53 protein-coding genes (1 of these 53 running past the window's edge) are annotated in these 55,805 nt (G+C 69.1%); 18 read left to right on the top strand and 35 right to left on the bottom strand.

Annotated features, from left to right (window positions below; translation table 11 throughout):
* Window positions 1-466, bottom strand: partial view of an acetyl-CoA C-acetyltransferase gene (locus IEY36_RS27015; RefSeq protein WP_188972827.1) — the start only. Its footprint begins 707 nt before the window's first position; the window shows 466 of its 1,173 coding nt (coding positions 1-466); its start codon is at window positions 464-466; the stop codon falls past the left edge of the window.
* A gap of 119 nt (window positions 467-585) precedes the next feature.
* On the bottom strand, window positions 586-1,821 hold the full coding sequence (locus IEY36_RS27010) for an alpha/beta fold hydrolase (protein ID WP_188972825.1): 1,236 nt from the start codon (window positions 1,819-1,821) through the stop codon (window positions 586-588).
* 326 nt (window positions 1,822-2,147) lie between these two features.
* Here IEY36_RS27010 and phaR point away from each other — a divergent pair, with 326 nt between their 5' ends.
* The 3 genes from phaR to IEY36_RS26995 all read left to right on the top strand — a co-directional run bounded on the left by phaR (window position 2,148) and on the right by IEY36_RS26995 (window position 5,035).
* Window positions 2,148-2,738 carry a polyhydroxyalkanoate synthesis repressor PhaR gene (gene phaR, locus IEY36_RS27005; RefSeq protein WP_188972822.1) on the top strand — a complete coding sequence of 197 codons (591 nt, stop codon included), beginning with the start codon at window positions 2,148-2,150 and terminating at the stop codon, window positions 2,736-2,738.
* Between the two features lie 91 nt (window positions 2,739-2,829).
* On the top strand, window positions 2,830-3,270 hold the full coding sequence (locus tag IEY36_RS27000; protein ID WP_188972820.1) for a helix-turn-helix domain-containing protein: 441 nt from the start codon (window positions 2,830-2,832) through the stop codon (window positions 3,268-3,270).
* Window positions 3,271-3,409: 139 nt separating this feature from the next.
* On the top strand, window positions 3,410-5,035 hold the full coding sequence (locus IEY36_RS26995; protein ID WP_188972818.1) for an ABC transporter substrate-binding protein: 1,626 nt from the start codon (window positions 3,410-3,412) through the stop codon (window positions 5,033-5,035).
* A 53-nt stretch (window positions 5,036-5,088) separates the two neighbouring features.
* On the opposite strand, the gene IEY36_RS26990 is transcribed toward IEY36_RS26995, so the two are convergent.
* From IEY36_RS26990 to phnC, 5 genes are all read right to left on the bottom strand, one after another.
* Window positions 5,089-5,484 (bottom strand): rhodanese-like domain-containing protein, encoded by a 396-nt coding sequence (locus IEY36_RS26990; RefSeq protein WP_188972816.1) that lies wholly within the window; start codon window positions 5,482-5,484, stop codon window positions 5,089-5,091.
* A 61-nt stretch (window positions 5,485-5,545) separates the two neighbouring features.
* Complete coding sequence (phnE, locus tag IEY36_RS26985; RefSeq protein ID WP_229681606.1) at window positions 5,546-6,382, bottom strand: phosphonate ABC transporter, permease protein PhnE; 837 nt, start codon at window positions 6,380-6,382, stop codon at window positions 5,546-5,548.
* Entirely contained in the window at window positions 6,379-7,281 is a 903-nt protein-coding gene (phnE, locus tag IEY36_RS26980) for a phosphonate ABC transporter, permease protein PhnE (protein WP_188972813.1), read from the bottom strand. The genes phnE (IEY36_RS26985) and phnE (IEY36_RS26980) overlap by 4 nt, the downstream gene beginning before the upstream one ends.
* On the bottom strand, window positions 7,278-8,279 hold the full coding sequence (phnD, locus tag IEY36_RS26975; RefSeq protein WP_188972811.1) for a phosphate/phosphite/phosphonate ABC transporter substrate-binding protein: 1,002 nt from the start codon (window positions 8,277-8,279) through the stop codon (window positions 7,278-7,280). The genes phnE (IEY36_RS26980) and phnD overlap by 4 nt, the downstream gene beginning before the upstream one ends.
* 22 nt (window positions 8,280-8,301) lie before the next feature.
* The gene (gene phnC, locus IEY36_RS26970) at window positions 8,302-9,102 is read right to left on the bottom strand and encodes a phosphonate ABC transporter ATP-binding protein (RefSeq protein ID WP_188972809.1); all 801 of its coding nucleotides are present in this window, start codon (window positions 9,100-9,102) and stop codon (window positions 8,302-8,304) included.
* Between the two features lie 145 nt (window positions 9,103-9,247).
* Between phnC and IEY36_RS26965 the strand changes: the two genes are divergently transcribed.
* From IEY36_RS26965 to IEY36_RS26955, 3 genes are all read left to right on the top strand, one after another.
* Window positions 9,248-10,219, top strand: a complete 972-nt coding sequence (locus IEY36_RS26965; RefSeq protein ID WP_188972807.1) for a Bug family tripartite tricarboxylate transporter substrate binding protein — start codon at window positions 9,248-9,250, stop codon at window positions 10,217-10,219.
* Between the two features lie 86 nt (window positions 10,220-10,305).
* Window positions 10,306-11,919, top strand: coding sequence for an ABC transporter substrate-binding protein (locus IEY36_RS26960; RefSeq protein WP_229681605.1), 1,614 nt, complete (start codon window positions 10,306-10,308; stop codon window positions 11,917-11,919).
* Window positions 11,920-12,052: 133 nt separating this feature from the next.
* Window positions 12,053-12,379 carry an NIPSNAP family protein gene (locus IEY36_RS26955; RefSeq protein ID WP_188972804.1) on the top strand — a complete coding sequence of 109 codons (327 nt, stop codon included), beginning with the start codon at window positions 12,053-12,055 and terminating at the stop codon, window positions 12,377-12,379.
* Between the two features lie 357 nt (window positions 12,380-12,736).
* On the opposite strand, the gene IEY36_RS26950 is transcribed toward IEY36_RS26955, so the two are convergent.
* Genes IEY36_RS26950 through IEY36_RS26935 form a run of 4 tightly spaced genes read right to left on the bottom strand, consistent with a single transcriptional unit; the run spans window position 12,737 to window position 14,774 of the window.
* A complete protein-coding gene (locus tag IEY36_RS26950; RefSeq protein WP_188972803.1) occupies window positions 12,737-13,195 on the bottom strand; it encodes a rhodanese-like domain-containing protein in 459 nt (152 codons plus the stop codon).
* The gene (locus tag IEY36_RS26945; RefSeq protein ID WP_188972801.1) at window positions 13,192-13,425 is read right to left on the bottom strand and encodes a thioredoxin family protein; all 234 of its coding nucleotides are present in this window, start codon (window positions 13,423-13,425) and stop codon (window positions 13,192-13,194) included. Before IEY36_RS26945 ends, IEY36_RS26950 begins: the two co-directional genes overlap by 4 nt.
* Before the next feature lie 12 nt (window positions 13,426-13,437).
* Window positions 13,438-14,481 (bottom strand): permease, encoded by a 1,044-nt coding sequence (locus IEY36_RS26940; RefSeq protein ID WP_188972799.1) that lies wholly within the window; start codon window positions 14,479-14,481, stop codon window positions 13,438-13,440.
* Entirely contained in the window at window positions 14,478-14,774 is a 297-nt protein-coding gene (locus IEY36_RS26935; protein WP_188972797.1) for an ArsR/SmtB family transcription factor, read from the bottom strand. The genes IEY36_RS26940 and IEY36_RS26935 overlap by 4 nt, the downstream gene beginning before the upstream one ends.
* A gap of 299 nt (window positions 14,775-15,073) precedes the next feature.
* Between IEY36_RS26935 and IEY36_RS26930 the strand changes: the two genes are divergently transcribed.
* The 3 genes from IEY36_RS26930 (at window position 15,074) to IEY36_RS26920 (ending at window position 18,170) form a co-directional block, all read left to right on the top strand.
* A complete protein-coding gene (locus IEY36_RS26930; RefSeq protein ID WP_229681604.1) occupies window positions 15,074-15,490 on the top strand; it encodes a PadR family transcriptional regulator in 417 nt (138 codons plus the stop codon).
* A 65-nt stretch (window positions 15,491-15,555) separates the two neighbouring features.
* Entirely contained in the window at window positions 15,556-16,953 is a 1,398-nt protein-coding gene (locus tag IEY36_RS26925; RefSeq protein WP_229681603.1) for an NAD(P)-binding domain-containing protein, read from the top strand.
* A gap of 68 nt (window positions 16,954-17,021) precedes the next feature.
* Entirely contained in the window at window positions 17,022-18,170 is a 1,149-nt protein-coding gene (locus IEY36_RS26920) for an MFS transporter (protein ID WP_229681602.1), read from the top strand.
* Window positions 18,171-18,341: 171 nt separating this feature from the next.
* Here IEY36_RS26920 and IEY36_RS26915 read toward each other — a convergent pair whose 3' ends face one another.
* From IEY36_RS26915 to IEY36_RS26870, 10 genes are all read right to left on the bottom strand, one after another.
* Window positions 18,342-19,247: an EamA family transporter gene (locus tag IEY36_RS26915; protein WP_188972791.1), complete on the bottom strand. Its 906-nt coding sequence runs from the start codon at window positions 19,245-19,247 to the stop codon at window positions 18,342-18,344.
* Complete coding sequence (locus IEY36_RS26910; RefSeq protein ID WP_188972789.1) at window positions 19,247-20,398, bottom strand: mandelate racemase/muconate lactonizing enzyme family protein; 1,152 nt, start codon at window positions 20,396-20,398, stop codon at window positions 19,247-19,249. Before IEY36_RS26910 ends, IEY36_RS26915 begins: the two co-directional genes overlap by 1 nt.
* Window position 20,399: 1 nt before the next feature.
* Window positions 20,400-21,371 (bottom strand): Bug family tripartite tricarboxylate transporter substrate binding protein, encoded by a 972-nt coding sequence (locus tag IEY36_RS26905; protein ID WP_188972787.1) that lies wholly within the window; start codon window positions 21,369-21,371, stop codon window positions 20,400-20,402.
* 121 nt (window positions 21,372-21,492) lie between these two features.
* Window positions 21,493-22,911 (bottom strand): amidohydrolase family protein, encoded by a 1,419-nt coding sequence (locus tag IEY36_RS26900; protein ID WP_188972785.1) that lies wholly within the window; start codon window positions 22,909-22,911, stop codon window positions 21,493-21,495.
* The gene (locus tag IEY36_RS26895; RefSeq protein WP_188972783.1) at window positions 22,912-24,483 is read right to left on the bottom strand and encodes an ABC transporter substrate-binding protein; all 1,572 of its coding nucleotides are present in this window, start codon (window positions 24,481-24,483) and stop codon (window positions 22,912-22,914) included.
* Between the two features lie 64 nt (window positions 24,484-24,547).
* Window positions 24,548-25,531, bottom strand: a complete 984-nt coding sequence (locus IEY36_RS26890) for a Bug family tripartite tricarboxylate transporter substrate binding protein (RefSeq protein WP_188972781.1) — start codon at window positions 25,529-25,531, stop codon at window positions 24,548-24,550.
* 160 nt (window positions 25,532-25,691) lie between these two features.
* Window positions 25,692-26,672 carry a Bug family tripartite tricarboxylate transporter substrate binding protein gene (locus tag IEY36_RS26885; RefSeq protein ID WP_188972779.1) on the bottom strand — a complete coding sequence of 327 codons (981 nt, stop codon included), beginning with the start codon at window positions 26,670-26,672 and terminating at the stop codon, window positions 25,692-25,694.
* Between the two features lie 50 nt (window positions 26,673-26,722).
* The gene (locus IEY36_RS26880) at window positions 26,723-27,520 is read right to left on the bottom strand and encodes a class I SAM-dependent methyltransferase (RefSeq protein ID WP_188972777.1); all 798 of its coding nucleotides are present in this window, start codon (window positions 27,518-27,520) and stop codon (window positions 26,723-26,725) included.
* Between the two features lie 4 nt (window positions 27,521-27,524).
* A complete protein-coding gene (locus IEY36_RS26875; protein ID WP_188972775.1) occupies window positions 27,525-27,998 on the bottom strand; it encodes an L-2-amino-thiazoline-4-carboxylic acid hydrolase in 474 nt (157 codons plus the stop codon).
* A 326-nt stretch (window positions 27,999-28,324) separates the two neighbouring features.
* The gene (locus IEY36_RS26870) at window positions 28,325-28,723 is read right to left on the bottom strand and encodes a hypothetical protein (RefSeq protein WP_188972773.1); all 399 of its coding nucleotides are present in this window, start codon (window positions 28,721-28,723) and stop codon (window positions 28,325-28,327) included.
* Between the two features lie 158 nt (window positions 28,724-28,881).
* On the opposite strand from IEY36_RS26870, the gene IEY36_RS26865 reads away from it, so the two are divergent.
* A complete protein-coding gene (locus tag IEY36_RS26865) occupies window positions 28,882-29,655 on the top strand; it encodes a DUF805 domain-containing protein (protein ID WP_188972771.1) in 774 nt (257 codons plus the stop codon).
* A gap of 137 nt (window positions 29,656-29,792) precedes the next feature.
* Here IEY36_RS26865 and IEY36_RS26860 read toward each other — a convergent pair whose 3' ends face one another.
* From IEY36_RS26860 to IEY36_RS26805, 12 genes are all read right to left on the bottom strand, one after another.
* Window positions 29,793-31,187, bottom strand: coding sequence for an amidase family protein (locus IEY36_RS26860; RefSeq protein WP_188972769.1), 1,395 nt, complete (start codon window positions 31,185-31,187; stop codon window positions 29,793-29,795).
* Between the two features lie 87 nt (window positions 31,188-31,274).
* Window positions 31,275-33,131 (bottom strand): ABC transporter ATP-binding protein, encoded by a 1,857-nt coding sequence (locus tag IEY36_RS26855; RefSeq protein ID WP_188972768.1) that lies wholly within the window; start codon window positions 33,129-33,131, stop codon window positions 31,275-31,277.
* 60 nt (window positions 33,132-33,191) lie between these two features.
* Window positions 33,192-34,361: an acyl-CoA dehydrogenase family protein gene (locus tag IEY36_RS26850; protein ID WP_188972765.1), complete on the bottom strand. Its 1,170-nt coding sequence runs from the start codon at window positions 34,359-34,361 to the stop codon at window positions 33,192-33,194.
* Between the two features lie 4 nt (window positions 34,362-34,365).
* Window positions 34,366-35,133: an enoyl-CoA hydratase/isomerase family protein gene (locus tag IEY36_RS26845; RefSeq protein ID WP_188972763.1), complete on the bottom strand. Its 768-nt coding sequence runs from the start codon at window positions 35,131-35,133 to the stop codon at window positions 34,366-34,368.
* Entirely contained in the window at window positions 35,130-36,161 is a 1,032-nt protein-coding gene (locus tag IEY36_RS31180) for an acyl-CoA dehydrogenase family protein (protein ID WP_268238200.1), read from the bottom strand. Before IEY36_RS31180 ends, IEY36_RS26845 begins: the two co-directional genes overlap by 4 nt.
* Before the next feature lie 130 nt (window positions 36,162-36,291).
* The gene (locus tag IEY36_RS26835; protein WP_188972759.1) at window positions 36,292-36,933 is read right to left on the bottom strand and encodes a 3-oxoacid CoA-transferase subunit B; all 642 of its coding nucleotides are present in this window, start codon (window positions 36,931-36,933) and stop codon (window positions 36,292-36,294) included.
* A gap of 12 nt (window positions 36,934-36,945) precedes the next feature.
* Window positions 36,946-37,626, bottom strand: coding sequence for a 3-oxoacid CoA-transferase subunit A (locus tag IEY36_RS26830; protein WP_188972758.1), 681 nt, complete (start codon window positions 37,624-37,626; stop codon window positions 36,946-36,948).
* Window positions 37,623-38,465 (bottom strand): isocitrate lyase/PEP mutase family protein, encoded by an 843-nt coding sequence (locus tag IEY36_RS26825; RefSeq protein WP_188972756.1) that lies wholly within the window; start codon window positions 38,463-38,465, stop codon window positions 37,623-37,625. Before IEY36_RS26825 ends, IEY36_RS26830 begins: the two co-directional genes overlap by 4 nt.
* Window positions 38,465-39,331: a MaoC family dehydratase gene (locus IEY36_RS26820; protein ID WP_188972754.1), complete on the bottom strand. Its 867-nt coding sequence runs from the start codon at window positions 39,329-39,331 to the stop codon at window positions 38,465-38,467. The genes IEY36_RS26825 and IEY36_RS26820 overlap by 1 nt, the downstream gene beginning before the upstream one ends.
* The gene (locus IEY36_RS26815) at window positions 39,331-41,469 is read right to left on the bottom strand and encodes an acetate--CoA ligase family protein (RefSeq protein WP_229681601.1); all 2,139 of its coding nucleotides are present in this window, start codon (window positions 41,467-41,469) and stop codon (window positions 39,331-39,333) included. The genes IEY36_RS26820 and IEY36_RS26815 overlap by 1 nt, the downstream gene beginning before the upstream one ends.
* Before the next feature lie 134 nt (window positions 41,470-41,603).
* Window positions 41,604-41,846 carry a hypothetical protein gene (locus IEY36_RS26810; protein WP_188972752.1) on the bottom strand — a complete coding sequence of 81 codons (243 nt, stop codon included), beginning with the start codon at window positions 41,844-41,846 and terminating at the stop codon, window positions 41,604-41,606.
* Between the two features lie 134 nt (window positions 41,847-41,980).
* Entirely contained in the window at window positions 41,981-43,327 is a 1,347-nt protein-coding gene (locus IEY36_RS26805; protein ID WP_229681600.1) for a lytic transglycosylase domain-containing protein, read from the bottom strand.
* Between the two features lie 307 nt (window positions 43,328-43,634).
* Between IEY36_RS26805 and IEY36_RS26800 the strand changes: the two genes are divergently transcribed.
* From IEY36_RS26800 to IEY36_RS26790, 3 genes are all read left to right on the top strand, one after another.
* Window positions 43,635-44,180 (top strand): glycine zipper 2TM domain-containing protein, encoded by a 546-nt coding sequence (locus IEY36_RS26800; RefSeq protein WP_188972748.1) that lies wholly within the window; start codon window positions 43,635-43,637, stop codon window positions 44,178-44,180.
* 81 nt (window positions 44,181-44,261) lie between these two features.
* Window positions 44,262-45,095: an ABC transporter permease gene (locus IEY36_RS26795; protein ID WP_188972746.1), complete on the top strand. Its 834-nt coding sequence runs from the start codon at window positions 44,262-44,264 to the stop codon at window positions 45,093-45,095.
* 5 nt (window positions 45,096-45,100) lie between these two features.
* Window positions 45,101-45,838 (top strand): ABC transporter ATP-binding protein, encoded by a 738-nt coding sequence (locus IEY36_RS26790; RefSeq protein WP_188972744.1) that lies wholly within the window; start codon window positions 45,101-45,103, stop codon window positions 45,836-45,838.
* 154 nt (window positions 45,839-45,992) lie between these two features.
* On the opposite strand, the gene IEY36_RS26785 is transcribed toward IEY36_RS26790, so the two are convergent.
* A complete protein-coding gene (locus tag IEY36_RS26785; RefSeq protein ID WP_188972742.1) occupies window positions 45,993-47,093 on the bottom strand; it encodes a glycosyltransferase family 4 protein in 1,101 nt (366 codons plus the stop codon).
* A 74-nt stretch (window positions 47,094-47,167) separates the two neighbouring features.
* Window positions 47,168-49,534, bottom strand: a complete 2,367-nt coding sequence (locus tag IEY36_RS26780; RefSeq protein WP_188972740.1) for a glycosyltransferase family 4 protein — start codon at window positions 49,532-49,534, stop codon at window positions 47,168-47,170.
* Window positions 49,535-49,926: 392 nt separating this feature from the next.
* On the opposite strand from IEY36_RS26780, the gene IEY36_RS26775 reads away from it, so the two are divergent.
* The 5 genes from IEY36_RS26775 (at window position 49,927) to IEY36_RS26755 (ending at window position 55,661) form a co-directional block, all read left to right on the top strand.
* The gene (locus IEY36_RS26775; protein WP_188972738.1) at window positions 49,927-50,874 is read left to right on the top strand and encodes a glycosyltransferase family 2 protein; all 948 of its coding nucleotides are present in this window, start codon (window positions 49,927-49,929) and stop codon (window positions 50,872-50,874) included.
* A gap of 219 nt (window positions 50,875-51,093) precedes the next feature.
* On the top strand, window positions 51,094-52,152 hold the full coding sequence (gmd, locus tag IEY36_RS26770; protein ID WP_456307063.1) for a GDP-mannose 4,6-dehydratase: 1,059 nt from the start codon (window positions 51,094-51,096) through the stop codon (window positions 52,150-52,152).
* Complete coding sequence (locus IEY36_RS26765; protein WP_272873144.1) at window positions 52,145-53,119, top strand: GDP-L-fucose synthase family protein; 975 nt, start codon at window positions 52,145-52,147, stop codon at window positions 53,117-53,119. Before gmd ends, IEY36_RS26765 begins: the two co-directional genes overlap by 8 nt.
* Window positions 53,120-53,142: 23 nt before the next feature.
* Entirely contained in the window at window positions 53,143-54,753 is a 1,611-nt protein-coding gene (locus IEY36_RS26760; protein WP_188972737.1) for a glycosyltransferase family 4 protein, read from the top strand.
* Complete coding sequence (locus tag IEY36_RS26755) at window positions 54,750-55,661, top strand: glycosyltransferase (RefSeq protein ID WP_188972735.1); 912 nt, start codon at window positions 54,750-54,752, stop codon at window positions 55,659-55,661. The genes IEY36_RS26760 and IEY36_RS26755 overlap by 4 nt, the downstream gene beginning before the upstream one ends.
* Window positions 55,662-55,805: the final 144 nt, after the last annotated feature.

The following is a 55,805-nucleotide window of genomic DNA, read 5'->3' as shown; positions in this document are numbered from 1 at the left end:
TGTGATAGCCGTGGAAGGCGTCCATCAGCCCGTCGCGCAGCATGGTGTCGATCAGCGCGAGGTCGCCCATCTTCTGCCCGCCGCGCAGCTGCTGGGCGTGCGGCGCCTGGGTCATGCTCTCCTGCCCGCCGGCGATCATGATCTTCGCGTCGCCCGAGGCGATCTGCTGCGCGGCCAGCGCAACCGCGCGGAGCCCCGACCCGCACAGCTGATTGATCCCGAAGGCCGTGTGCTCGACCGGGATGCCGGCGTTGACGGAGGCCTGGCGGGCCGGGTTCTGGCCCGAGCCGGCGGCGAGGATCTGGCCGAGGATCACCTCGTCCACATCGCCGCCCTCGATCCCGGCGCGTTCCATCGCCGCCTTGATCGCGGCGGTGCCGAGGACATGGGCGGGCAGCGAGGCGAAGGCCCCATTGAAGGAACCGACCGGCGTGCGGGCGGCCGAGGCGATGACGATTTCAGTCATGACTGGATAATCTCCCTTGGGGCGTTGCCGCGAAGATGCTCCTCGGCGCGCGGTGCTTCAAGCGGCGTCGCGGCGCCGCATCGCCGCCCGCCGGCAACCGCGCCCTGCCCGCCGCCGCGTCACGGCAGGCCGCCCAGCCAGGCGGCGAACGGCTGCCACAGCGCCCGCTCCGCGCCGGCGCCGGCGACCATGCCGATATGCCCGCCCGCGGCGATGTGCACGCTGCCCTGCCGCAACCGCGCCGCGGCCGCCATGGCCGAAGCCGGCGGCACGATGCGGTCGCGTTCTGGGATGCCGGCGAAGGCCGGCCCCTCCCAGGCGGCGGGGTCGATTACTTGGCCGGCGATGCGCCAGGCCAGCCGGCCCGGCTCATTGCGCCCATACCAGCCGGCCATGCATTGCCGCGCCACCGGGGCCGGCAGCGGCACGCCGTCATTGAGCCAATCCTCCAGCGCGACGAACAGCGCGGCGCGCTCGCTCTCCGGGGTGAGCCGGGCAAAGGCGCGGAATTTCTGCGCGATACCAAAGGGGTCGAGCATGGCGAACAGCGACTGGATGGCATCGACCGGCAACGCGCCGGTGGGTTCCATCAGCACCTCGAGCCCCGGCACCAGCCCCGCGGCGGTCCTCGCCCGGCGCGGCCCGTCCGGCCCGGCATGGAAGTCCCAGGGCGTGGCCAGCAACGCCAGCGCCCGCACCCGATCCGGCCGACGCAGCGCGGCGGCGAGTGCCAGCAGCCCGCCCATGCAATAGCCCGCCAGCACCACCGGCCCCGGCGCCGCCATCAGCGCGCGTTCGAGCCGCCCGGCAACATAGTCGGTCAGAGTAAAGAGCCGCTCCGCCTCGCCCGGCCAGCCCCAGTCGAGCAACAGAATGCGGAACCCCTGCCCTGGCAGCCAGCGCATCAACGACCGCTCCGGCGTGAGATCCAGCACATAGGCGCGATTGACCAGGGAGGGCACGAACAGCACCGCCGGCCCGTCCCCGCCGAAATCGAGCAGGCGGGACCCGCCCTCGCTCCAGATCGCCGGGGGGTCGGCCATCTCGCGCGTCCAGGGGTGGCGGCGATAGGCGGCGAGGCCGGCAATCATCGCCCGGTCGGCCCGGGCGAGGCGCATCAGCACAGCGGCCGAGAAGGCCTCAGGCGGGTGGCCGCTTGCCGCGAGGGCGCCGAGGATCCGGTCCTTTTCCTGGCGTCCCGCCTTCGAGATCGGCCAGGCGGCGTTCGAGTTCGGCCAGGCGTTTGGCCATGGCATCGTCGGCAGGTTGGTCGCCGCCGCCATGGCGCGCATGCCCGCGAGGCTCAGATGCAGCGGCAGCGGGCGCGGTCCACGGCGGCGCAACGGGCCGGTCATGGATGCCGTCCGGCCGGTGGCGCGGCGCCATGGCGGCGGCCGCGCGCATCCATGCCGCCCCGAGCGCTGCCCAGGCGGCCCATTGCTCGGCCAGTTCCGGATCGGCCGCCAGTCCGGCAATCTCGCTTTGCCACAGGGCGATCCAGTCCTCCGCGAGGCCGTCGATATCCTCAGGGGGTTCCATGGGGTGGTGGTCTTCCTCGCGCGGCGGACCATAGCCGCACCGGGGCGGAGAAGGAACGCACGGAATTTGCTGCTTTCGCTGCACCGCAATCCGCGTGCTAGGCTCGCGCCTGAACGAAGCAATAGAGTGAGGCGGGATGTCCATGTCCGGTAGTGCAGCCTCGGGCAGCGCGCAAGCGAGCGACACGGCGGCCCCGCCCGTCGTGGTGAAGAAGTATGCCAATCGGCGGCTCTACAACACCGAGGCTTCGACCTACGTCACGCTCGACGACCTGGCCAAGATGGTGCGCAACGGGCGCGACTTCGTGGTCTATGACGCGAAATCGGGCGATGACATCACCCGCTCGGTGCTCACCCAGATCATCGTCGAGGAAGAAAGCAAGGGCGGGCAGAACTTGCTGCCGACCGCCTTCCTGCGACAGCTCATTGGCTATTATGGCGACAACCTGCAGGGGCTGGTGCCGCGCTACCTTGAATTCGCCATGGCATCCTTCGGGCGGCAGCAGGACCAGATGCGCCGCACCATGGAGCATTCCATCGGCGGCTTCATGCCCTTTCCGAACATCGATGAACTGGGCAAGCAGAACATGGCGATGATGGAACGCGCCATGAGCCTGTTCGTCCCCTTCGGCCGGCGCGAGGAAACCCCCGCCGAGGTCGATACGCTGAAGGCGGAAGTCGAGGCACTTCGTCGCGAACTCGCGAGCCTGAAGGGCCCCAAGCCGGGCGGGTGAGGTTCGCATCACGACAGCGCGATGCGCCTGTAGGTAGATAAGTTACCTTGCTGCCACGCCAGTTTCGCGCTAAAGTATTAATGTGGCCAAGATGACGAACCCTTCCCCCTCAGCCGAAATCGAAATTGGCATCGACGATGCCTCGACGCAGCGCGCGGGCATCGTCGATCATCACGTTGGCGCACGAATTCGTGAGCGACGGACGATGCTCGGGCTGTCTCAGCAGCAGCTCGCGAAGATGATCGGGGTGACGTACCAGCAGGCGCACAAGTACGAGCGCGGCCTGAACAGGATCTCCGCTGGGCGCCTGTTCGAGATCGCCCAGGTGCTCAACGTGCCGGTTTCCTACTTCTTCGAAGGGCTGCAGCCCGGAACCGAGGCGCAGCCCGTCTCGTCCCGCCAGCGCATGTTCCTCGAACTGGCCCGCAATTTCGCCCTGATCGACAACGACAAGCACCAGGAAGCGCTGAGCCAGATGGCCCGCGCGCTGGCCGCGCAGTCCCAGTCCCATCAGCGCGACCGCGAAGACTGACGGCAGCACGATCCGCACAAATTTGGTGCAGATCGCAGAATCTTCGCATATCCAGGCGCCTTTTAACGCCTGACTGCCCACAACATCATCAGCCCTGTCTAGGGTGCGCCGCAGCAACCTGTTTGCAGCGGAGACCTTGATGCATTCCTCACTCAGCCGCCGGCATCTCTTTGGCGGCGGCGCGGCCCTCGGCTTGGCCGCCGTATTGCCCTACGACCTCGCCCAGGCGCAGACCCCAAGCGGCAACCTGCGGGTCGGCATGACCGCCTCCGCCGTCCCGCTGCCCAATGGCATGCCCGACCAGGGCGCCGAGGGGCACCGCTTCATGGGCATCACCATCTACGACCATCTGGTGACCTGGGATCTGTCGATCTCCGATCGGCCGGCCCCGTTGCGCCCGGGCCTCGCCACCGCCTGGCGCGTCGACCCAGCCAACCCGAAGCGCTGGATCTTCACCATCCGCGAAGGCGTGAAGTTCCATGACGGCAAGATCCTCACCGCCGAGGACGTCGTCTTCTCCTACAACCGGGCTTTCAAGAACGACGCGCCGGAATTCGACCCGCGCGGCTCCGCCCAGGTGCGCGGCCGCATGCCGACCCTGGTGAACTGGTACGCCGAAGGCCCCAACACCTTCATCGTCGAGACCCGCACGGTCGACAGCTTGGTCCCCTACGGCGCGACCTGGACCGGCATCACCCACCGCGCCGCCTGGGAAGCCGCCGGGCGCGACAACGACAAGTTCCTCCAGCAGCCGGTCGGCACCGGCCCCTTCAAGCTGGAATCCTTCAACATCCGCGAACGCGCCATCCTCACCCGCAACGCCGACTATTGGGATGCCCCACGCGTGCCGAAGGTCGCGCGCGTCACCCTGCTGCCGCTGCCCGAGGCCAATACCCGCGTCGCCGCGCTGCGCTCGAACCAGGTCGATTTCATCGAGGCACCGCCGCCCGACGCCATCCCGTCGCTGCGCCAGGCCGGCTTCAACATCGTGATGAACCAGTACGGCCATAACTGGACCTGGCACTTCAACAGGAAGGAAGGCTCCCCCTGGAATGACGTGCGGGTGCGCCGCGGCGCGAACCTCGCCATCGACCGTGCCGGCATGAAGGAAATGCTGGGCGGCACCATGGCGGAAGGTGGCGGACTCGTGCCCGTGGGCGGCCCGTGGAACCCGGTGCGCAGCCCGCGCCTGACCTATGACCAGGCCGCGGCCAAACGGCTGCTGACAGAAGCCGGCATCACGCCGCGCACACCGCTGCGCACCAAGGTCGCCATCTCCTCCTCCGGCTCCGGCCAGATGCAGGTGCTGGCGATGAACGAAGCGCTGCAGCAGCAGCTCAAGGAAGTCGGCATCGAGGTCACCTTCGAGGTGTTCGACTGGAACTCGCTGCTCGGCACCTGGCGCGAGGGGGCCGGCGCGGCATCCGCGCGCGGCTGTGACGCGATCAACGTGTCCTACACGGCGCTCGACCCCTATACGGCGATCGTCCGCCTGGTGAAGTCGGACCTCGCACCGCCGGTCGCGAACAACTGGGGCTTCTTCAACGACCCGGCCTATGATGCGCTGATCACCCGCATCTACGAGACCTTCGACATTACCGCGCAGGACGCGCTGGTGAAGGAACTCCATGACAAGGTGCTGGACGACGCGCTGTTCCTGTTCGTCGCACACGACATGAATCCGCGCGCGATGAGCAGCAAGGTGCATGGGTTCGTGCAGGCGCAGTCCTGGTTCCAGGATCTGACGCCGATCTCGCTGAGCTGATGGCTCCCGGAGAGGGGCAGAGCCCCTCTCCATGCCGCCCGTAATCCCCAACCTCACTTCCGCGGTTCGGGCATCTCCACCGCGCCGCCGGCATTCCGCCAGGCGGTGAACCCGCCCCCGACATGCGCGACCTTCTCCAGCCCCATCTCCTGCGCCGTTCGCGCCGCCAGCGCCGATCGCCAGCCGCTCGCGCAGTAGAACAGAAACCGCTTGTCCTCGGCGAAGACCGGCTTGGCGTAGGGGCTTTCCGGATCGATCCAGAACTCCAGCATTCCGCGCGGACAGGAGAAGGCACCGGGGATGCGCCCCTCGCGCTGGATCTCGCGCGGGTCGCGCAGATCGACGAAGAGCACGCCATCATCGCCGTGAAGGGACAGTGCCTGCTCGGCCGGCATCGTCTCGACCACGGCCTCGGCCTCGGCGAGCAAGGCCTTGTAGCCCTTCTTCATGCACATCCTCCGCTTGCTATCGGCGCGAAGGATGCCGCCAGGGCGGCACCGGCGGCAACCGTCAGTGGCGCAACCCGATCAGACGGCGCCGAATGCGACCGGAGATGAAGTCGATCGCCGCCACTGTCGCGATCATCAGCAGGATGATGAAAGCCACCTCGTCCCAATGACGGACGCGGATGCGCTCGACGATCTGCAACCCGATGCCCCCGGCGCCAACGACGCCGAGGATGGTCGCCGAGCGCGTGTTGCTCTCGAAGAAATACAACGCCTGCGCCAGCATCACCGGGGCGACCTGCGGCAGGATGCCGAAGCGGATGGCAGACAGCCGACCGCCGCCGGCGGCGATGACGCCTTCGGCCTGCTTCTTCTCGGCATTCTCGATGGCCTCGGCATAGAGCTTGCCGAGCACGGCGACATCCGCGGTGAAGATCGCGAGCACGCCGGCCAGCGGCCCGAGCCCCACCGCGCGCACATAGGCCAGCGCCCAGATCAGTTGATCGACGCCACGAAACCCATCGAGCACGCGGCGCACCGAGAAGCGCAGCAGCACGTTGCTGACAACATTGCGCGCGCCGAGGAAGCCGAGCGGTATCGCCACCATCGCCGACATGAAGGTGCCGAGGAAGGCCATGGCGACGCTCTCCGCCATGCCTTTCAGGATCTCGACCCATTGCTCGCCCGGCGAGGGCGGCACCATCAGCCGCACGATGGTGAACAGCCCCGACAGCCCGTTCCACAGTCGCTGCGGCGTGAAGCCGAACCACCACAGCGAGCCGATGAACCAGGTGATGAACACCGCCCAGCCGAGACCGCGTAGCAGGCGCCGCGCGAGGCTGTCGCCGAAGGCGGAAGGCATGCGTTCGCGCCACAGCGCGACATTGGCGTGCGGCATCATCGCGTACCCTCCAGCCGCCCGATGGCCGCGTGGCGCAGGCGTTCCGACAGCAGGTCCACCATGGAGACGGTGATGATGACGAGCACCACGATGGCGCTGATCTCCTCGTAGTAGTTGAAGGAAATCACTTTGTAGAGCTCCTCGCCGACGCCGCCGGCACCGACGAAGCCGATCACGCTGGCGGAGCGGATGTTCACCTCGAAGCGCAGCAGCAGGTAGGAGATGATGTTGGGCAGCACCTGCGGCAGCACCGCATAGCGGCAGCCATGCATCCAGGAGCCGCCGGCGCTCTGCACGCCCTCCCAGGCCTTGAGGTCGGCATTCTCGATCGCCTCGGCGAAGAGCTTGCCATTGGCGCCAGCCGAATGCAGCGCGATCGCCAGGATGCCGGCGAGCGGCCCGATGCCGAAGGCCCAGACGAAGATCAGCGCATAGACGATCTCGGGGATCGTCCGCATCGCTTCGAGCGTGCGGCGCGCGAGATGAAAGGCGAGCGGCGATGGCGTGATGTTGCGCGCCGCCGGGAAGGCCAGCAGCAGCGCGACTGCCGAACCCATCAGCGTCGCGACGGCGGCCATGTTGGCGGTCTCGAGGATCAGCAGCGACCATTCGGGCAGGCGGTACATCCAGAAGGCGATCGAACCTTCCGTCTCCGACCCCGCAAACAGTGTCGCCCAACGCAGGTCGGGCGTGATGCGGACGAAATACTCGCCGATGCGCGGCAGGCCGGCCCAGAGCGTCGCCGGATAGGCCTCGCTGACCCAGGCGGCGGCGAGCAGGCAGGCGAACAGCACGGCGCAACCCAGCAGCGCCTGGATGCGCTTCTGGCGTCGTGCCGCCTGGTAGGCTTCCTCCCCGCGGATCACCGCGGGGAGGCCGGTGGCGTAGGCTGCGCTCACGAACGCCGGCGGCGGGCGGCGGCTTCCTCGCGACGCAGCTCGACGATGATGTCGAAGGTCTGGTGCGTCACTTCGCGGTAGCCGGTGCCGGCGCCGCGCTCGACCTGCTGGTAGATGTCCGGATGCGCCTTCGGCAGCGCCAGGTGGAACAGCTTCATGTCTTCCTTGAAGGCGGCCGGCAGAGCGCTGCGCGCGGTCAGCGGGCCGTTCGGGATCGGGTCCGAGGTCCAGATGATGCGCAGGTCGGCCATGTTGAGCATGCCCTTGTCGACCATCGCGCGCAGATTGCCGCGGCTGTAGCCCTGCGACACCTCGCCCTGGCCCGAAGCCCAGGTCACTGCGCCGTCATACTGCTTCTGCAGCACGGCGACGACGCCCTGCTCATGCCCGCCGGCGAAGCCGGTGCGCGAGAAGTACTGGCCGTTCTCGACGCCGATGCCCGCGCGGCGCAGCGCGAAGCGCGGGATCAGGTAGCCCGAGGTCGAGTTCGGGTCGGCCCAGGCGAGCGACTTGCCGCGCATCTGCTCCAGGGTGGTGATGCCGGAATCGGCGCGCACCACCAGGACCGAGACGTAGGAGATCGAACCGTCATTCTCCTCCGGCACCACCAGTGGCTCGACGCCGCCATTGGTGTCGAGCCAGGCGCCGGCATAGCCGGAGGCGCCGAGGCTCGCCATCTCGATCTGGCCGGCCGAGAAGGCCTGCAGCACGCCGGCGTAGTCGGTCGCCGGGAACAGGCGGGTCGGCACGCCGAAGGTCGCCTCCAGCAGGTCGCGATAGGCGCCGAAGCGGCCCAGGCGATCGGACTCGTTCTCGCCACCCAGCAGGCCGACGCGCAGCTGCGGCACCTGCTCGGCCCAGGGGCGCTTGCCCGCGGCCGGGAAGGTGGTGCCGGCATCGAGCGTGCGGCGCATCACGGGCTGCGTCTGGGCGGCGGCGAGGCCGGGCGCCAGCATGGCGCCGGCGGCAAGGCCGGCAAGGCTACGACGGGTGATCATGGGGTCTCTCCTGCGGATGGGGTCAGGCGACGGCGGCGGCGAGGCGAGGCGTCGCACCAACCGCCTCGGCGGCCTGGGCGGCGAATTCTTCCTCGCTCACGCCATAGATCTCGCGGATGCGGATGGCCGTGAGGTCGTCCGGCGGCCCGTCGAAGACGAGCCGTCCGGCATTGAGCGCGACGATGCGGTCGCAATAGTCGCGCGCGGTGGCGAGGTCGTGCAGGTTCACCAGGACGGTGATGCCCTCGCGGTTCACGCCGCGCAGCGCCTCCATGACGATGCGCGAATTGCGCGGGTCGAGGCTGGCGATCGGCTCGTCCGCCAGGATGATGCTCGGTTCCTGCAACAGCGCGCGGGCAATCGCGACGCGCTGCTGCTGTCCGCCCGAGAGCGTGTCGGCGCGTTGCAGCGCCGTCTCGGCCAGATCAAACCGGTCGAGCGCGGCGAGCGCCATCGCGCGCTCCTCCGCGGTGAACATGCGCAGCAGGGAGGACAGCATCGGGCGGCGGTTGAGCCGGCCGACCAACACATTGGTCAGCACGTCGAGCCGCTGCACCAGGTTGAATTGCTGGAACACCATCGCGCAGCGCATGCGCCAGTCGCGCAGCGCGCGGCCGCGCAGGGCGGTGACGTCGGTGCCGTCGAAGACGATGCGCCCTTCCGTCGGATCGGTCAGACGGTTGAGCATGCGCAGCATGGTGGATTTGCCGGCGCCGGAGCGGCCGATCACGCCGACCATCTGGCCGGCGGGCACGGAGAGGCTGACGGCATCCACCGCTGTCTTGGCGCCGAAGCGTCGTGTCAGGCCTTCGATCTCGAGCATTGCGCCGGTCATCCTCGTGCTGCGGCGCAGTAGCAGCAGCCCGTGACTCGGCGATGACGGTTACATGACGGACGCGTTGCGCCGGCGGGTTGAGGCCTGGCTGGCCACACGGCACTGTGACGGCAACGAATCGGAGGATATCGCCATGACAACGCGCCGCGCCCTGCTCGCCGCCCCGCTCGCCTTGCCTGCCCTTGCCCGTGGCGCCGCCGCGCAGGGCAGTTGGCCGGAGCGCAGCGTCTCCGTGCTGCTCGGCTACCCGCCCGGAGGCGTCACCGACTTCGCCGCCCGTGCCGTCAGCGAACGCATGGGCCGCGCGCTCGGCCAGAGCGTGGTGCTGGAGAACCGGCCGGGGGCGGCGACGGCCGTCGCCAACACCGCCGCCGCGCAGGCGCGCCCGGACGGCTACACGCTGCTGATGGGGACGTCGACGCTCGCCATCAACCCGGCGCTGCAACCCAGCCTGACGCCGCGCGACCCGCAGACGGAGCTGACGCCGATCGGCACGGTGTTCCGCACCGCCTTCGTGCTGCATGTCCACGCCTCCCTGCCGGTGCGCAGCACGGCGGAGCTGATCGCCTATGCGAAGGCCAATCCGGGCAAGCTGAATTTCGGCTCCTCGGGCACCGGCGCAGTGAACCATTTGTGCCTTGAGCTGTTCCGCGCGCGGGCGGGGATCGACGTGGTGCATGTGCCCTATCGCGGTGGGGCGCCGGCGCTGATCGACCTGCGCACCAACCGCATCCAGGCGATGTTCAGCGCGGCCCAGGAAGCGCTGCCGCCGATGCGCGACGGCGCGACGCGGGGCCTCGCCGTCTCGTCCAAGGAACGCATGCAGGTGCTGCCGGACCTGCCGCCGGTCGCCGATACCCTGCCCGGCTTCGACGGCGTGTTCTGGCAGGGGCTGTTCGGCCCCGCCAGCCTGCCCGCGCCCATCGTCGCGCGCGCCGGCGCCGCGCTGCGCGAGGCGACGACGGACGCCACGCTGGTCGCCCGCATGGCGGAACAGGGCGTCGCGCTGACGCCGGGCGATGCGGATGCCCTGCGCCGAACCCTGGCCGAGGAGACGGTGATGTGGGGCCAGCTGATCCGCGAACAGAACATCCGCCCGGAGTAGCGATGGCGGGCGGCGGCCCGATACTTGCACACAATTTCCCTCGATCATCGCCACGCGTGGCGACTCTAAGGGAGAGCATGATGACCATGACTTCACGCCTGGCGCGCGGTGCCGTTGCCGCCGCCGCGCTGCTCGCGATCGGGGCAGGTGCCGCCGTCGCGCAGCAGCCGCGCACCTTGCGCATCGCCATGACGGCGGCCGATGTGCCCACCACCTCGGGCATGCCGAACAACGGCTATGAAGGGATGCGCTTCCTCGGCTACCCGATCTTCGAGCCGTTGGTGCAATGGGACCTCTCGCGCGCCGACGTGCCGGCCGACATCCGTGACGGCCTCGCCGAAAGCTGGGAGCAGGACACGGCGAACCCGAAGCTGTGGCGCTTCCGGCTGCGCCAGGGCGTGAAGTTCCATGACGGCACCGCCTTCAACGCCGATGCCGTGGTCTGGAACTTCGACCGCTTCTTCCGCAACGACAGCCCGCAATTCGACCCGACCGGCAGCGCCATCACCCGCGGTCGCATCCCGGTGCTGGCGTCGTATCGCAAGATCGACGAGTTCACCGTCGAGATCGAGACGACGCGGCCGGTCTCCTACTGGCCGTATCTGATGACGCTGGTCCTGATGACCTCGCCCAATTCCTTCGAACAGGGCGGGCGGGAATGGCCGCGCGTCGCGGCGCTGCCGCCGGCGGGCACCGGGCCGTTCCGGCTGACGCGCTTCGTACCGCGGCAATCGGCCGAGCTCGGCCGCAACGCCGAATACTGGCAGGAATCGCGCCGACCGCGCCTCGACCGCGTGGTGCTGCTGCCGATGCCCGAGGCGACGACACGCCTCGCCGCGCTGCGCTCGGGCCAAGTGGATTGGATCGAAGTGCCGCCGCCCGATGCCATCGCCTCGCTGCGCCAGGCGGGCTTCAACGTGGTGACCAATTCCTACCCACATGTCTGGCCATGGGTCTTCGCGGCGGGCCGCGCCAACAGCCCGGTCGCCGATATCCGCGTGCGCCAGGGGCTGAATTACTGCTTCGATCGTGACGGCATGGTGGCCCTGCTGAGTGGCACCGCCGAGCCTTCGGTCGGCTTCTTCAGGCCGAGCGATCCCCGCTTCGGGGCGCCGCAGAACCAATACCGGCTCGACCCTGCGCGTGGCCGCGCGCTGCTGGCGGAGGCCGGCTACAACGCGCAGCGCCCGTTGCAGCTCAAGATCGCCATCTCGCCCTCCGGGTCGGGCCAGATGCTGCCGCTGCCGATGAACGAGTTCATGCAGCAGTCGCTGAAGGAGAATTGCGGCGTCGACGTCGCCTTCGAGGTGGTCGAGTGGAACACGCTGCTCGGCTCACAGCGCGTCGCCCCCGACCAGCCGCAATGGCTCGGCGCGGATGCGACGAATGTGTCGCTGGTCTCGTCGGATCCGTCGCAGATGGCTCGCTGGTTCCTGTCGTCGAACTTCTCCCCGCGCGGGTCGAATTCCGGCCATTGGCGCGATGATCAGTTCGACGCCGCGGTCGCCGCGCTCGAGACCGCGACCGACCCGGCGCGCATCCTGCAACTGACCCGCACGGCCCATGAGCGCTTGGTCGACAGCGCGCCGTGGATGTGGATCGTGCATGACCTGAACCCGCGGGCGATGAGCCGCCGGGTGACGGGCTTCACCTCCGCCCAGTCCTGGTTCCAGGACCTGACGACGGTCGAGGTCCGCTAGACCCCGATCCACTCGCCGCTGGATCCGGTCGAGGTCCAGCGGCGGCGCTGCCGCCGTTCACGACGGCCGGCGAAGCGCTTCCCCGATCGCGCCCGGCAGGACATGCTGGCGCGCCTTGAAGGAGAAGCCGACCATGATCGTCGACCTGCGCATCTACACCTGCCTGCCCAACCGCGTGGCGGAGTTCGTCGAGCTCTACGAAAAGATGGGCTGGCCGCTGCAGCAGAAGCACCTCGGCAACTGCGTCGGCTGGTACACGACGATCGAAGGGTCGTTGAACACCGTCGTCCACATGTGGGGCTATGAGGACCAGGCGGATCGCGAGCGGCGCCGCGCGGCGATGGCGGCAGACCCCGCCTGGGCGGATTATCTCGCTGAGGTCGCCAAGCGCGGGATGCTGGTGAAGATGGAGAACCGCATCGTGAAGCCGGCGCCGTTCTTCGCGGCGCTGGGCAAGTAATTCCGGCGGCACGACGCGTCCGAGGGAGTGACGAAGCGGATACCGGCGGCCGAATTATCCGGCCGTTGATATGAGGGGTCGAGGTTGGAAGGGTACCGCCTCCATCGACCGCGGTCGGCAGCACGGTGCCCCCGGTTGGCATGGACATCCGCCAGATCGGGATGCAGGGCCGGCGGAAGCACGGGTTGATCTGCCAGCGGCTGTTCGCGTTGCAATTCCGCTTCTTCCAGATCGCGCTGATCGCCCAGCGCCCAGCGCCCATGGGGCGCATCCGGCAGCGCCGCCGCGAGGTCGAGCCGGATCATGCCCTCGGGCGGATCGGTCTCGGACGCTCTCGACGGCGCCGCGGCGAGATCGTCAGCAACAGCAGCCCGAGGCGGGCGCCTTCGCGGTATCACAGCAGGCCGACGCCTCGGTGGCTGGCTCGGCGCCGCCGCAACAGCCGTCCGCCGCCATCGGCGCGCCCACGGCATCGCCGGTCACGGGGAAGCCGCGCGCGGCCCAGCGTTGCAGCCCGTGCTGCATGTTCATCACCCGGTCATAGCCCTGGTACATCAGGTAATAGGTGGCCTTCAGGCTCCGCTGCCCGACCGCGCAGGCGAGAATCACGTCCCGGTCGCGCGGGATCTCGGCCCAGCGATGTTCGAACTCGCTGAGCGGAATGCGCAGCTGCTCGCACCCCGCGAAAGCGCGTTGGTTCACCTCCGCCGCTTCCCGCACATCGACCAGCAATGCGCCTTCGGCCAACAGGCGGCGGGAGGTCGTCGGGCAGACCTCGCGGGCCTCGGGGAGGTCCTTTCTCGCGGGTGCACTCATTTCAGCCAGCCCTCGACCATCGCACGGCCCGGCACGGAGCCGGCATGCACCACCTTGCCGTCCACCACCACGGCGGGGGTGGACATCACGCCGTAGCCCACGATCTCGCGCATGTCCTCGACCTTGCCGAGCGTCACCGCGGCGCCGGTGTCCTTCACCACCGCGGCGATCACCTCGGTGGTCGCCTTGCACCTGGCGCAGCCCGGCCCGAGCACCTTCACGTCCTTCATCACACGCCCTCCTCAGGCGAACAGCAGGTTGAACAGGAAGCCCACGGCGAGGATGCCGCTGCCGACCACGGCCACGAACACCGCGATAAGCTTCACCGACAGCACCTTGCGCAGGATGATCATCTCCGGCAGCGACAGCGCGATCACGCTCATCATGAAGGCCAGCACGGTGCCGAGCGCCGCACCCTTGCCGAGCAGCGCCTCGACCACCGGAATGATGCCGGCGGCGTTCGAATACATCGGGATGCCGATGAGCACGGCCGCGGGCACCGACCACCAGGCGTCCTTGCCCATGATGGAGGCGAGCAACTCCTCCGGCGCGTAGCCATGGATGAGGGCGCCGGCGGCGATGCCGGCGATGATCCAGTACCAGACGCGGCCGACGATCTCTCGCACCGCGTCCAGCCCGGCACGGATGCGGTCAGGCCAGGTGGTGGTCGCCTCGGGCAGGTCCACGGCGCCGGCGTGGATCTTCAGCACCCAGGGCTCGAGCCAGCCCTCCAGCTTCAGCTTCCCGATCACCCAGCCGGCGACGATGGCGATGGCAAGGCCGAAGGCGAGATAGGTCAGCGCGACCTGCCAGCCCAGCAGAACGAAGAGCAGGCCGAGCGCCACCTCGTTCACCATGGGTGCGGCGATCAGAAAGGAGAAGGTGACGCCGAGGGGCACGCCCGCCGAGACGAAGCCGATGAACAACGGCACCGCCGAGCAGGAACAGAAGGGCGTGACGATGCCGAGCGAGGCGGCCATCGCGTTGCCGATTCCCTCGTGCTTGCCGGCAAGCATCGCTCGGGTGCGTTCGGGCGAGAAGAAGCTGCGCACCACGCCCATGGCGAAGACCACGAGCGTGAGCAGCAGCAGCATCTTCGGCACGTCATAGAAGAAGAATGCGATGGCCTCGCCCAATTGCGATTGCCGATCGACCGGCAGCAACGACACGAGCCAGTTCGAGAAGGGGACGAGCAAGCTGTACAGGCCGGCCCAGGCTGCGATCCCGGCCGCCATGCCCGCGACCCAGGGCAGCGTCGAGGGGGCGCGTTCGGTGGTTGCGCTCATGCGGCGTTCCTTTCTGGGGCGGCGCGTAGGTCGAGGGCGGCATCAAGCAGGCGCCGCGCCTCGGGCGCCAGCTTGGGGTTCAGCCGGTAGCGCACCCATTGCGCGTCGCGACGATCCACCACGAGGCCGGCATGGCGCAGCGTCGCCATGTGGCGGGACATGCGCGACTGGCTGGCGCCGAGCCGTTCCATCAGTTCGCAGACGCAGTGCTCGTGCGAGTCACGCAGCAGCCGCAATGCGGCAAGGCGGGTCGGGTCGGCCAGGGCGGCGAGGAGTTCGACGGCATCGTTCATGGCGGCGGCGCATCCGTTCATCCGCATATACGCATTTATGAGCTGCGCCTGTCAATCCGGGCGTCGATGCGGCAGGCCTCGCAGGATCGCCGCCTGCCCAGTTCGCGCTCCGACGACGCCATGGAAATGATCCGCGGCCGGGGCGGAAACCAGGATACCCGCGCCGATCGCGGCCGGGGGGGGGGTTCATGGGACCGGGCCTTGACGGCCCGACAAGCCTGGGACCCTTTGGATCAAACGCTATCGCATCATAGGATATTCCCCTTGATGCATCGACCATCAAGGTATATTTGGAAGGTATGAAGCCCCTCCGCTCCGTTCCCGTACCCCGTGTTGACTTCGCCTCCCGCGACTATTGGGCGGGCACGATCAAGATGGGCCTGTCGAAGTTCTTCATCCTGCGTGTCCTGCATGAGGGGCCGATGCACGGCTACGACGTGGCGCGCGCGGTCGATCGGGTAACCGGCGGCTGCTGCTCGCCCACGGAGGGCACCATCTATCCGGTGCTGCGGGAGTTCGAGGCTGGCGGATTCCTGACCGTGACCGAGGAGGTCGTTCAGGGGCGCCAACGCCGCGTCTATGAACTCACCGATGCGGGCCGCAGCGCGTTCCGCGTGGCGCTCGATGCCTGGATGGATGCGACCGCCGCCCTGCAGGACACCGGCCGCGCCTTCGCGGCGGCCGACCGCGCCGGCGCCTGCAAGACGAAGTGCTGAGGCAAGACCGGCCCATTTTTCCGCGCGCATATACATCAATCATCTATGCATCAATGAGGAAAGCGATGACCCAATCCCCTCTCCCCGTTGCGGTCATTGGTGCCGGCCCGGTCGGCCTCGCCGCCGCCGCGCAATTGCTCGCGCGCGCGGTAGAGCCGCTGGTGCTGGAGGCCGGTGCCGAGGTCGGCCACGCGGTCCGCGCCTGGCGGCATGTGCGCATGTTCTCGCCCTGGGCCTTCAACACGGATGCCGCCGCGCGCACCTTGCTCGCAGCCGAAGGCTGGGTCGCGCCCGACCCTGATGCCTATCCGACCGGCGGCGACATCCTGGATCGCTACCTTGCGCCGCTCGCCGCCACGGCCGCCCTGCGCGGGCGTATCCGCACCGGCGCGCGCGTGGTCGGCGTCGCGCGCCGTGATTTCGGCCGCCTGCACGACGGCGATGGGCGCGACGCCGCCCCGTTCGTCCTGCATGTCGAGACCTGCTGCGGCATCCAGGCGATCGAGGCGCGCGCCGTCATCGACTGTTCGGGCACTTGGCACGCACCGAACCCGGCGGGCAGCCACGGCATGCCGGCGCCAGGCGAAATCGCCCAGGCCGACCGCATCGCCTACGGCATCCCCGACGTACTCGGCGCTGATCGCAGTGCCTATGCCGGCCGCGCGACGCTCGTCGTCGGCGCCGGACATTCGGCGATGAATGCGGTGCTCGACCTCGTCGCCTTGGCAAGGAGTGCACCCGGCACGCGGATCCTGTGGGCCTTCCGCCGCCCACTCGGCGCGGTCAATTTCGGGGGCGGTGCGCGCGACGGGCTGACGCAGCGCGGCGAACTCGGCGCGCGAGCGCAGGCGCTCGTCGAGGACGGGTCGGTGACCGCGCTTGCCCCCTTCCTGATCGATCGCATTACGACGGCGGACGGCGCGCTCATCGTCGCCGGTCGGCAGGACGGTCGCGTGACGACCGCGCAGGCCGATCGCATGATCGTCGCGACAGGCTTCCGGCCGGACCTCTCCTTCCTGCGCGAAATCCGCCTTGGCCTTGACCCCGCGGTGGAGGCAACACCCGCACTGGCGCCGCTGATCGACCCCAACCTGCATTCCTGCGGGACGGTCCGGCCGCATGGCGAAGCCGAACTGCGCCACCCGGAAACGGGCTTCTATATCGCGGGCATGAAGAGCTACGGCCGCGCGCCCACCTTCCTGCTGGCGACCGGCCATGAGCAGGTCCGCTCGATCGCCGCCTTCCTGGCGGGCGATGTCGCGGCCGCCCGCCGGGTTGAACTGGTGCTGCCGGAGACCGGCGTTTGCTCGACCGACCGCTCGCCTGCCGCGGCGGCCGCCTGCTGCACGCCCGCGACACCGCAAGGCGCGTGCTGCGCGCCGAAGCCGGAACTCGCGGCCGATGCGCCGTGCTGCGGGTCCAGGGCGAACCAGGCCCGCGTCGCGGCAGAGCCCGCCGAGTGAGCCTCGCCCGCAGCCTTGGGCGAGAGTGCGCGGCCGAAGCCGCCACGCCGCGTCCGCGATGGACGGTCGTGTCGGCGATCGGCGTCGCCCAGATCCTGGCCTGGGGATCGTCCTACTACCTCCTGTCGCTCCTGGCCGGCCCGATTGCGGCCGATACCGGGTGGTCGCTCGCCTGGGTATTCGGGGCGCTGTCCGTCGGCCTGCTGGTCTCCGGTCTCGTCTCGCCCCGCATCGGCCATATTATTGAGCGTCGTGGCGGCCGGCCCGTGCTGGCCGCCAGCGCGATCCTGCTGTGCATCGGCCTGATCGGCCTTGGCTTGGCCCCTACACTGCCAGTCTTCGTCGCCTGCTGGGTCGTGATCGGTGCCGGCATGGGCGCGGGGTTGTACGACCCGGCCTTCTCGACGCTGGGGCGGCTGTATGGGGAGGAAGCCCGGCCGGCCATCACCCAGGTCACGCTGTTCGGCGGCTTCGCCAGCACCGTCTGTTGGCCGCTCACGGCCGTGCTTGCCGAGACCCTGGGCTGGCGCGGCACCTGCCTGGCCTATGCCGCGATTCATGCCGCCGTGGTGCTGCCGCTGTATCTGTTCGGCCTGCCGCGCGAGGTGCCGAGTGCACTTGTCCCGAAGACCGTGGGCGCGCCAGCCGCCGGCAGCCTGCGCGCGGATCAACGCCTGCCATTCCTGCTCCTCGCGGCGGGCTTCACCCTGGCCTATGCGACAATGACCGTCATCGCCGTGCAGTTGCCCACTCTGCTGCAGGCGCAGGGTCTGACGCTGGCCGCCGCCGTCGGCCTCGGCGCGCTGATCGGTCCCAGCCAGGTCGGCGGACGCATCCTGGAGATGGTGTTCGGCCGCCGGACGCATCCGATCTGGAGCCTGGTGGCGTCCACCGTCCTGGTGGTGGTTGGCATCCTGGTCATGGTGGGTGTCAGCGATGTCGCGGCCGCTGGCATCATCCTCTACGGCATGGGCAGCGGCATCCGCTCCATCGCGCGCGGGACCGTGCCGCTGGCGATGTTCGGGCGTGAGGGCTACGCGATCCTGATGGGTCGTCTCGCACTGCCGACGCTGCTGGCCACGGCTGTGGCGCCGCTGCTCGGGACCTGGCTGCTGTACAGGCTGGGGCCGTCCGGGACGCTGCTGGTGCTGTTCGGCGCAGCGGTGGTGAACGCCGCGCTGGTGCTGCCTCTCATCCCGATCGCCCGGCGACGCTGAACGGCGCCGCGCGCGCCCGATCGCCTTGCCTCATGCCAACGGCCGAACGCTTCGATTCACGCGGGCCGACATGTCGCGATACCTGGCAGAGCGTTGCGGCTGCCGAACGCCGCATCGATGGACGTTGCGAAGCACCGTCCATGAAGCCCCGCACGGGGCGAGAACCCCATGTCAACGCCCCAGCAGCACCAGCACCACCCCCGCCACCACCGTCAACGCGCCGATGATGTCGCTGCGCTTCATCCGCTCATGCAGGAAGAAGCGGCTGAACAGCAGGGTGAACAGGATCTCGATCTGTCCGACCGCGCGCACCAGCGCGACGGGCGCATAGGCGAAGCCGGTGAACCAACAGGCCGACCCGCAGGCCGACAGCACGCCCACCTGCGAGGACGACCGCCAGGTCCGGAACAGCGCCGGGATCGAGGAACGCTCCGTCGCCACCAGCCAGCTCCCCTGCATCAGCGTCTGCATCATGTTGATGACGACGAGCGTCTCCAGTGCGCGCAGCGTCGGGTCGGTTCCATCCAGCGACTGCGTCGCCGCGCGGATGGCGAGCGCGCAGAGCGCGAAGGCGAGGCCCGCGCCGAGCCCGAGCAAGGCAGCCGGCTGCACCGTCGCCGCCAGCACATCGCGCAGCGAGGCGACCCGCCCAGCCATGGACAGATACAGTGTCCCGCCCACCGACACCGCGATGCCGAGCCAGGCCAGCGCATGGAAGGACTCGCCCAGGAAGATCAGCGCGATGAACGCCGCCTGCACCGCCTCGGTCTTGGAATAGGCGGTGCCGACGGCGAAGCCGCGATGCCCGAAGGACATGATCAGCAGGTTGGTGCCGATGATCTGCCCGAAGCCGCCGAGCACGCAGTACAGCAGGTAGGTCCAGCTCGGCGACGACAGGCTGCCGCCGATCAGCGCCAGATACAGCGTGACGAACAGCATCCCCACCGGCACGCCGTATAGGTAGCGCACGACGGCGGCGGCATTGACGGAAAGCTGGCCGCGCAGCTTCTGCTGCAACGCTGTCCGCCAGGTCTGGAACAGACCGGCCAGGAGTGTGGCGACAACCCAGATCGGCATCAGCCCAGCCGTGGATCGAGCCAGGGTTTCGGCATCGGCTGCCACGGCGTCAGCCGCGCCCCGGCATGGTCGATCATGCTGCCGAGGCCGGACGTATCGGCCAGCGTCGCCGCACCATGCGCAAATCGCAGATCGTGGCCGCTGACGAGAGTGAAGAAGCGATCCGTCTCGCCGAACTGCACTTCGAGCGGCAGCAGGTTCGGGATGGTGGCGCACAGATGCACCGAATGCGCGTGGCAGATCGGCCCGGTCGGATTGTGCGGCGCGATCTCGACGCCGGCGGTCTGGGCGAGGGCGGCGATGCGCCGGATCTCCTCGTGCCCGCCGGCATATTTGATGTCTGGCATCAGCACGTCGTAGCAGCCCGCCTCGATCAACGCACGATAGGCGCCGAGGCCGGCCAGCGTTTCGGCACCCGCCAGTCGCATGCCGCGATCATTGGCCATGGAGCGCAGGCGGCGGATCGCCGGATGGTTAGCTTCGCTGACCGGACATTCCAACCAGAACAGGCCGAACGGCGCGACATCCTGCACCAGCCGCGCCGCGCCGCCGGGCGAGAAGCGCCAATGCGCATCGACCATGATGTCGACCTCGCGCCCGACCGCCGCGCGCACCGCGGCGATCCGTGCGAGACCCTGCTCATACGCCGCGCGCTGGGATGCATCCGCCGCGTCTTCCCACACCAGCGGCTCGAAGGGTGCGAGCTTCACGGCGCGGAAGCCCTCCGCCACCGCGCGCGTCGCGGCGGCCGCGAAACCTTCCGGCGTGCGCGGATTCGCTCCGCGATTGATGTTGGCATAGAGCGGCACGGATGCGCGCAGCGCACCGCCCAGCATGGCGTGGATCGGCTGCCCCGCCGCCTGCCCGGCGAGGTCCCACAACGCCTGCTCGAAGGCCGAGAGCACGGCATGGGCGACGAGCCCGCCCGGCGCATGCGGGATCAGCCGCGCGATGCGGTTGCGATGGGCGGCGTCCTCACCAACCACATTCGCTGCGAGCCGGGCTGCCTCCGCGGCGAGCAGCGGTTCCTGATTCGACAACGTGCATTCGCCGATGCCACTGCGTCCGTCATCGGTGCGCACCAGGAGGAAGGACCAGTTCGTCTTCGGCGTGACGTTGACGCCGAGATAGTCGAGTGCGGCGATCCTCATCCTATTGCGCCGTGATGTTGGCGGCGGCGGCGAGGCGCGTCCACTGCGCGATATCGTGCTCGATGCGCTGCTGGAAGGCCTCGGGCGTCGAGACGACGAGATCGCCGCCCAGCAGGCGGATGCGGTCGCGCAGCGTCTCATTGCCGCGCAGCTTCACCAGTTCGGCGAGCAGCCTGTCGCGGATCGGCGCTGGCGTGCCCTTTGGCGCGAGCAGCCCGTTCCACGCCACCGTCTCGAAATTCGGCAGGCCGCTTTCATGGATGGTGGGCGTGTCGGGCAGGTCGGGCAGGCGCGACATCGAGGTGATCGCCAGCAGCTTCACTTCGCCGCTGCGCACCTGCGGCATGACATTCACCAGGTTGCCGAAGGCGAGCGGCGCCTCGCCGGCGATCACCGCCTGCACCAGGGCCGGGGATCCGCGGTACGGAACGTGGACGATGTCCAGCCCCGCCTGGTTCTTGAACAGCTCCATGTTCATATGCGCCGAGGACCCGACGCCGGCCGAGGCGTAGTTCAACGCACCGGGTCGCGCACGGATCGTGGCGATCAGCTCCGCGACATTCGCCACCGGCAGCACGCGCGTGTTGACGATCAGCGCATTGGGCCCGACCACCAGCAGCGATATCGGCTCGAAGGCATTGGTCAGGTCATAGGGCAGGTCGCGATAGATCGCGGCATTGATGCCGTTCGACCCGGCATTGCCGAGCAGGAAGGAATAGCCGTCCGGCGGGGCGCGGAAGCCGGCCTCCACCCCGATGCGCCCGCCGGCGCCGCCGCGGTTCTCCACCACGAAGGGCTGGCCCAGCGCACCTTCCAGCAGCGGCGAGAACAGCCGGGCCGTGGTATCGTTGCCGCTGCCGGGCGTATCCGGCAGGATGAGGCGCACCGGCCGCGTCGGCCAGGCTGGCTGCGCGAGGGCAGGCGTCGCGACGCAGGCGGCAGCCGCCGCGATGAGATGACGTCGTTGGATCATACGCTGGGTCCTCCCAGGACCCGCGCAGCGTGGCCCGAACCGGGCCGCGCATCAACGGTGGGCATCGCGTCAGCCGCCCAACGTCGAGCGCGGCCTCAGCCGCCCGTCATCAAGCGCGACCTCACCCGCGACGCCGCGTCAGCCCCCAGCCAGGGTCTTCCACGATCATGCCGGCCATGCCGGATTGGGCGAGCATCCGCGCCGTCTCGGCATTCGCCGCCTCGGCAATCGCGGCCTCGTCCACATGTGGGGCGACGCGATCGCGCATCAGGATCTCGCCGCCCACCACCACGTCGCGCACATCGCCGCCCGAGGCGAAATACACCACGCGATGCACCGGCATGTTCGCCGGCAGCATATGTGGCGCCATCAGTTCCACGGTGATGATGTCGGCCTGCTTGCCGACCTCCAGGCTGCCGATGCGGTCCGCCATGCCGAGGCCCTTCGCGGCGTCGATGGTCACCATCTCCAGCGCCTTTCCCGGCGGCAGCAGCGCCTCGTCCCGCGCGGCGCGCTGATGGTAGCGCATCGCCTGGAACATGTGGCGGAACATGTCCGTGGACCGGTCCGGCGCGGTGCCGTCCGACCCGATCATCACCGTCACGCCGCGGTCCAGCATTTCGATCACCGGGCAGAAGCCGCGCACCGCCGCGATAGCGGAGGGGTTGTGCACCACCGACGTGCCGGTGCGCACCAGCGTGGCGATATCCGCCTCGGTCAGGTCGGTGCAATGCGACAGCCAGGCATCGGGGCCGAGCAGGCCGAACATGCGGTCGGCCATCTCGATCGACCCGCCGCGGTGGCCATCCTGGTGGAACCACGCGCCCGCCTTGCTGCCGATGTCACGGATGACGCGGCCCTGCGCCTCGATCTTGCGCACCTTCGCGGCGTCGTGCGTCTCCTCGCGATAGACCGGCATCAGCGTCGCGCAGGTGATGCGGCCCTTGTTGTGGTGACGCTCGACCAGCGTGCCGATCGTCTCGGCCTGCTGCTCGAAGGAGACATCGCGCACTGACCCATCGGCGCCGCGATAGGGTCGCGGAAACGGCGGCCGCGTCGGCCCCAGCACCATCACGCGGCGGATGCCGATGGCATTGATGCCGTCCACATGCGCGTCGCCATGCGCCGGGTCGTCGACGCGGCCGATGGAATCGCCGCCGCCGAGCAGCATCACCGAGGTGGTGACACCGAACTTGAGCAATTCGAGCCCCGCCAGCGCCGCCTCCGCGCGCCAGAAGGAGGGCGGCGAGGCCAGCGTGTAGATGACGCGGCAGGCTTCGGACCAGGCCGCGGAATCGCCGCTGCCCATCGTCTTCACCAGACCATGGCCCGCGTGCGCATGGCCGTCGATCAGCCCGGGCAGGATTGCCTTGCCGCGCGCATCGATGCGGCGGCTCGCGGCATGCGCCGCTTCCACCTCGGCACGCGGGCCGACGGCGGCGATGGTCGCGCCGGTCACCGCAACGGCGCCGTCCGGGATCACCCGGCGGCCGCCATCCATGGTGATGACGGTGCCGCCGGAGACGATGAGATCAGCCATTCAGTTCACCTGCACATAGCGAAGGCGCAGCCGGTTGTCCGGTGACTGCGCCAGGTCGATGTTCCGCCGCGACGCCCACACCACCGGCTGCTGGTGCAGCGGCACATGGGCGACCTCGCGCTTTTCGATCAGCAGCGCCTCGCGGATCAGGGCGCGGCGCTGCGTCTCGTCGCCCGTCTCGGCGATGCGGTCGACCAGCGCGTCGAATGCCGCATTCGACCAGCGCCCGACATTCAGCCCCGCCGCATTCGGCGTGCGCGTGCGCAGCACCTCCGACAGGGTGGAATACACATCGGCGAGCGGCAGCCCGGCATGGCCGACCATGAACATCGACACGTCGCTCGCATTGATCCGCCGCGACCACAGCGCCACCGTCTCGAATTGCGGAATGATGCGAATGCCCACGCGCCCCAGCATGCCTGAGATCGCGATGCACAGCCGCTCGTCATAGACGTAGCGGTCATTCGGGCAGGCGAGGCCGAGCGAGAAGCCATCCGGATACCCGGCCTCCGCCAGCAGCCGCTTCGCCGCATCGGGGTCGTAGGGGAAGGTGCGCGTGTTGATGTCGGTCGGCGCGCCGTTGAGGAAGGGGCTCGCCATGGTGCCGGCAATCCACGCATTGCCGCGCATGACCGACCGCCGCAGCGTCTCGACATCAATTGCCTGGTAGATCGCCTGACGCACGCGGACATCGCGCAGCGGGTTGCGCCCGCGCACGTCGGAATAGACCAGCTCATCGCGGAAATGGTCGAAGCCGAGATAGATGGTGCGCAGCTCCGGCCCCTGCACGACCTTGAGGTTCGCGTTCGCCTCGATGCGCGGAATGTCCTGCAGCGGCAGTTCCACCAGCGCATCCACTTGGCCGCCGAGCAGGGCCGCGGTGCGCGTCGGCGCGCTGCGGATCGGCTGGAAAGTCACTTCGGTCAGGTTGTGCTGCGGCGTGTCCCACCAGCCGGCATAGGGCGCCAGCACGGTCGGCCCGTCGATCTGCCGGCTGATGATGCGGAACGGCCCGGTGCCGTTGGCGGCGCGGGAGGCGCCGGTCTCCTCGCGCGCCTGCAAATTGGTCGCCGCCGCCGCGTTGTTCGCCGCCGCCCAGCCGGCATCCATGATGTGCATCTGGGTCAGCGCGTTGAGCAGGATCGGGAAGGGCCGCTCCGTCTCGATCTCGACCGTCAGCGGGCCGGTGGCGCGGATCTCCTTGATGATGGACAGCACGCCGCGCGCGAGCGCACCCGGCGTGTTCAGCCGCTGCCAGGAGAACACCACATCCTCGGCGCCGAAGGTCTCGCCGCCCTGGAATCGCACGCCGTCGCGCAGTTGGAAGCGCCAGACCGTCGGCGAGACCACCTCCCACCGCGTCGCCAGGGCCGGTTCCAGTTCCAGCCGCTGATTGTGGCGCACCAGCGTCTCATAGACGTTGTCGAGGAAGGCATTGGTGAAGGTGTTGTTCGATGAATGCGGATCGAGCGTCAGGATATCCGCCGAGAAGGACCAGGACAGGCTCTTCGCCCCGGCCGGCGTGGCCAGGGCAAGCAGCGCGGCGACCGCCGCGGCACGGGTCAGGTGCATGGTGTGGTCCTCCGGGGCTCAGGCGCGTGAGGCTGCGGTGCGCCGGCCCCGGCGTCAACGCCATTCAGCCGGCGTCGAGTTGCAGTCCTTCCTTGTGGATGACCTCTGCCCATTTCGTCGTCTCGCTGCGCACGAAGGCGGCGAATTGCTCCGGGGTCCCGATCATCGGCACCCCGCCAAGCTCGTGGAATCGCCGCTCCGTCTCGGGCAGTGCGAGCAACGCCATCACCTCGGCATTCAGCGTCATCACCGCCTCGGGTGGCATCGCCGCGGGGCCGAAAAGGCCGAACCAGGTATTGACGTCGTAGCTCGCCAGTTCCGGCATCGTCTCGCGCATCGCGGGCACATCGGGCAGCAGGGGATGGCGTTCGGCGCTGGTCACCGCCAGCGCCCGCACGCCGCCGGACTGGATATGGCTGATGATGCCGGTGAGGTTGTCGATCAGGAAGGTGACATTGCCCGCCAGGATCTCGACCTGCGCCGGCGCGGAGCCGCGGAACGGCACATGGATCGCCTGCGCGTTCATCAGTTGCAGCATCCACACGGGTGAGAGATGCGTCGACTGCCCCACGCCGGTCGAGGCATAGGGGATCTCGCCCGGCCGCGCCCGCAGCAGCGCCGCCAGTTCGGCGACCGAATTGGCCTGTACGGAGGGATGCACCACCAGCACATTCGGCCCGCGAATGGTCCCGGCGATCGGTGCGAGCTGGTCGGCGCGATAGGGCAGGTTGCGGAACAGCGAATAGCCGATCGCCTGCGGCCCGATATTGCCCAGCAGCAGCGTCGTGCCGTCGGGGCGCGCGCGCACCACTTCCAGCGTGCCGATCGTGCCACCGGCGCCGGCGCGGTTGTCGACCACCACTGGCGTGCCCCAGCGCGCCTGCAGGAACTGCGCGATGAGCCGCGCCATGATGTCGGTGGTGCCCCCCGCGGCGGCGGGGACGACGATGCGGGTCTGGCCTGGTGGACGCCAGGCTTGCGCGCGGGCCAGCGCCGGCAGGGCGACAAACGGCGCGGCGAGTACCGCGCGGCGATTGGTCGCGATCATCGTGTTTCCTCCCTTTTATTTGCTGGGAGGAGCATGACGCACCCAGAACAAGACGGAAAGCCCAACGCCGGATGGGCGCCGCCACCGCGCCGGAAAGCCCTGGTGACAGCCAAAAGAAGAAGGGGGTCCGGGGGAGTTCCCTCCCCCGGCCTTACTCCGATCAGGTGGCGTCCATCTGCAACCCTTCGCGCTGGATCACGCCGCGCCACTTCTCGATCTCGTTGCGCACGAAGGTCGCGAAATCCTCCGGCGTGCCGGGCGCCGGCACGCCACCCATCTGGGCGAAGCGCGCCCGCGTCTCGGGCAGGGCAAGCAGCGTCTGAATCTCACCATTCACGCTACGCACGACCTCGGCCGGCACGCCGGCCGCCATGAACAGCCCGAACCACGTGGCGACGTCATAGGGGGCGAGTTCGGGCGCCGTCTCGCGGATGGCGGGCAGATCGGGCAGTTCCGGGCTGCGCTCGGCCGTGGTGACGCCGAGCGCGCGCAGCCGGCCACCGCGGATGTGGTCCATCGAACTGGTGAGGTTGTCGAAGGCGAACTGCACATTGCCGGCGAGCAGGTCGATCAGCAGCGGCCCGGCGCCGCGGAAATGCACCGCCTCCGCCTGGGTGCCGGCGAGCTGGTTGAACCACACTCCGGACAGATGCGGCGACTGCCCCATGCCCGAGGTTCCGTAGGCGACGCGCCCGCCCTGGCTCTTCAGCCAGGCGATGAATTCCGGCACCGTGCGGGCCGGGACGGAAGGATGCAGCACCAGCACATTCGGCCCGCGGATCACGTTGGCGACGGCTGTAAGGCTATCGGGCCGGTACTGCAGGTTGCGGAACAGGGAATAGGCGATGGCCTGCGGGCCGATATTGCCCATCAACATGGTGCGGCCGTCGGCCGCGCTGCGCACCACCTCGACCGTCCCGATCGTGCCGCCGGCGCCGGAGCGATTTTCCACCACCACCGGCGTGCCCCAGCGGCCCTGCAGATACTGGCCGAGCAGGCGGGCCATGATGTCCGTGGTGCCGCCGGGTGCTGCGGGCACCACGATGCGGGATTGCTGGCCGGGCCGCCATTCCTGGGCATGGGCGACGGCAGGGATGGCCAGCGGCAGGCTCAGTGCGGCGCGGCGCGTCAGGCGGATCATGGTGCTTCCTCCAAGTTCTGGAGGCCTTATCGCCCAGACGCCACGCCCCGTCACGCCTGACGTCGGCCGGTCGCCAGCCGCGCCACCGCGACGAAGGAGCGCGGCCCATCCGCTGCGCCGGCGCAATAGGCGCGGCGGCACAGCGCCTCGATGCGTGGCAGGCGGTCCGGCGGCAGGGTGGCGACGAAGGCGCCGGCGATACCCTGCCCGCCCTGCGCCCAGGGTCCCCACCAATCGGCGAAATCCGCGAAATCCTGGCGGATGACGACGTCGCGTTCCGCCACCTCGCGCAGTCCGGCATCGCGCAACAACGCCGACAGCCGGCCCGGCGTGCCGATCGGGTCCGACCAGTATCGCGCGCGAAATGCCTCGCCCTCCGGCTCCGTGGCGGCGACGGTGTCGACGAAGGCGCGCAGGAAGGCGAAGCCGCCGGTGAAGTCCCACATCGCCGCGGCAACGAGGCCGCCGGGCTTCACCACCCGCGCGAGTTCCGCCACCGCCGCCGCACGGTCGGGCACGAATTGCAGCACCAGCAGCGACAATGCCGCATCGAAGGCGTCGTCCGGCAGGTCGAGCCGCGTGACATCCCCAACCATGAAGCGGCCAGCAGGCACCCGCGCCCGCGCCGAGGCCAGGAAGGCCTCGCTGAGATCGACGCCCGTGATGCGCGCCGCGCCATCTCGCCGACTGATGGCGGCCGAGAGCGCGCCGGTGCCGCAGCCGGCATCGAGCACCGCGGCGCCGGCCGGCAGCGCGAGAACATCGAGCATCGCCTCCGCGAGGCGCGCGCTCCATCGCCCCATGCTGCGTTCATAGGCCTCCGCGCTGGTCGCGACATAGGCCACCACGCGCCTATTCCTCCATGCGATAGCGGAAGTCGCAATGCGTCGCCCCGCCCATGATGGTCTGAGTCCGTTCGAGCTTCAGCTTCGGGTCGTAGCCCTCGCAGAAGGCGCCGTCGCGATTGCACGACAGCACGGCGCCGAGTTCGGCGATGCCCATCTCGCGGTACATCTCGGCGTAGCGGCAGCGCACGACGTTGAAGTCGTAATGCCTTGAGTCCTGGCGCAGGGTTTCGATCTTCAGCGCATCACCCTTCGTCCAGAGCGGTTGCAGCGCGATGAAATGGTCGAGCGAGGGCGCCCCACCGGGGCCTTCCTTCGCCATCTCGGCCGCGGTGGACTTCGTCAGCTTGACCACGGCGTTGGTGAGGATCGCCTTGGCCCGCGCCTCGCCCAGCTCGGCCTTCATCTCGTCATAGATGCCGCGGGCGAAGGCGGCCTCAATGCGGCGCTGCTCCAGGATGCCCAGTCGTTCCTCGGCCATGCGAAAACTCCCCGATGTCGATGACGACGGGGAGGCTAGAGCAGATCCCGATCAGGTGAAATCACCTGATCGGGTGAAGATGCTCGCAAAAACAGTCGGGTAGAGCGGGTTTCGCGTGCCGGAGCGAACGGAAGCCGGTCAAGTGTCCCGAATCTGAAGCTCGCCGCTGCGTGGCGAGTTCCATCGTCGCGCCACTAGCCCTTGCTTTCAGTGGCCTGCTGATCCCCCTCATTCGCAGCACAGCGCTGCGAACGAGGGGGGCAGAACACTGACGCGACGGCATGGCGGAGGGAAATGCGCCCCGCGGCGCTTCCCCGGCCGGCCATTCAGCGGGCGATGAGCCCCCGGTTCGTCACGATGATCTGGCTGGCCAGACAGATGTTGACCTGGCGCAGTTCGGCGGCCCCGCCACCGGCCCAGGTGATGCGGAAGTCATAGTTGCCGGCGTTGGACGCGCGGGCATTCCACACGCGCCCCGGCGGCAGCACGTTCTGGCCAAGCTGGTCCACGCCCCAATTCGCCAGGCTGGAATGGCTGTATTGCAGCGTCAGCACCGTGCGGGAGGATTGGTTGACCACCTGGAAGCGGCTGTCACAGGCTTGGCCGATCGGCGGCGGCGCGACGGCAACGGGTTGCGGCACATAGACGGTCTGAGGTGCGCAGGCCGAAACGATGGCAGCACCGATCAGGGCGACGACGGCAGGCAGCAGGCGGCGAAGCATCACGGAACAATCCCCGGTTCGTGGGACGCGCCGACGGGCCCGCCCGATCATCAATTCCGTGACCGTATGCAACGAAAGTTACGCGGGCAAGATGGCTCGGGCTTGCGCCGTGGTGTACCGGCATGGTGCTGTGAAGGGCTTCGCCGGGAAGGGTCGCGGACATGACAATCGGACAGTGGTTCAGCTTCCGGGGACGGATCGGACGGAAGGTCTTCTGGCTCGGCTACATCGTGCCGCTGCTCATCGCGAGCATCGTCGCGGGGGTGCTCGATGCCGCGCTCGGGCTGGCCGCGTATCGGGGCGAGGACGTGACGCCCGGAGATGCCGCGCAATTCTCGCCGATCAGTTCGCTGGTCTCGCTGCTCTCGATCTGGCCCTCGCTCGCCGGCACGATCAAGCGGCTGCATGACCGCGACCGGTCCGGCTGGTGGATCGGCGGCTTCTACCTGTTGTCGGCGATCTTCGGCGCGGTCGCCGTGATGATGGCGCTGACGAACCCCAGCAGTGCCGCCGCCATCGGCATGCCGATCATGGTCGGCGGCATCGTCATGCTGGCCTATGGCATCTGGCTGCTGGTGGAAACAGGCTTCCTGCGCGGCACCGTGGGACCGAACCGCTTCGGGCCGGACCCGCTAGGCGGGATGGGCCAACAGCAATGGCAGCAACCCGGGCAGTGGCAGCAACAGGGACCACCGCAGCAATGGCAGCAGCCCGGCCAATGGCAGCAGCCGCAGCAGCCGCAATGGCAGCCGCCGCCGCAGCCGGGCTGGCAGGGCGGGCCGCCGCAAGGCTATCCGCCGCCGCAGAATCCGGGTGCGCCACCGCCGGGCTATGGGCAGCCGCCGCCTGGCTATGGCCAGCCGCCGCCGCAGCCCGGGCAGTGGGGCGGGCCGGGACCGGGCGGCGGCAGCGTGCCGCCGGTACGGCGCGACTGACAGCCGCCTCCCGCGCGCCGGGGCGGGGCGAAGACCATTGTCGAATGGTTCAGCGTTCATGGCGGCTGCGTGCCGACCGCCGCCGCGCCCCTCGCCCCGGCAGCCGGCCCGACCCGGCACGATGGCGCGGCTGACCGCTAAGCCGGATCGACCGGCGATGCCGGCACGCCGCCCGCCTCGATGACCGCGCCCGCCCGCAACAGCACGTCCTCCCGATACCGCCCGGCGAGCAGTTGCACGCCGACCGGCACGGTGCCGACCAGCCCGGTCGTGACCACCAGCCCGGGCAGTCCCATCAGTGGCAGCCCGACCTGGGTCAGCTGGGCTTCCATGATGCGGCGGAAGGCTTCGGGACTTTCGACATCCTCCTGATCGCGGAAGGGAAGTTCGCCCGAGACCGGCGTGATGGCGACGGGGAAGCGCTCGAAGAATTCCATCCACTGCCGCACGAAGAACGAACGCTTCTGCAAGGCGTCCATGAAGCCGTTGAGGTCTGGCTGCGGGCACAGCGCCTCCATCTGCGCGAAGACGAAGCTCGCATCCGGGTCGGCTTCACGATGCAGCGCGGTGTTCAGGCCCCGACGCGATTCCGCGAGCCACAGCATCGCCTGCAAGGCGGCGGGTTCGCGCAGCGGCGGCGTATCGGTCTCCTCGATGGTCCAGCCGGCGGCTTCGAGGCGGCTCGCCGCGTCGCGCAGCGCCGCCGTCACCGCCGGCTGCACCGCCATACCTTCCGGGTTCAGGCAGAGCGCGGCGCGCTTGGGTACCGGCGGCGCCTCCAGCGGTGCGCCGACCCACCAGGGGTCACGGATGTCGCGCGCGGCCATGGCGGCGAAGGCAACGCGCAGATCGGCGATGGTCCGCGCGATGGGGCCTGACACGGCCATCAGCTGCCCGCCGATATGCCGCTCGGCGCCGGTCGGGTTCCAGGCCGGGATTCGCCCCAGCGTCGGGCGCAGCCCATGCACGCCGCAGGCATAGGCCGGGTAGCGGATCGACCCGCCGATATCCGTGCCATGGCCGATCGCGCCGATCCCCGCCGCGACCGCCGCCGCCGCGCCACCCGAGGAACCGCCCGGCGTGATCGACGCATCGCGCGGGTTCTTCGTATGCCCGTGCAGCGAATTGCGCGTGAACCAACGCAGCGAGAAGGCCGGCGTATTGGTGCGCCCGAGCAGCACCGCGCCCGCGCGGCGCAGATTGGCAACGACGGGGTTGTCCGCCTTGGCCAGCAGATCCTTCTGCAAGCGCAGCCCATTGGTGGTGGCATAGCCCGCCTGGTCGGCATTCACCTTGATGGTGGTGGGCACGCCGGCGAGCGGGCCGGGGTCCTCGCCGCGCCCGATGGTCGCGTCGATCGCCGCGGCCTGGGCCAGCACATCCTCCGGCCGGTGCTCGATCACCGCGTTGATCGCCGGATTCACCGCGTCGAGCCGGGCCAGCGCGTCGCGCGCGACCTCGGTGGCGGAGACCCGCCGGCTGCGAACGCGATGGGCAAGGTCGGTGGCCGGAAGACGCCAGAGATCGGTCATGAATGATGTCCGCTGCAAGGATGGCCGATGGTTTCCCGCCTTGCCCGCGCGGTCAACGTCGCGCTGGTGCGCGCGGGCCATGCCGCGTCAGAGGAAGCCGCCCGATTGCCGCTTCCACAGCGCCGCATAGGTGCCGCCGCGGTCGAGGAGCTGGGCATGGCTGCCCTGTTCCACCACGCGCCCATGTTCCAGCACCACCAGACGGTCCATGCTGGCAAGCGTTGAGAGGCGATGCGCGATGGCGATCACCGTCTTGCCCTCCATCAGCCCGACCAGCTGTTCCTGGATGACGGCTTCCACCTCGGAATCCAGCGCGGAAGTCGCTTCGTCCAGCACCAGGATCGGCGCGTCCTTCAGCAGCACGCGGGCAATGGCGATGCGTTGGCGCTGCCCACCCGACAGCTTCACGCCGCGTTCGCCGACATGCGCCTCATACCCGGTGCGGCCGCGCCAATCGGCGAGTTGCTCGATGAACCCGTCCGCGGCGGATCGGCGCGCGGCGGCGATGATCTCCGCCTGCGTCGCCGAAGGCCTGCCATAGCGGATATTGTCGCGGATCGAGCGATGCAGCAGCGCGGTGTCCTGCGTGACGACACCCACCGCGCCACGCAGCGATTCCTGCGTCACCGTCTCGATATCCTGCCCGTCGATCAGGATGCGTCCGGCCTCGGGCGTGAAGAAGCGCAGCAGCAGGTTCATCGCCGTCGTCTTGCCCGCGCCGGAATGGCCGACCAGGCCGACGCGTTCGCCCGGCGCGATCGTCAGGTCGAAGCCGTTCAGCACGCCGCGTTCCTGCCCGTAGCCGAAATGCACATCCTCGAAGCGGATCGCGCCGCGCGTGACGACCAGCGGCGTCGCCCCCACCGGGTCGGGTGCAGTGGGTGGCACGGCGATGCTGCCGGTGGCTTCCTGCACCACGCCGACATTCTCGAAAATGCCGGTGACGTTGAAGGCGACCCAGCCGGAGATGTTCGCGATCTGCCAGCCCATCGGCAGCGTGGCGGCGACGGTGCCGACGCCAATCTCGCCCGCCTGCCATAGCCAGATGGACATGGCGCCGAGCGAGGTCAGCAGGAGCGCATTAAGGCTCGACAGCAACAGCCCATTCAGCGTGATCAGCCGCATCTGCCGCCGGAACGCCTCGGTCAGTCGGGTGATGCCGTCGCGGATGAAGCTGTCCTCCTCCTCCGCCCGTGCAAACAGCTTCACCGTCAGAATGTTGGTGTAGCTGTCGACGATCCGCCCGGTCAGCAGCGAGCGTTCCGCCGAAGCCGCCTTCGACCTGTCCCGCAGCCGTGGCACCAGGAAGCGCAGCAGGGCGATGTAGACGATGAACCAGACCAGCACCGGCAGGGCCAGCCGCACATCCGCCTGGGTCAACCAGATCAGCGCCGTGCTGCCATAGACAATGATGTACCAGACCGCGTTCACGCCCTGCACGACGCTTTCGCGCAAGGCCGGTGCGGCCTGCATCACGCGGTTCGCGATGCGGCCGGCGAAATCCTCCTGGAAGAAGGCCCAGCCCTGGCGGACCACATGGAAATGCCCCTGCCAGCGGATCATCGACGTGAAGTTCGCGCTGATGCCCTGCTGCGCGATCAGGTTCTGCGTGGTGATGGCGAGTGGCCGGCCCACCACCAGCACCGCCGCCATGCCGAGCAGTTGCGGCCAAGCCTCGGCGAACAGCCGCTCCGGCCCATGCGCCGTCATCAGGCTGATGACGGTGCCGATGAAGATCGGGATCAGCGCATCGAGGATCGCGACCAGCATGCCGAACAGGAACAGCAGCGCGAACAGCGCCTTCGCCTGCCGGATGAAGTACCAGTAGAAGGCAAGTAGGCCCGAGGGCGGCGGGCCTTCCGGCACCTCGGTGCCGAGCAGGCGGCTGGCGCGCGTGCCGGGGGCCGCGACCGGGTCGATGATGGTCTCGAACGGGAGGCGCATGCCCCCAACCCACGCCCGCCGGCCGGCGCTGTCAATCGCCGGCCGGTGACGTCTGCGTGGTCAGCCGGGCAGGCCGAGCACGTTCTTCGAGAGGATGTTGCGTTGGATCTCGTTCGACCCGCCATAGATGGTGGCCGGCCGCGCCTGGATGTACAGCCCCGTCGGGTTGAGATTGCGGTTGCCTTCCATCGGCTCCAGCAGCCCGGCATTCTCCCCGGCGATCTCCAGCATCGTATCCGTCACGCGCTGGAACAGCTCGGTCTGGAACACCTTCAGCATCGACACATCGGCGCCGAGCGTCTCGCCGCGCCGTAGCTTGTCGACGAAGGTGCCATACAGCGACTTCAGATCCTCAAGATCCAGCCGCAGCCGACCATAGGTGTCCTGGAACGCCGCGTCCTCCCACACCCCCATGCGCTCGGCGAGCTGCCGCAGCCGCGTGAAGGCGTAGGCCGACAGGCGCGGCGAGCCGAGATAGATGCGCTCGAAGGACAGCAGCGCCTTCGCCATGTCCCAGCCGCGGTTCGGCGTTCCCACCAGGTTCTTCGCCGGCACGCGGACATTGTCGAAGAACACCTCGCAGAATTCGTCATGGTATTCGAGGTTGATGATCGGCTTCACCGTGATCCCCGGCGTCGCCATGTCCACCAGCAGGAACGAGATGCCCTCCTGCTTCTTCGCGTTCTTGTCCGTGCGCACCAGCAGGAAGCACCAGTTGGCGTCCGACGCCAGCGTGGTCCAGATCTTCTGCCCGTTGACGACATACTCGTCGCCATCGAGCACCGCTTCCGTGCGCAGCGCGGCGAGGTCCGACCCGGCATTCGGTTCCGAATACCCCTGGCACCACACATGCTCGCCATTGAGGATCTTCGGCAGGAATTCCAGCTGTTGTTCCGGCGTGCCGTGGTTGATCAGCAGCGGGCCGACCATGACGATGCCGTGGTCATTGGTGCGCGCGCAGCCGAAGCGCTCCACCTCCTCGGTGAAGATGATCTGCTTGGCCGGCGCCAGGCCCAGCCCGCCGAACTGGCGCGGCCAGCCCGGGCACAGCCAGCCCTTCTCGGCCAGCTTGAAGTACCAGGGCTTGTTCTCTTCCCAATGCAGGCGCTTGGGCGGGTTGCGCAACTCGGCGGGACAATTGGCCTCGATCCAGGACCGGACATGGGCGCGGAACGCCTCGTCCTCCATCTGGTTGAGGTCCTGGGTTTCCTTGGGCGCGATGGTGACCATCGTCTCAGCCTCCAAACTTCGGGCGGCGCTTCTCGAGGAACGCCGCGCGGCCTTCCTGGAAGTCGGATGTGGTGAACAGCAGACCCTGGAAGGTCTGCTCATCGGCCAGCGCCTCGTCGAGGCCCTCGGCCAGGATCTTCTTCGTCAGCTCGATCGGCCCGGCGGCCTCGGCGGCGAGGGCATGCGCCTTTTCCAGCGCCACCTCCAGCGCCTTGCCCGGCTGGGCGAGGAAATCCACCAGCCCGATGCGCTCGCCTTCGATCGCCCCCGTCACCTCATGGTAGAACAGGATGCGCCGCGCCCGCCCGACGCTGACGCGCCGTGGCAGGAAATACGGCAGCCCCATATCGGCCATCAGCCCGATCTTGCCGAAGCCGGCGACGAAGCGCGCATCTTCCGCGGCGACGATGGTGTCGCAGGCGCACGCAACGGCCATGCCCGCCCCCGCCGCCCAGCCTTCGACGGCGGCGACCAGCGGCTTCGCCCCCTTGGCCATCAGCCGCACGAGCCGATGCGTCCGCCGCATGCGGTCCCGCCCCGCCAGCGCATCGCCGACATCCATGCTGGAGATGTCGCCACCCGCGCAGAAAGTGCCGCCCGCGCCGGTGATGACGATGGCGCGCACCGCCTTGTCCAGATGCGCGCGCTCGATCGCATGCTCCAGCGCGGCCCGCACGGCTGGCGCGATCGCGTTCTTGCGCTGCGGATAATTGATGGTGAGGACCAGGACGTTGCCGTCCATCGCCTCATCGACGCGGGCGGCCTCGCTCATTCCACATCCTCCGGCGCCAGCGCCATGAAGCGCCGCCGATGCAGCGTCGCCGAGCCATACTGGTTCGCGATCACCATCCCGCGCCGCAGATACAGCCCGACATCGTATTCGTCGGTGTAGCCGATGCCGCCATGCAGCTGGATGCATTGGCGCAGCACCAACAACCCGCTTTCCGCCGCGCGTGCCTTGGCCTTGGACACCGCCGCCTGCCGCACTGCCCCGCTCGCGCCGGAATCGAGCACCGCCGCCGCGCTCTCCACCGCCGCCCGCGTCAGCGCGATATGGATCTTCAGATCTGCCGCGCGATGCTGCAGCGCCTGGAAGGTCCCGATGATCCGCCCGAATTGCTGGCGCGTCTTGAGGTAACTCAGCGTCAGCTCGAACGCCTTCTCCATCAACCCCAGCATGTGGCCCGCGGTCGCCAGCGCGGCCTCGTCGATCGCCTGCTCCAGCACCGCACCGATGTCATCGGCAACGCGCGAAGCGCGCGCGAGGTCGGCCCGCAGCGTGCCGACGCTGCCGCCATCCATCGTCTTCTCCAGCACGACATCCGCACCCGCCGCCGGCAAGGACACCAGCGCGATGCGATTGCCCTCCCGCACCGGCAGCACGAACGCATCCGCCCCCGCCGCCATCGGGATGAACACCCGCGGCGCATCCCCCGTGCCCGGCACCGCGATGCTGTCCGCCTTCTCCTGCCACGCCGTCAGCACGACCTGCGCGCCTTCCAGCAGCGGCGCGAGCAGCGCCTTGTCATCCGCCGCCGCCAGCAGGCGCGCCGAGAGCATCGCCGGGATCAACGGCTCAGGCGCGAGGCCGGCCCCCATCTCCTCGGTCAGCGCCACGGCCTCGGACAGGCCAAGCCCCGCCCCACCTGCGTCTTCCGCCACCGCCAGGCCAATCCAGCCGAGCGCGCCCATCTCGGCGAAGACATCGCGCGAGAAACCCGGCGCCACGAAGCGCAGCGCACGCACGCGCTTGGTTTCACCGCCAGGCGGGGCCACCGCACCCGCGCTGTCGCGGATCATGCGAATGGATTCGGATCGGTCGTCCAATGCTTGGCTCATCGTTCCCTCAAGATAAGGTCGGGGGAGCGAACTCCCCCGATCCCCCTCCTTCTTCTGTCTGGGCGCCTCGCCGATGGCGAGGCGCGGCACATCACTGCGTATGCAAGACGGCGCCGGAAGCGGCCTGGGCCTGCTCCAGCGTCACGCCGGGGGCCAGGTCCACGACGACGAAGCCCTTGTCAGGCACGATCTCGAACACACCGAGATTGGTGTAGACGCGCTTCACCGCACCCGGCGTCGTCAGCGGGTAACCACACGTCTCCACCAGCTTCGGACGTCCATCCTTCGTGGTGTGCTCCATGATCACCCACAGGCGCTTCGCCCCGGCACCAAGATCCATCGCACCACCTACGGCCGGCGCGGTGTCGTTCTCGCTGGTCGCCCAATTCGCGATGTCGCCATTCTGCGCCACCTCGAACGCACCAAGCACGCACAAGTCGAGATGCCCGCCACGGATCATCGCGAAACTGTCGGCGTGATGGCAGTACGACCCACCCGGGCGCAGCGTCACCGCCTGCTTGCCGGCATTCACCAACCACGGATCGATCTTGTCCTTCGCCGGCGCCGGGCCCATGCCGAGAATCCCATTCTCGGAATGCAGGATCACCTCGCGATCCAGCGGCACGAAATCACCGACCATGGTCGGGATGCCGATGCCGAGATTGACGTACCAGCCCTCCGGAATGTCCTGCGCCAGACGCGCAGCCATGCCCTTGCGATCGAAACCTGACATGTCCTGCTCCTCCTATGCCCAGTCCGGCCCGCGATCCACCTGGATCACGCGGTTCACGAAGATGCCCGGCGTATGCACATTCTCCGGCACCAGCTCACCCAATTCGCGGAGATGCGACACCTGCGCGATCGTCAGATCCGCCGCCATCGCCATCACCGGATTGAAGTTCCGCCCGCTCGCCCGATAGGTCAGGTTGCCCCAGCGATCGCCCTCCCAACCTTCGACCAGCGCGACATCGCCCTTCAGCGCGTGCTCCATCACGTACTTGCGGCCGCCGAACTCCCGCTCCTCCTTGCCATGGGCGAGGATGGTGCCGACCGAGGTCGCGGTGAAGAAGGCCGGCACGCCGGCACCCGCGGCGCGCATGCGCTCGGCCATCGTCCCCTGCGGCACGATCTCCAGCTCGATCTTGCCGGCACGATACAACTCCTCGAACACCACGGAACCAGCCGACCGCGGGAAGGAACAGATGATCTTCCGCACCCGCCCCAGCTCCATCAGCTTCGCCAGGCCGACCCGCCCGTTGCCGGCATTGTTTGCCACGCAGACCAGGTCCTTGGCGCCCTGCTCGATCAGCGCCTCGATCAGCTCATCGGGCTGGCCGACGGCACCGAAGCCGCCGATCAGCACGGTCGACCCGTCCTTGATGCCCGCCATGGCATCGGCCATGGATTGAACGATCTTGTTGATCACGTCGTCCGCATTCCTTCCTGTCCATGGCGGGCCTCGGTCACCAGTTCAGTGACCTCGCGGCTGGTCACCGCGCCGCCCATGAAATCGAACTCACCCGCCTGCAATCGCTCGGCCGCCTGCACCAGCGCGCCCATCGCGTGACGATACAACGCCCCGCCGAGGCTGACACGCCGCACACCCGCCGCCGCCAACCGCGCCAACGGCACCGGCCCGTCGCGCGGCCCGAACACCACATTGAGCGGTACCGGCGCCACCGCCTTCGCCACCGCCTCGATCGTCGCCATATCCGGCAGGCCCGGCGCGTACAGCGCCTCCGCCCCGCATTCGGCGAAGGCCGTCAGACGGCGAATCGTGTCATCCAGATCCGGCCGCCCCTGCAGGAAATTATCCGTCCGCGCGGTCAGCAGGATGCGGCCCTTCGCCGCCTTGGCCGCCGCCCGGATACGCGCGACGGCATCATCGAAGTCATGGATCGGCTTGTCGGGATTCGCCGTAGTGTCCTCGATGCCAAGCCCGGCAAGCCCGGCCTCGATCGCCGCCTCGACGGTCGCGACGCAATCCTCCGGCGCCGGCCCGAACCCGTCCTCGAGGTCACCATTCACCGGCAACCCGGTCAGCCGGATGACGAGCCGCGCATTGTCCAGCGCCTCCGCCCGGCTGATCTCCGCCGCGCCATCCGGCCGCCCCATCGCGAAGGCGATGCCGAGCGACGTGGTCGCCAACGCCTCGAAGCCCGCGCGCTTCAACAGCAGCGCCGAGGCACCGTCCCACGGATTGGGCATGATGAAGGCGCCCGGCCGCTGGTGCAGCGCGCGGAAGGCTTCGTAGGCGGCACTCATCAGGCAGTGCCCGGGTGGCGGAACAGCCCGTTGCTGACCACCACCTTGTCGCGCTCGATGACGCGAGCGCGGAAGGCTGCCCCGCCTTCCTCGTGCCAGATCTCCGTGCGGATCGTCTCGCCCGGATACACCGGCGAGGAGAAGCGCAGATCCATCCGCCCGAACCGCGCCGGGTCATACCCGCACAGCGACTTCATCAGCGCGTGGCAGACCACGCCGAAGGTGCACAACCCATGCAGGATCGGCTGCTTGAACCCCGCCTTGGCGGCGACCTCCGGGTCGATATGCAGCGGATTGTGGTCGCCATTCAGCCGATACACGATTGCCTGTTCCGGCCGCGTCGGCAGGTCCACCGTCAGGTCCGGCGCGCGATCCGGCTCCGCATGCGGTTTCTTGATCGGCCCGCTCGGCCCGCCGAAGCCGCCATCGCCGCGCGCGAAGGTGGTGCCTTCCAGCGTGGCGAGCTTCTCGCCCGTCCTCGCATCCGTCACCACACGTTCGTTGTAGAGCATCGCGCCCTTGCCCGGCCCGCGATCGACGATGCTGGTGATGCGCGAGCGGCCGATGATCTCGCCTTCCGCCGGCAGCGGCTTGTGCAGGATGATCGACTGCTCGCCGTGCAACACCTGCGTCCAATCCACGCCGGTATCCGGGTTGCGAATCCAGAAGCCCGGATACCCCAGCACCACCGCCATGGACGGCATCGCGCGCAGCCGCGGCTCGTACAGGAAGTCGAGTTGCGCCTGGTCCATCGGGTCCTGCCCGAGCCCGATCGAGAAATTGTACAGCGCCGTATCCTGCCAACGGATGGTCTGGCGGATTTCCGGGATCGGGTAGTTCAGCAGATGGTCGTGATTGATGGTCATCAGTGGGTGTCCTCGATCTCGATCACCGCGTCGGCGGCAAAGGCGCCCTGCCCTTCCGGCAGCACCAGCAGCGGGTTCACATCAACCGACGCAAGCCGCTCCCCGGCACCCGCCGCGAAGCGCGACAGCGCCGACAGCGCCGAGGCCAGCGCCGCCACATCCGCCTTCGGCCGCCCGCGCGCGCCATCGAGCAGCGGGAAGCCCTTCAACGAGCGGATCATCGCCTCGGCTTCCACATCGCCGAACGGGCAGCGCCGGAACGACACATCCTTCAAGATCTCGATGAACACGCCGCCGAGCCCGACCATCGCCACCGGCCCGAACACCGGGTCCTTCGCGACGCCGAGCGCCATCTCCACCGCGCCCTTGATCTGCCGGGCGATCAGCACGCCCTCGATGCGCGCGCCAGGCGCCCGTTCGGCCGCGCGCGCCAGCAGCGTCGCATGCGCCTCCCGCACCGCCGCCGCCGAGGCGAGGTCGAGGATCACGCCGCCGATCTCGCTCTTATGCAGGATGTCCGGCGACAGGATTTTCGCCACCACCGGAAAGCCGAAGGACTCGGCCGCCGCGACGGCTTCCTCGACCGACGCGCAGGCCTTCTCCGGCACCGCCGGGACGCCGGCGGCGGCCAGGATGCGCTTGCCCTCCGCCTCGGTCGGCGTCGTCGCCGGCAGCGTCACCTCCGGCACCACGATGTCATCCGGCGGCGGCGCGGCGAAGGCCGCCCCGAAACGCCCCATCGCCTCGATCGCCGCGACCGCGCGCGTCGGATCCTCGAAAACGAGATACCCGTCTTCCTCATACCCCCGCACCTTGTCGGCGGAAGCAATCACCGACAGCACCCACAGCCGATCGGGGAATTTCTCCCGCGCCTGCTTCAGATACGGCCGCAGCTTCGGCGCCATGGTGGTGGACCCGCCCGTCTGGGTCAGGAACACCAGCATCGAGGCATAGCCGCCGGCATCCGCCGTGGTCTCGAGGAAATGCTCGAACATCTCCGTCTGGTTCACCGCCTGGGCGGTGCAATCCACCGGATTGCGCGGGGCCGAGAAGGAGATCAGCCCCTTCAGCTTCGCCTGCGCCGCTTCCGGCATTTCCGGCATCGGCACGCCCATCGCCTCGGCGGCATCGGAGATCAACACCCCCGCCCCGCCGCTCACGGTGATGACACCGAGGCTGTTCCTCGCCGGATAGATCCGCCGCGACGCCGCATAGGCGATGTCGAGCATCTGTTCCGTCGTGCCCGCGCGCACCACGCCGAATTCGCGCAGCACCGCCTCGGTTACCGCATCGTCGCCGGCGATCGACGCCGTATGAGACTTCGCCGCATGCCCGCCGAGTTCCGACCGCCCGACCTTCATCATCACCACCGGCTTGCGGTTGCGCCGTGCCAGGTCGAGTGCGGCGATGAACCGCTCGCTCTCGCGAATCCCCTCCGCATAGGCGCAAATCACCTCGACTTCCGGCGCTTGCGCCATCCAGCCGATCACTTCGCCGAGCGACACGTCGCCCTCATTGCCGGTGGTGACACACACCGTCGTGCCGAGCCCGCGCGCGCGCGACGTCGCGAACAGATGCGTCCCATAGGCACCCGATTGCGAGGCAATGCCGATATTGCCGCGGATCGGCCAGCCCTGCTCGAAGGATGTCGAGAACATCGGGTAGAAGCCGACCGCCGCGTTGAACAAGCCAAGGCAATTCGGCCCCAGGATGCGCATGCCGTGCTGGCGCCCGGCCGCGACCAGGCGTTCCTGCATCGCCGCGCCCGCCTCATCCACCTCGGCGAAACCGGCGGTGAAGATGATGGCCGCGCGGCAGCCCTTGGCCCCGAGATCGGCGACCGCCCGTACGGCCGCTTCGCCCGGCACGGCGACGATGGCGACATCGGGCACGGCGGTCAGCGCATTGACCGAGGCGAAGGCCGGCAGCCCTTGCACGGTCGGTCGGTTTGGATTCACCGGCAGGATAGTCCCGGCGAATCCCTGATCCATCATGTAGGCGATCGGCCGCCCGCCAATCCGGGTCGCGTCGTCCGATGCCCCGATGACGGCGACGGAACGCGGACGGATCATGGCATCGAGGGCAGCGAACGCAGTGCCGCGCGGCGCAATATCAGGGTTACCGCGTTCGGCGGGCATGGACGTTTTCCTCTCCGGCAATTGCCGGAGGGTGCCGCCGCGGGCCCTCGCGAGCAAGGGGGCATCAACGCCGCGGCAGCAGGGCAGACCTCCGCGTCGGGAATGCGCCGCGCGGCGCAGTCCCGACCGACCGGTCAGTTGGCCGCTTCGCCCACCGCTTCCTCGTCTTCCTCGCCCTCGTCGGAATCCTCGGGGTCCTGTTCGTCGAACTCGAAGGCACCAACCACGGCAGCGAGGCAGCGCCGATAGGTTGCCAGGATCCAGTCGGCGTCGGCGCCGTCCTCACCCTTGCCTTCCGCGCGCATCACGATCTTCAGCAGGGCTAGCGCCACCGCCGCCTCGCTGTCACCTTCGATCTCGATATCAAGCCCGTCCATCGCGCTTCTCCTGCACTGGCAGGGTCGATGTGCCAGGAAGTGCCGGGCGCGGTTATCGCCGCGGCATGACAGCGCGAAACTTCATCATCGCGACGCAAACATCCGGGGCGCCCCGATGGGCGCCCCGGTTCAGCTCACGCGCCCGGCGCGACCACCGTGCAATCGCCACGGCCACGCAGGCGCGAGCAGGCCTGTTCGGCACTGGAGCGGCTCAGCCCTGTCACCCGGGCCCGATACAGGGTCGAGCTCCCCTGACGCACCGGCGTCACCGAAGTCCGCGACCCCATCGACGCGACCACGTTGCGCGCCTGGTTGGCGGTGGACCGCGCGAGGTTCTCCGAGGTGAAGGCGCCGACCTGGACGGCCCAGCCATTGCCGCCACCACCACTCGGCGCCGCGGCGGGGACCGGCACGGCAAGCGCCTGGCGGACCGGCGGCACCGGCATCGGCGCGGCGGGCAGCGTGCCGGCATGCGCAGAACCCACCAGGCCGAAGCCGCGGAAGGGCGAGGCGGCGGGCGTGCGCCGTTCCGGCGCGGCCAGGGCCGAGGCCACAACCGTCGGCGTATAGGCCGGCGCCGGGTCCTCGGCCTGCTGCGGCTGGTTGCGCTCGACCTCGGACTGGCGCGCGGCCTCGGCCAGGGCGGCGCGGGCGCTCGGCGTCAGGGTCGGATTCTCGGCGCCGGTCATGTAGGCCGGCCGGGCGGAGGAGGGGGCCGGTGGCGGCGGCGCCATGGGCGCGAGGCTCGCCACCTGCACCGGCGCGGCGGTCGGCGGCGGCGGCGGGGCCGAGGCCACCATGACCGGGGCCGGTGCCTGGCGCTGCTCACGCAGGGCGAAGGCGGTGCCGCTGGTCATCGGGCGCGGTCCGGCCGGGATGTGCGTGCCGATGTCGGCAGCGGCATAGACTTCGGCCGGCGCACGGCGGCTCGGATGCGTGCCTTGGATGCGCGGCCCGATGCGGGCGACATAGTTGCGCGTCTCATTCGGCAGGCCACGACCGCCCCAGAGGTAATCCTCCAGGCGACGCGGGCCGGCATTGTAGGCCGCGAGGAAGGCTGGGCTGCCGTACAGCTCGTACATCTCCCGCAGATAGGCCGCACCCGCCTGGATGCTGTCATACGGGTGGTACGGGTCGGGGCCGAGATTGTAGCGCGCCTGCAATTCCCGGTAGGTGCCGGGCATCACCTGCATCAGGCCCATGGCGCCGACCGGGCTGGTCGCGTTGGACCGCCCGCCGCTCTCCTGGCGCATGACTTCGCGAATCCAGGTCTCGGGCACATCGAAGCGCCGCGATGCGTCGCGAATCCATGGCCCCCACGGGTCGCCCGGTGGGCCGGGCGGCGACGTGCTGTCGGGACGATTGTAATACGGCCCGTTGTTGGCCGCACTGCGCGACCCCGTTTCGGCGCAGGCTGCGAGCAGCGATAGCACCGCGCAGACCAGGACGGCTCTCGTGCCGTCCCTGAAGCGTCCGGTCATTCCCCCTGGTCTCCATAGCGCCGCATCACGAGGCATGCCCGTTGTGGTGAAGGTCCGGAATCCCCCTCCGGCCCCTCCGGGCACACCCGCTCGCGGGCGTTCGAGTGCAAAGTGCAATACGCTGAAACGTTGCGTAGGCCAGCGCCGGGCACCCGGTCAAGCATTGTGGACGCATCGCAGCATGTGGTGTGTCCAGCCTGGCCGTCTGCCCCAGGGCTGGACGCAATCACCTTACTGTGGCCAGAGCGAGGCAACTCGCGTGATGATAGGGGCGGTGCCGCCCGCCAACAGCCTGGAGAGTTGTAGAATGTTTGAACTCCGCCGCCTCGCCCCGCTGGCCGTCCTGCTCGCCCTCGGGGCCGGCCTCGGGGCCTGCGCACCGGAAGGCAATTCGTCGGTGAGCCGCGGGGCGCTCGGCTCTTCGGGCTATGTCTCTTCCGGCACCATCGTCGGCATGCGGCCGGTTTCGGTGCAGGGTACCCGCTCGGGCGTCGGCGTCGGGGCGGGCGCCGTCGCGGGCGGGCTGGTCGGCAGCACCATCGGCGGCGACTGGCGCGCCCGCACGGTGGGTGGGGTGATCGGCGCGCTGGCCGGTGGCCTCGCTGGCGGCGCCATCGAGGAAGGCGTCACCAGCGGCAATGCCATGGAATTCATCATCCGCGACGACAATGGCCAGACCCGCTCGGTGATCCAGACCAACGAGCTCAACCTCGCCGTGGGCGAGCGGGTGATCATGACGCAGACCGACCGCGTCCGGCTGTCGCGCGCCGGGGCCGGCGGGCCGGTCGGCTACAATGCCGGCTATGGCGCGCCCTATGGTGGCGGGCCGATCGACGCGCGCGGCGGCAAGTAACCGGCACCGGCCGAAAGGGCACGCCCCTTCGGCCCGGCTGCCCTTCCTGCGCGGCGGGACACGGTGTAGAAGGCCGCGCAAATGTCGCATGCCACCATCCCAGTCCATGCCTTCGACGCCGCCCATCCGCGCCGCAGGGAAATTGCGTTGGAGGACCTGGAAGGTGGCCTGGCCCGCTGGCGCCTCGCCTGGGCGCTAGCCCGCAGCGACATTACGCACCGGTATCGCGGGTCGATCCTCGGGCCACTGTGGCTGACGCTGTCCACCGCGATCATGCTCGGCGCGATGGGCTTCCTCTACGCCAAGCTGTTCCGCATCGACGTGTCGGCCTACCTGCCGTGGCTGACGGTCAGCCTGATCGTGTGGAACACGCTCAACCAGACGATCACGGACGCCACGGGCTGCCTGACCGGGGCGGAAGGCGTGATCCGGCAGATGCCGCTGCCCTACACCGTCCACGCGCTGCGCGTGGTCATGCGCAATGCCATCATCGCAGCGCACAACCTGCCGCTCGTCGCGGTGATCTTCTACATCTTCGGCGTCGCGCCGCACTGGACGGCGTTTCTCGCCATCCCGGGCTTCGTGCTGATGGCGGTGTGCGGATTCGCCTCCTCCATCTTCCTCGGCATGATCTGCGCCCGCTTCCGCGACATCCCGCCCATCGTGGGTTCGCTGATGCAGGTGGCCTTCTTCGTCTCGGCCGTGATTTGGAAGCCCGACATGCTCGGCTGGTGGGAACCCTACCTGCCGATCAACCCGGTCTTCGCCCTCATGGAAGCGATCCGCGCGCCCATCATGGGCACCACCGGCGGCATCGTGGTCTGGATCGCCGCCTTCTTCTGGACCGCCATCCTGACGGCGATCTCCTGGGCCTTCTTCGTCCGGTTCCGCGGACGCATCGCCTTCTGGGTCTGATCAGCATGGCCGGTATCGAAGCCGCGGAGCTTGCGATCGAGTTCCCGCTCTATCACCACAATGCGCGCTCGCTGAAGCAGCGCATCCTCGCCTCCTCCGGCCTGCGGCTGAAGAAGGACGAGGACAACCGCATCGTCGTCGCCGCCCTCCGCGACCTGACCTTCACCATCGGCCGGGGCGAACGCGTCGCCTTGGTTGGCCCCAACGGCGCCGGCAAGACCACCCTGCTGCGCACCATCGCCGGGGTCTACGAACCGGTCGCCGGCCGGCTGCGGGTGGAAGGGGCGATCGGTTCGCTGATCGACCCCGCCGCCGGCATGGACGCCCTGCTGACCGGGCGCGAGAACGTCATCCTGCGCGCGCTGTTCCGCGGCATGACCGAGGCGCAGGGCCGCGCCCTGGCCGAGGAGGTCGCCGGTTTCGCCGGGCTGGGCGACTTCCTGGACATGCCGATCCGCGGCTATTCCGCCGGCATGAATGTCCGCCTCGCCTTCGCCATGGCCACCGCGATGACGCCCGACATCCTGCTGATGGACGAATGGTTCCTCGCCGGCGATGCGGATTTCATGAAGAAGGCCGAGGAACGGCTGACCCGCCTGGTGACAGGTGCCGAGATCCTGATGATCGCCACCCACGATATGGGCGTCGTGCGGAAATGGTGCACCCGCGCGATTCGCCTGGAAGGCGGGCGGATCCTGGCGGACGGGCCGGTCGAACAAGTTCTCGCCGAGGCGGGGCTGTAGAATCCAGGCCGGCGCCGGTCCGTCGCGCCGCCCTCGACGCCCCTGGCCAGTCGGCCCGGCATCGTCGCCAGGCCAGCCCGTCGCGGTTCGCCGGATCATTGTCCTGGCGAGCATCGTCGCCCGATCGGGCGGTCCCACCTGTGCGGTGTCTGGTTCAGGACGCCGGGCGTTCCAACGCCTGGAGCAATTGACCGGCCATCCCGTCCCAGTCATTGAGCCGCCGCCCCGTCTCGCGCGCCCCTTCGGCCAGGGCGGCACGGCGGCCCGGATCGCAGAGCTGGGCCATCGCCTCGGCCAGCGCCTCGGCGGTCACCGCGCGGGCCAGCACGCCATCGACCCCGTCGCGCACTTGTTCGGTCAGGCCGCCGACCGGCGTGGCCACCACCGGCACCCCGAAACCATGCGCGAGCGGCGCCACCCCGCTCTGGCTCGCCTCGCGATAGGGCAGCATCACGGCATCCGCCCCGGCGACCAGCCGCGCCATATCCGCCTCGCCGAGCCAGCGCGACCGCACCTCGACCCCGGGCAGGGCCGTCAGGCCGGGTGCCAGGGCCTCCGCGTCACCCTCCCCCGCCACGAGGAGCCGAGCCTTGGGGAAACGTGGCTGGAACAGCCGCCAGGCGTCCCGCAGTAGGTCGAGCCCCTTATAAGCGCGCATGCGCCCCAGATTGACGAAGTAAGGCGCATCCGCAGCTCGATCCGGCGCAGCGACCGGCCCGCCCGGCGTCAACAGCGCCCCCAGCGACAGCCGATGCACCTGCAACGCCGGCCGCCGCCGATTAATCCCCGCAGCCACGCTGTCGGAGAAGGCAATCGCGGATTCCGCCGCATCCAGTTCCCGCGTCAGCCGCCATTCCCACAGCAGGCCCGGATCGCCCGGATGCGGTTCGGCATCATGCACCATCGGCACGAAGCGCAGCCCGGCCCGCTGCAGCCCCGGCGCGACCAGCGGCGTCCACAGATGCGTCATCACCGAAACCACGGCATCGGCGCGGAACGCCTGCGCCTGGCGGCGCAACCGCCCGGCAAGCATGGGCACGCGCAGGAAGCCGGCCGCGAAACCGGCCGCCGAGCGATAGGTCGGCACGGCATCGACCGCCAGGCCGGTCGAGCGGATTTCCGACAGCAACTCGCATTGGGCCGACAGCGACAGCGCCACCGTGGCATCGTCGCGCCGCGCCAAGGCCCTGGCGAGGGCCAAGGTCTGTTGCGCCCCGCCGCCGCGGCGCCCCCAATACCAAAGCAGCAACCGCATCCTTCCCCCCCCGCCGGCACGGCCGCCGGGCATCGATGCCATGGCGCGGGGCTGGCATGCGCGCGACCAGCCGTTCAGCCGCGATGGCCCATGCCGGTGCCGCGCAACAGCCTCAGCACAAGCCCGCGCAGCCGCCAGAACGGGCTCTTTTTCATGGCATCGATCTGGGCCAGAGCCCGCAGCAATTCGCCCGAGCGCATGGCCGGTGCCGCATGGGCGCTGTGTGCGGCGCCGACACTCGACAATGCCTCGATGGCGAGATCCGGCCGCCGCTGCAGCCAATCCTGGATGCCGGCCTGGTAGCGGCGGAATTCCTGCCAGCCATTCCCCGGCATCGGTCGCCGGCCGGCGGCCAGGTCGTCGATCGTGGCGCGCAGGGCGGCCAACGTGTCACGCGCCTGCGCGGCGATGGTGAATCGAGCGGCCTGGGCGATGCCGGCGGCGACGCGCGCGGCACGGACGGCAGGATCGGCCAGGGACAGGATGGCATCCGCGGCGCCCTTCGCGTTGTCGGGGTCGACGAAGATCGCCGCGGTGCCGCCCACCTCGATGAGGGAGGAATTGGCGCAGGTCACCACCGGGCAGCCACAGGCCATGGCCTCCAGCACCGGCATGCCGAAGCCCTCGTAGCGCGAGGGATACAGCAGCGCCTGCGCGCCGCCATACAGCAGCCGCAGCGCGGCATCGTCCACCTTGATCCGGCGCATCGGCACCGAGGGCGCGGCGGCGCGATAGTCCGGCTCGATATCCTCCAGGCCACCGACGCAGATCATCTCGAAGACCTCGCCGCGTTGTGCGGCGAGCTCGGCGGCGCGGAAGGCGAGGATGCCGTTCTTGTAGCCGCCCGCGCCATTGCGGTCGCCCACCATCAGCAGATAGGGCCGGGCGATTCCGAGCGCCTGGCGTGCCGCGTCCAACTCCGTCGGCGTGGGCGGGGAGAAGGCCGGCGACAAGCCGTTGTAGGCGATCGCCACATCCTCCTCCGCCACCGCTGCATGGAAACGCGCCAGGTCGCGCGCCGAATGGCGCGACACCATGAGATGCCGTGCGGCATGGCGGATGGCGCGGGCCTTTTCCTGCCAGCCCTCATCGGACAGGTCGAGGCCGGTCGCCTCCGGGATCATGTCGTGGCCAAAGAAGAAGGACGGTGTCGCGGTGGGCGTCGAATAATAGGTCGAGACGAAGAGATCCGCCCCGAGGTCGCGGCAGATGCGCTCGAGATAGAGGCTGTCGGCACCGCAGCGCCCGTAATCATGCGACGCGATGGTGCGATAATGCACACCGGCGATGCGCGGCGCCGTACCGGCTCGGTCGAGCAGGACGAAGTGATCGGCCAGGCCCTGCCGCACCCATTCCTCGATGATGCTCTGCCACACGCGGCCAATGCCGGAAGCGAGGTACTGCCAATAGATGCCGTCAATGACGATGCGTGGGCTGGCCGGCAACGGACCGCGATCCTTCACGCCGGTCGGCTCGGCGAAATGCCACACGCCGGCGGCATCGACCGCGGCCATCGGTTCGACGCGATGCGCCGTCGCATCGTCGAACATCGTCCTGTCGGTCACCCAGCCGAAATGGTCGGCCAGGAACCCCGAACCCTTCTGCGCCAACAGCGCGTGCCAACGCGCCCGCGCCCCGGCATAGCCGTAATAGGTCTCCTTGAAGTCGAGCTGAGCCTCGGTGACATAGGCGAAGTGCTGGAAGACGGCGCCATGGGCTTCCGTCTCGTCATGCGTGAAGGGCGCGAGCGTAGCGATGTTGACCGGCTCGCCGCCTTCGGCGCGCGGACGCACCAGGGTGGGCGGTTCATGCGCGGCCCAATGGTCGCCGGGCCGGAAGCGCCAGGTGCGCAACCATTCATGGCTCGGATTCTGGGCATAGTTGTAGCGCGTGCTGATCAGTTGGCCGGGCCCGACGAAATACCAGCACCAGTAATAGGCGGCGCCACGCTCCGGCGCCGCGATGAACAGGCGGCGCATCTCCACCACCTGGTCCACTGTCCACAACTCGTCATTGTCCACCTGCCACAGCAGGCATTCCTCATCGATGTTGGGCAGCGGCGCGTTCACCATCTCCTTCTTGCCATCCCAGAATTCGCCGGGCGGCTTGCGGTAGATGGTCACCTGGCCGGGAAAGCGGCGCGCCAGGTCGTCGAGGTATTCGCTGGTGCCGTCATTGCTGCGGCCCTCGCGATGGATGTCGTCCGATACGCGCCCGCCGGTCGCGGTGGACCAGGCGGTATCGTGGCGCAGCGCCGCGACGCCCTCGACCACATGCCAGTGCCAGCGGAACGGCAGCTTCGCGAGCATCGTCTCGTGGTAGCGGATGAATGGTTCGCCATTGAGCACGATGGTGAAGAAATGGATGGGGAGTTCCGCGCAGCGGCTCTCCCGGTCGCCCGCCGATGCCGGCGCGGAGCTATCCATTGTCGCTTGGTGCATGAAACATCCTGGCATCCGGTGATTGCAGACGCGGCCTTTGGTCCCGCCGAAAGGGCGCGCGAGGGTGCCAGCCCTCGGCGCAGCTAGGGCATGCGGGACCTATGCGTCAACTCAGGTGACGGCTCGGCGGGCCGAACATCATGGCATGCGCGCCTGTTCGGATGGCGGGACGCGGATGCGGCGGTCTGGCCTTCAGTCACGTGGCCAATTTTGGTCTTGGCATGCCGCCCGGAGGGTCTAAGAGCCCGCTTGAAAACCGCGGCCCCGGTCCGCCCCCGCCCCGGCAGGTGTGCGGGCCAGTTCCGGAGGTCGGCATTGACGGCATGGCGCATTCTCAAACCGGCACCGGGACCGCGTCTTTTCGCGGCATCGGCCGGCATTCCGAGGGTTTGATGGCAACGCAGCACGACAAGACGGCAGCCACGCCGGACAACACTCCGTTGGTCAGCGTCATCACCGTGTGCCGCAATGCCGCGGCCACGCTCGAGGCCTGCCTGGCTAGCGTCGCCGCCCAGACCTGGCCGCGGGTCGAGCATGTCCTGATCGACGGCGCCTCGACCGACGACACCGCCGCGATCATCGAACGGCACCGGGCGGGCCTCGCCGTGGTGGTCAGCGAACCCGACCGCGGCCTCTACGACGCCATGAACAAGGGTGTGGCGCGCTCGAGCGGCGACTTCCTCATCTTCCTCAATGCGGATGACGTCTTCACCGGCCCCGACGCGCTGCGCGACGCGATGCGCGCAATCGCCCGGCAGCCCGAGGGCGATGTCTATTACGGCTCGCTGGAGGTAAAGATGGGGCCGGTGACGCATCGCCATGTCCCGCCCCCGCCGGACCAGGCGACCGCGGAGATGGTGCTCGGCTGCCTGCCCCACCAGGCGACACTGGCGCGCCGCGCCGTGTTCGACCGGACCGGACCGTTCGACCTGCAATGGCGCCGCCATGCCGACTACGATTGGTGGCTCAAGGTCCTATCGGATCCGGCCATCAGGGTTCGACAGATCGATGCCGTGGTGGCCCGCTTCGCGCTTGGCGGCGCCTCCTCCGACCTGGCCAAGGGCCAGCCGGAAGTCTTCGCCATCCAGAACGCCTCACCACTGTACCGCAGCCCGGAATGGGACCGCCGGCGGATCGAAATGCTGCAGCAGGCCTGGCTCGCCGCGCGGATCGAGGCCGCCGGGCTGCGCGAAGCGGTGGCTGGCGGCGCGGCGGGCGGGCAGCCCCGGTTGCCGGCCCTGCCGTGGAAGGCGCGCGTCGCCGCCGTGCTGCCGGCATCGGTTGTGCGCGCCGTCAGGGGCGTGAAGCGCCGGTTGCTCGGGCCAGGGCCGCGCGGCTGACGCGTCGCGAGGCCATGTCGGTCACGATGGAGGCCGAGCAGCGCCATTGGCCCGGCCGAGTGCCGCCGCGGTCAGCTGGGAGGCGCCTGGCCACCGCCACCATCGCCGGGCCCGCCCGCCACTCCCTCGGCCCTTCCGAACGGCGCCCCCGGCTGCTAGACACCCCGCCTTTGGGCTTGTCCCGCTGCGCTGGGCTGGCCTGCCGACCACGGAAGGAAGATGATGTCGGATCGTCGCAAGGTCGCCCTCGTCACTGGCATCACCGGCCAGGACGGCTCCTACCTCGCGGAACTGCTGCTCGAGAAGGGGTACGAGGTGCACGGCATCAAGCGCCGTTCCTCCTCCTTCAACACCGGCCGCGTCGACCATCTGTATCATGACCGCCACGTGCCGGGCGCGAGCTTCCGGCTGCATTACGGCGACCTGACCGACGCCACCAACCTGATCCGCGTGATGTCCCAGGTGCAGCCCACCGAGATCTACAATCTCGGCGCGCAGAGCCACGTCGCCGTGTCCTTCGAGACGCCGGAATACACCGCCAATTCCGACGCTCTCGGCACGCTGCGCCTGCTCGAGGCCATCCGTATCCTCGGCATGGAGAAGACCGCGCGCTTCTACCAGGCGTCCACCTCCGAACTCTACGGTAAGGTCCAGGCCGTCCCGCAGGACGAAACCACGCCCTTCTACCCGCGCAGCCCCTATGCCGCCGCCAAGCTCTATGGCTACTGGATCGTGGTGAACTACCGCGAGGCCTACGGCCTGCATGCCTCGAACGGCGTGCTGTTCAACCACGAAAGCCCGCGCCGCGGCGAGACCTTCGTCACCCGCAAGATCACCCGCGCGGTGGCGGCGATCAGCACGGGTAGGCAGGAAACGCTGTGGCTCGGCAACCTCGATGCGCGGCGCGACTGGGGCCATGCACGCGACTTCGTCGAGGGCATGTGGCGCATGCTCCAGCAGGACGTCGCCGATGACTACGTGCTCGCCACCGGGGAGACCTACACGGTCCGCCATTTCTGCGACCTGGCCTTCGCCGAGGCCGGCATCGCCCTCGAATGGCGTGGCGTCGGCGTGAACGAGGTCGGCGTCTGCAAGGCCACCGGCCGCGAGCTGGTGCGCGTCGACCCCGCCTATTTCCGTCCGACCGAGGTCGACCTGCTGATCGGCAACCCAGCCAAGGCGAAGCGCGTCCTTGGCTGGTCGCACACCGTCAAGCTGCCCGAACTCGCCGCCGAAATGGTCGCCGCCGACATCGCCGAGCTGACAACCAATGCCTGACACCCAGCCCGCACCGGCGGCCGAGATCTTCCCGCTGCGCGGCGCGCGCATCTATGTCGCGGGCCATCGCGGCATGGTCGGCGCGGCCTGCGCCCGCCACTTGGCGCAGCAGGGTGCCGAGATCATCACCTCCGACCGCGCCACGGTCGACCTGCGCCGTCAGGCGGAGGTCGAGGCCTTCATGGCGAAGGCCAAGCCCGATGCCATGGTGGTCGCCGCGGCCAAGGTCGGCGGCATTCTCGCCAACGACACCTACCCGGCCGAATTCCTCTACGAAAACCTGATGATCGAGGCGAACCTCATCGAGGCAGCCCACCGCAATGATGTGAACCGCGCCTTGTTCCTCGGTTCCTCCTGCATCTACCCGCGCGAGGCGGCGAACCCGATCAACGAGGACGCCCTGCTGACCGGCCCGCTCGAAAAGACCAACGAGTGGTACGCCATCGCCAAGATCGCCGGCATCAAGCTGTGCCAGGCCTATCGCCGGCAGTACAGGCGCGACTACATCTCGGCCATGCCGTGCAACTTGTACGGGCCGGGGGACTATTTCCACCCCGAGCGCAGCCACGTCATCCCCGCCCTGATGCAACGCTTCCACAACGCCGCGCGCGAGGGTGCCGAGGTCGTCACCTGCTGGGGCAGTGGGGCGCCGCGCCGCGAATTCATGCATGTCGACGACGTCGCCGAGGCCTGCGGCTTCCTGCTGCGCAGCTATTCCGGCGAGGGCCACCTGAACATCGGCACCGGTTCGGACATCACCATCAAGGAATTGGCCACCGAGATCGCCCGCGTCACCGGCTTCAAGGGCCGCATCGACTGGGATACCTCCAAGCCCGACGGCACCATGCTCAAGCGCATGGATGTCTCGCGCATCGCGGCACTCGGCTGGCAGGCACGCATCGGCTTCCGCGAAGGGCTCGAGGCCACCTATCGCTGGTTCCTCGAGCAGCCCGCGCTGCGCACCTGACGGGGGCCCGGCGGAGACTAAGTATGCGCGTTGCCTTCTTCGGCCTGGGCTATCACGCCAAGACCGGGTCGAGCCGCTTCCTGCTCGACCTGCTCGAACGCCACGCCACCGTCGATACCTTCTTCGCCGAGGCCGATGTCGCTGCCGTGCGCCGCGCCGCGCCGGATTTCAACGAAGCCCAATACGACGCCATCGTGATCTGGCAGCTGCACGAAGCCTTCGCGCTGCTCTCCGGCCGCCACCCCAACGTCACCTTCGCGCCGATGTATGACGCGATGTGGCGCGGCGGCGCCTTCACCTGGAAGCCGTCCTTCAACGCGGCGAAAATCCTGTGCTTCTCCTGGGCGCTGCGCGGCGAGGTGATGCGCCGCGCGCCCGTCCACACCCACGTGCAGTATTTCCCCGACCCGGCCTCGGTCGCACCGGTCACGGATTTCGACACGCTGCGCGGCTTCCTTTGGTACCGCCGCCGCGACATCCCGCCCGAATCGGCCTTCGCCCTGACCCGGGGCACGCCCTTCGCCTCCCTGGCCATTCACGACGCGCCCGACCCGGGCCACGAGGCGCCCTTCCCTGCCGCCGCGCCGGCGCATATCGGCCAACTCGTCCGCAGCGATTGGTCGGCGGATGGCGGCACCTTCGCGACGGCGCTGACCGGCGCCAATGTCTTCTTCGCGCCGCGCCCGCTGGAGGGCATCGGCATGGCCTTCCTCGAAGCCATGGCGCGCGGCCTGTGCGTCGTCGCCCGCGATGCGCCGACAATGAACGAATACCTCTCCCATGGCCGCAACGGCCTCCTGTATGGCCCCGGCTGGCGCGAGCCGCTCGATTTCGCCGCGGCGCGCGACCTCGGCGCCCAGGCGCGCGAAACCATCCTGCGTGGCCACGCCCGCTGGCAGGCCGGCCTGCCCGCGCTTCTCGACTTCATCACCACGCCGACCGCGAAGCTTGCCGCCCGCGGCCCCGCCATCGCCGCCCCGGCCCCGGCGCCGGAAGGCTGGCACCGCTACGACGCCGATGCCGTCCGGCATGACGACGAGGCGATCCGCCGCGCCATCGCCGAAGCCCCGCCGGGGACGCAGATCATCCGCGGCCACCACCTCGCCCGCGACGCGCAAGGCGGCGAGACCCTGCATCGCATCGGCGCCTTCGACGCCGCCTGGGCCCGGCTGCTCGCCGGCGATGTCGGCCCGACGGGCCCGCGCGGCCTCGGCGTGCCGGAAGCAACGCTGATCCATGACGGCGCGCTGCGCCGGCTGGAGGCGACGCCGCCCCAAACCGCCCAGCAGCTCGCCACCCTGATGCTGCGGGCACGGGCGGCGGGCATCGTCATCCATGATGTCGATGCCGTCCTGGCCAGGCGCAACCTGCCGGAGGATTGGCCGGCGCAGCGCCGCGCCTGGTACCGCATGGTTGGCGAGGTCGCCGGCGCCGGCGCCGGCGCGCAGGTCCTCGCCGCGCTGGACGACGCCGCCGCGGCGGCCGAAACGCAGCACGGCGCCGCCCTCCCGGCACGGCTGGCGATCGGCCTGATCGGCGCCTGCGACCGGCTCTCCCCGGCGCTCGGCCGCGCGGTGGAATCGCTGATCTTCGGCGCGGCCCTGCGCCGCCTGCGTGGCGTGCTGGGCCGATGACCGCCCCGCGCCTGTCGATCGTCACCCCCTGCCTCAACCGCGCGGCGACGATCGGCGCGGCGATCGAAAGCGTGCTGGCGCAGGGCCAGCCTGCCGTCGAACACATCATCATCGATGGCGGGTCGACTGACGGCACCGCCGAGGTGCTGGCGCGCTACCCGCATCTGACCGTGATCCGCGAGACCGACCGCAACCTCTACGACGCCATCAACAAGGGATTACGGGCGGCGCGCGGCGAGGTCATCGGCCTGCTGAACAGCGACGACCTCTACGCCCCCGGCGCCTTCGCCGCGGCGGAGACGGCCTTCGCCGACCCCTCGGTCGAGATGGTGCTCGGCGCCGCCGAATTCTTCGCCGAGCAGGATGGACGCGAGGTGGTGCAGAAGCGCCTGTCCGGCACCGCCAATGCGTTGTCCGAGGCCAATGTGATCGGCGGCATCACCACCATGAACGCCGCTTTCTACCGGCGCGCCCTGATCGATCGGCTCGGCCTGTTCGACGACCGCTTCCCGCTCTCGGCCGACAAGGATTTCTGGCTGCGCCTGGTGCTGCTGCGGCCGCGCCTCGCCAGCATCGGCGCAACGGTCATCCGCTACCGTTCCCACGCCGGGTCACTGACCTTCGCCGCCGGCGACCTGCGGGACAAGCTGTCGCGCCACCTGTTGGACACGGCGCGGACGCGCCTGATGGAATTGCCCCCCGGATCGCCGGCGCGGCCGGCTTATCGGCGCTGGTATGGTTGGGCGACGGGGTACCGCGTCCTGGTCCAGGTCCGGCAGGGGTCGATCGGGGCGGCCTTCGCCACCGCGCGGGCCGGCCTCGCGGCGGATGCGCTGTGGCCCTGGCGCTTCCTCGCCCTACTGCCCGGGCATTGGCGTGGCCGGGCGGCCCGGCAGGGATCCGTCTAGATGCTGCCGTCTTCCTTGCGTAACTTCGGTATGACAATGATATTTCCGGCGAGCGGAGCCGACCCAGCATGACCCTTCTTCTGACAGGCGGCCTCGGCTTTATCGGCTCGGCCGTGATGCGTCGGCTGCTTTCGACCACCGATG

Origin of the sequence: Neoroseomonas lacus, from assembly GCF_014644535.1 — a bacterium.
In the GTDB taxonomy this organism is placed as follows: Bacteria; Pseudomonadota; Alphaproteobacteria; order Acetobacterales; family Acetobacteraceae; genus Neoroseomonas; species Neoroseomonas lacus.
Note: the sequence above shows the minus strand (reverse complement) of the source record. Positions and strands in the feature narration are given on the sequence as shown.

What these genes read in the sequence shown, in the direction of transcription:
- IEY36_RS27010 (WP_188972825.1), bottom strand. Translation starts at nt 1,821, where the DNA reads ATGACCGGCCCGTTGCGCCGCCGTGGACCGCGCCCGCTGCCGCTGCAT.
- phaR (WP_188972822.1), top strand. Translation starts at nt 2,148, where the DNA reads ATGTCCGGTAGTGCAGCCTCGGGCAGCGCGCAAGCGAGCGACACGGCG.
- IEY36_RS27000 (WP_188972820.1), top strand. Translation starts at nt 2,830, where the DNA reads ATGACGAACCCTTCCCCCTCAGCCGAAATCGAAATTGGCATCGACGAT.
- IEY36_RS26995 (WP_188972818.1), top strand. Translation starts at nt 3,410, where the DNA reads ATGCATTCCTCACTCAGCCGCCGGCATCTCTTTGGCGGCGGCGCGGCC.
- IEY36_RS26990 (WP_188972816.1), bottom strand. Translation starts at nt 5,484, where the DNA reads ATGAAGAAGGGCTACAAGGCCTTGCTCGCCGAGGCCGAGGCCGTGGTC.
- phnE (WP_229681606.1), bottom strand. Translation starts at nt 6,382, where the DNA reads ATGATGCCGCACGCCAATGTCGCGCTGTGGCGCGAACGCATGCCTTCC.
- phnD (WP_188972811.1), bottom strand. Translation starts at nt 8,279, where the DNA reads ATGATCACCCGTCGTAGCCTTGCCGGCCTTGCCGCCGGCGCCATGCTG.
- phnC (WP_188972809.1), bottom strand. Translation starts at nt 9,102, where the DNA reads ATGCTCGAGATCGAAGGCCTGACACGACGCTTCGGCGCCAAGACAGCG.
- IEY36_RS26965 (WP_188972807.1), top strand. Translation starts at nt 9,248, where the DNA reads ATGACAACGCGCCGCGCCCTGCTCGCCGCCCCGCTCGCCTTGCCTGCC.
- IEY36_RS26960 (WP_229681605.1), top strand. Translation starts at nt 10,306, where the DNA reads ATGACTTCACGCCTGGCGCGCGGTGCCGTTGCCGCCGCCGCGCTGCTC.
- IEY36_RS26955 (WP_188972804.1), top strand. Translation starts at nt 12,053, where the DNA reads ATGATCGTCGACCTGCGCATCTACACCTGCCTGCCCAACCGCGTGGCG.
- IEY36_RS26950 (WP_188972803.1), bottom strand. Translation starts at nt 13,195, where the DNA reads ATGAGTGCACCCGCGAGAAAGGACCTCCCCGAGGCCCGCGAGGTCTGC.
- IEY36_RS26945 (WP_188972801.1), bottom strand. Translation starts at nt 13,425, where the DNA reads ATGAAGGACGTGAAGGTGCTCGGGCCGGGCTGCGCCAGGTGCAAGGCG.
- IEY36_RS26940 (WP_188972799.1), bottom strand. Translation starts at nt 14,481, where the DNA reads ATGAGCGCAACCACCGAACGCGCCCCCTCGACGCTGCCCTGGGTCGCG.
- IEY36_RS26935 (WP_188972797.1), bottom strand. Translation starts at nt 14,774, where the DNA reads ATGAACGATGCCGTCGAACTCCTCGCCGCCCTGGCCGACCCGACCCGC.
- IEY36_RS26930 (WP_229681604.1), top strand. Translation starts at nt 15,074, where the DNA reads ATGAAGCCCCTCCGCTCCGTTCCCGTACCCCGTGTTGACTTCGCCTCC.
- IEY36_RS26925 (WP_229681603.1), top strand. Translation starts at nt 15,556, where the DNA reads ATGACCCAATCCCCTCTCCCCGTTGCGGTCATTGGTGCCGGCCCGGTC.
- IEY36_RS26915 (WP_188972791.1), bottom strand. Translation starts at nt 19,247, where the DNA reads ATGCCGATCTGGGTTGTCGCCACACTCCTGGCCGGTCTGTTCCAGACC.
- IEY36_RS26910 (WP_188972789.1), bottom strand. Translation starts at nt 20,398, where the DNA reads ATGAGGATCGCCGCACTCGACTATCTCGGCGTCAACGTCACGCCGAAG.
- IEY36_RS26905 (WP_188972787.1), bottom strand. Translation starts at nt 21,371, where the DNA reads ATGATCCAACGACGTCATCTCATCGCGGCGGCTGCCGCCTGCGTCGCG.
- IEY36_RS26900 (WP_188972785.1), bottom strand. Translation starts at nt 22,911, where the DNA reads ATGGCTGATCTCATCGTCTCCGGCGGCACCGTCATCACCATGGATGGC.
- IEY36_RS26895 (WP_188972783.1), bottom strand. Translation starts at nt 24,483, where the DNA reads ATGCACCTGACCCGTGCCGCGGCGGTCGCCGCGCTGCTTGCCCTGGCC.
- IEY36_RS26890 (WP_188972781.1), bottom strand. Translation starts at nt 25,531, where the DNA reads ATGATCGCGACCAATCGCCGCGCGGTACTCGCCGCGCCGTTTGTCGCC.
- IEY36_RS26885 (WP_188972779.1), bottom strand. Translation starts at nt 26,672, where the DNA reads ATGATCCGCCTGACGCGCCGCGCCGCACTGAGCCTGCCGCTGGCCATC.
- IEY36_RS26875 (WP_188972775.1), bottom strand. Translation starts at nt 27,998, where the DNA reads ATGGCCGAGGAACGACTGGGCATCCTGGAGCAGCGCCGCATTGAGGCC.
- IEY36_RS26865 (WP_188972771.1), top strand. Translation starts at nt 28,882, where the DNA reads ATGACAATCGGACAGTGGTTCAGCTTCCGGGGACGGATCGGACGGAAG.
- IEY36_RS26860 (WP_188972769.1), bottom strand. Translation starts at nt 31,187, where the DNA reads ATGACCGATCTCTGGCGTCTTCCGGCCACCGACCTTGCCCATCGCGTT.
- IEY36_RS26855 (WP_188972768.1), bottom strand. Translation starts at nt 33,131, where the DNA reads ATGCGCCTCCCGTTCGAGACCATCATCGACCCGGTCGCGGCCCCCGGC.
- IEY36_RS26850 (WP_188972765.1), bottom strand. Translation starts at nt 34,361, where the DNA reads ATGGTCACCATCGCGCCCAAGGAAACCCAGGACCTCAACCAGATGGAG.
- IEY36_RS26845 (WP_188972763.1), bottom strand. Translation starts at nt 35,133, where the DNA reads ATGAGCGAGGCCGCCCGCGTCGATGAGGCGATGGACGGCAACGTCCTG.
- IEY36_RS31180 (WP_268238200.1), bottom strand. Translation starts at nt 36,161, where the DNA reads ATGATCCGCGACAGCGCGGGTGCGGTGGCCCCGCCTGGCGGTGAAACC.
- IEY36_RS26835 (WP_188972759.1), bottom strand. Translation starts at nt 36,933, where the DNA reads ATGTCAGGTTTCGATCGCAAGGGCATGGCTGCGCGTCTGGCGCAGGAC.
- IEY36_RS26825 (WP_188972756.1), bottom strand. Translation starts at nt 38,465, where the DNA reads ATGAGTGCCGCCTACGAAGCCTTCCGCGCGCTGCACCAGCGGCCGGGC.
- IEY36_RS26820 (WP_188972754.1), bottom strand. Translation starts at nt 39,331, where the DNA reads ATGACCATCAATCACGACCATCTGCTGAACTACCCGATCCCGGAAATC.
- IEY36_RS26815 (WP_229681601.1), bottom strand. Translation starts at nt 41,469, where the DNA reads ATGCCCGCCGAACGCGGTAACCCTGATATTGCGCCGCGCGGCACTGCG.
- IEY36_RS26810 (WP_188972752.1), bottom strand. Translation starts at nt 41,846, where the DNA reads ATGGACGGGCTTGATATCGAGATCGAAGGTGACAGCGAGGCGGCGGTG.
- IEY36_RS26805 (WP_229681600.1), bottom strand. Translation starts at nt 43,327, where the DNA reads ATGACCGGACGCTTCAGGGACGGCACGAGAGCCGTCCTGGTCTGCGCG.
- IEY36_RS26800 (WP_188972748.1), top strand. Translation starts at nt 43,635, where the DNA reads ATGTTTGAACTCCGCCGCCTCGCCCCGCTGGCCGTCCTGCTCGCCCTC.
- IEY36_RS26795 (WP_188972746.1), top strand. Translation starts at nt 44,262, where the DNA reads ATGTCGCATGCCACCATCCCAGTCCATGCCTTCGACGCCGCCCATCCG.
- IEY36_RS26790 (WP_188972744.1), top strand. Translation starts at nt 45,101, where the DNA reads ATGGCCGGTATCGAAGCCGCGGAGCTTGCGATCGAGTTCCCGCTCTAT.
- IEY36_RS26785 (WP_188972742.1), bottom strand. Translation starts at nt 47,093, where the DNA reads ATGCGGTTGCTGCTTTGGTATTGGGGGCGCCGCGGCGGCGGGGCGCAA.
- IEY36_RS26780 (WP_188972740.1), bottom strand. Translation starts at nt 49,534, where the DNA reads ATGCACCAAGCGACAATGGATAGCTCCGCGCCGGCATCGGCGGGCGAC.
- IEY36_RS26775 (WP_188972738.1), top strand. Translation starts at nt 49,927, where the DNA reads ATGGCAACGCAGCACGACAAGACGGCAGCCACGCCGGACAACACTCCG.
- gmd (WP_456307063.1), top strand. Translation starts at nt 51,094, where the DNA reads ATGATGTCGGATCGTCGCAAGGTCGCCCTCGTCACTGGCATCACCGGC.
- IEY36_RS26765 (WP_272873144.1), top strand. Translation starts at nt 52,145, where the DNA reads ATGCCTGACACCCAGCCCGCACCGGCGGCCGAGATCTTCCCGCTGCGC.
- IEY36_RS26760 (WP_188972737.1), top strand. Translation starts at nt 53,143, where the DNA reads ATGCGCGTTGCCTTCTTCGGCCTGGGCTATCACGCCAAGACCGGGTCG.
- IEY36_RS26755 (WP_188972735.1), top strand. Translation starts at nt 54,750, where the DNA reads ATGACCGCCCCGCGCCTGTCGATCGTCACCCCCTGCCTCAACCGCGCG.